53 protein-coding genes, 1 tRNA gene, 1 pseudogene and 1 other annotated feature (2 of these 56 cut by a window edge) are annotated in these 56,200 nt (G+C 63.6%); of the genes and pseudogenes, 10 read left to right on the top strand and 45 right to left on the bottom strand.

Annotated features, from left to right (window positions below; all coding sequences use genetic code 11):
- Positions 1–959: the 5' portion of a bifunctional alpha/beta hydrolase/OsmC family protein gene (locus tag ROSMUC_RS02795; RefSeq protein ID WP_037269276.1), read on the bottom strand. The gene continues 262 nt to the left of window position 1, outside the view; 959 of the gene's 1,221 nt are visible here — the first part of the coding sequence; the start codon lies at positions 957–959; its stop codon lies beyond the left edge, outside the window.
- A gap of 190 nt (positions 960–1,149) precedes the next feature.
- Between ROSMUC_RS02795 and ROSMUC_RS02790 the strand changes: the two genes are divergently transcribed.
- On the top strand, positions 1,150–1,887 hold the full coding sequence (locus tag ROSMUC_RS02790; RefSeq protein ID WP_037269879.1) for a GGDEF domain-containing protein: 738 nt from the start codon (positions 1,150–1,152) through the stop codon (positions 1,885–1,887).
- Between the two features lie 79 nt (positions 1,888–1,966).
- A complete protein-coding gene (locus tag ROSMUC_RS02785) occupies positions 1,967–2,182 on the top strand; it encodes a hypothetical protein (protein WP_102105835.1) in 216 nt (71 codons plus the stop codon).
- A gap of 117 nt (positions 2,183–2,299) precedes the next feature.
- Here the strand turns inward: ROSMUC_RS02785 and dddP are convergent, their stop codons facing one another.
- Complete coding sequence (dddP, locus tag ROSMUC_RS02780; RefSeq protein ID WP_037269877.1) at positions 2,300–3,643, bottom strand: dimethylsulfonioproprionate lyase DddP; 1,344 nt, start codon at positions 3,641–3,643, stop codon at positions 2,300–2,302.
- 249 nt (positions 3,644–3,892) lie between these two features.
- Positions 3,893–4,927, bottom strand: a complete 1,035-nt coding sequence (gene hemE, locus ROSMUC_RS02775; RefSeq protein ID WP_037269875.1) for a uroporphyrinogen decarboxylase — start codon at positions 4,925–4,927, stop codon at positions 3,893–3,895.
- Between the two features lie 94 nt (positions 4,928–5,021).
- Here hemE and hemC point away from each other — a divergent pair, with 94 nt between their 5' ends.
- Positions 5,022–5,969: a hydroxymethylbilane synthase gene (gene hemC / locus ROSMUC_RS02770; protein ID WP_037269270.1), complete on the top strand. Its 948-nt coding sequence runs from the start codon at positions 5,022–5,024 to the stop codon at positions 5,967–5,969.
- A 1-nt stretch (position 5,970) separates the two neighbouring features.
- On the opposite strand, the gene ROSMUC_RS02765 is transcribed toward hemC, so the two are convergent.
- Positions 5,971–7,410 (bottom strand): FAD-binding oxidoreductase, encoded by a 1,440-nt coding sequence (locus tag ROSMUC_RS02765; protein ID WP_245875096.1) that lies wholly within the window; start codon positions 7,408–7,410, stop codon positions 5,971–5,973.
- A 91-nt stretch (positions 7,411–7,501) separates the two neighbouring features.
- Here ROSMUC_RS02765 and ROSMUC_RS02760 point away from each other — a divergent pair.
- Positions 7,502–7,578, top strand: a tRNA-Met gene (locus ROSMUC_RS02760).
- Positions 7,579–7,686: 108 nt separating this feature from the next.
- Positions 7,687–8,292, top strand: coding sequence for a DUF1989 domain-containing protein (locus ROSMUC_RS02755; RefSeq protein ID WP_037269267.1), 606 nt, complete (start codon positions 7,687–7,689; stop codon positions 8,290–8,292).
- A 43-nt stretch (positions 8,293–8,335) separates the two neighbouring features.
- Here ROSMUC_RS02755 and ROSMUC_RS02750 read toward each other — a convergent pair whose 3' ends face one another.
- The 4 genes from ROSMUC_RS02750 to ROSMUC_RS02735 form a co-directional block, all read right to left on the bottom strand.
- Positions 8,336–9,190: a universal stress protein gene (locus ROSMUC_RS02750; RefSeq protein ID WP_037269264.1), complete on the bottom strand. Its 855-nt coding sequence runs from the start codon at positions 9,188–9,190 to the stop codon at positions 8,336–8,338.
- Positions 9,191–9,204: 14 nt separating this feature from the next.
- Complete coding sequence (locus tag ROSMUC_RS02745) at positions 9,205–10,695, bottom strand: SulP family inorganic anion transporter (RefSeq protein ID WP_037269262.1); 1,491 nt, start codon at positions 10,693–10,695, stop codon at positions 9,205–9,207.
- Positions 10,696–10,758: 63 nt separating this feature from the next.
- Positions 10,759–10,816: a sequence feature (sul1 is cis-regulatory element that is thought to sense ions involved in sulfur or methionine metabolism; They are found in Alphaproteobacteria), on the bottom strand.
- Between the two features lie 85 nt (positions 10,817–10,901).
- On the bottom strand, positions 10,902–13,418 hold the full coding sequence (locus ROSMUC_RS02740; RefSeq protein ID WP_037269259.1) for a cation:proton antiporter: 2,517 nt from the start codon (positions 13,416–13,418) through the stop codon (positions 10,902–10,904).
- A gap of 92 nt (positions 13,419–13,510) precedes the next feature.
- Positions 13,511–14,476, bottom strand: coding sequence for a calcium/sodium antiporter (locus ROSMUC_RS02735; RefSeq protein WP_037269256.1), 966 nt, complete (start codon positions 14,474–14,476; stop codon positions 13,511–13,513).
- Between the two features lie 201 nt (positions 14,477–14,677).
- Here ROSMUC_RS02735 and ROSMUC_RS02730 point away from each other — a divergent pair, with 201 nt between their 5' ends.
- The gene (locus tag ROSMUC_RS02730; RefSeq protein ID WP_037269253.1) at positions 14,678–15,298 is read left to right on the top strand and encodes an exopolysaccharide biosynthesis protein; all 621 of its coding nucleotides are present in this window, start codon (positions 14,678–14,680) and stop codon (positions 15,296–15,298) included.
- A gap of 17 nt (positions 15,299–15,315) precedes the next feature.
- Here ROSMUC_RS02730 and hypE read toward each other — a convergent pair whose 3' ends face one another.
- The 24 genes and pseudogenes from hypE to hemA form a co-directional block, all read right to left on the bottom strand.
- Positions 15,316–16,338: a hydrogenase expression/formation protein HypE gene (gene hypE, locus ROSMUC_RS02725; protein WP_037269250.1), complete on the bottom strand. Its 1,023-nt coding sequence runs from the start codon at positions 16,336–16,338 to the stop codon at positions 15,316–15,318.
- Between the two features lie 58 nt (positions 16,339–16,396).
- Complete coding sequence (gene hypD, locus ROSMUC_RS02720) at positions 16,397–17,533, bottom strand: hydrogenase formation protein HypD (protein ID WP_037269247.1); 1,137 nt, start codon at positions 17,531–17,533, stop codon at positions 16,397–16,399.
- On the bottom strand, positions 17,530–17,820 hold the full coding sequence (gene hypC, locus ROSMUC_RS02715) for a HypC/HybG/HupF family hydrogenase formation chaperone (protein WP_037269244.1): 291 nt from the start codon (positions 17,818–17,820) through the stop codon (positions 17,530–17,532). The genes hypD and hypC overlap by 4 nt, the downstream gene beginning before the upstream one ends.
- A gap of 3 nt (positions 17,821–17,823) precedes the next feature.
- A pseudogene (locus tag ROSMUC_RS02710) lies at positions 17,824–19,309 on the bottom strand (sigma-54-dependent transcriptional regulator).
- A gap of 3 nt (positions 19,310–19,312) precedes the next feature.
- Positions 19,313–20,134, bottom strand: coding sequence for a hydrogenase nickel incorporation protein HypB (hypB, locus tag ROSMUC_RS02705; RefSeq protein WP_037269241.1), 822 nt, complete (start codon positions 20,132–20,134; stop codon positions 19,313–19,315).
- Positions 20,134–20,475 (bottom strand): hydrogenase maturation nickel metallochaperone HypA, encoded by a 342-nt coding sequence (gene hypA / locus ROSMUC_RS02700; protein WP_037269238.1) that lies wholly within the window; start codon positions 20,473–20,475, stop codon positions 20,134–20,136. The genes hypB and hypA overlap by 1 nt, the downstream gene beginning before the upstream one ends.
- Positions 20,468–21,319 (bottom strand): hypothetical protein, encoded by an 852-nt coding sequence (locus ROSMUC_RS02695; RefSeq protein WP_037269235.1) that lies wholly within the window; start codon positions 21,317–21,319, stop codon positions 20,468–20,470. The genes hypA and ROSMUC_RS02695 overlap by 8 nt, the downstream gene beginning before the upstream one ends.
- 4 nt (positions 21,320–21,323) lie before the next feature.
- A complete protein-coding gene (gene hybE / locus ROSMUC_RS02690; RefSeq protein ID WP_037269233.1) occupies positions 21,324–22,100 on the bottom strand; it encodes a [NiFe]-hydrogenase assembly chaperone HybE in 777 nt (258 codons plus the stop codon).
- The gene (locus ROSMUC_RS02685; protein WP_037269231.1) at positions 22,097–22,930 is read right to left on the bottom strand and encodes a hydrogenase expression/formation protein; all 834 of its coding nucleotides are present in this window, start codon (positions 22,928–22,930) and stop codon (positions 22,097–22,099) included. Before ROSMUC_RS02685 ends, hybE begins: the two co-directional genes overlap by 4 nt.
- Positions 22,931–22,942: 12 nt before the next feature.
- Positions 22,943–23,323, bottom strand: coding sequence for a thioredoxin domain-containing protein (locus tag ROSMUC_RS02680; RefSeq protein WP_037269230.1), 381 nt, complete (start codon positions 23,321–23,323; stop codon positions 22,943–22,945).
- A gap of 13 nt (positions 23,324–23,336) precedes the next feature.
- On the bottom strand, positions 23,337–23,657 hold the full coding sequence (locus tag ROSMUC_RS02675; protein WP_037269227.1) for a HypC/HybG/HupF family hydrogenase formation chaperone: 321 nt from the start codon (positions 23,655–23,657) through the stop codon (positions 23,337–23,339).
- 3 nt (positions 23,658–23,660) lie between these two features.
- Positions 23,661–24,269, bottom strand: a complete 609-nt coding sequence (locus tag ROSMUC_RS02670) for a HyaD/HybD family hydrogenase maturation endopeptidase (protein ID WP_037269225.1) — start codon at positions 24,267–24,269, stop codon at positions 23,661–23,663.
- Between the two features lie 248 nt (positions 24,270–24,517).
- Positions 24,518–25,255 (bottom strand): Ni/Fe-hydrogenase, b-type cytochrome subunit, encoded by a 738-nt coding sequence (cybH, locus tag ROSMUC_RS02665; protein ID WP_052115232.1) that lies wholly within the window; start codon positions 25,253–25,255, stop codon positions 24,518–24,520.
- A gap of 12 nt (positions 25,256–25,267) precedes the next feature.
- A complete protein-coding gene (locus ROSMUC_RS02660) occupies positions 25,268–25,459 on the bottom strand; it encodes a hypothetical protein (protein WP_037269223.1) in 192 nt (63 codons plus the stop codon).
- Between the two features lie 19 nt (positions 25,460–25,478).
- A complete protein-coding gene (locus ROSMUC_RS02655) occupies positions 25,479–27,269 on the bottom strand; it encodes a nickel-dependent hydrogenase large subunit (protein WP_037269221.1) in 1,791 nt (596 codons plus the stop codon).
- A gap of 3 nt (positions 27,270–27,272) precedes the next feature.
- Positions 27,273–28,367 carry a hydrogenase small subunit gene (locus tag ROSMUC_RS02650; protein WP_037269870.1) on the bottom strand — a complete coding sequence of 365 codons (1,095 nt, stop codon included), beginning with the start codon at positions 28,365–28,367 and terminating at the stop codon, positions 27,273–27,275.
- 210 nt (positions 28,368–28,577) lie between these two features.
- On the bottom strand, positions 28,578–30,788 hold the full coding sequence (gene hypF, locus ROSMUC_RS02645; RefSeq protein ID WP_037269218.1) for a carbamoyltransferase HypF: 2,211 nt from the start codon (positions 30,786–30,788) through the stop codon (positions 28,578–28,580).
- A gap of 96 nt (positions 30,789–30,884) precedes the next feature.
- Complete coding sequence (locus tag ROSMUC_RS02640) at positions 30,885–32,315, bottom strand: nickel-dependent hydrogenase large subunit (RefSeq protein WP_037269217.1); 1,431 nt, start codon at positions 32,313–32,315, stop codon at positions 30,885–30,887.
- Complete coding sequence (locus tag ROSMUC_RS02635; protein ID WP_037269214.1) at positions 32,312–33,304, bottom strand: NADH-quinone oxidoreductase subunit B family protein; 993 nt, start codon at positions 33,302–33,304, stop codon at positions 32,312–32,314. The genes ROSMUC_RS02640 and ROSMUC_RS02635 overlap by 4 nt, the downstream gene beginning before the upstream one ends.
- On the bottom strand, positions 33,301–34,614 hold the full coding sequence (locus ROSMUC_RS02630) for a PAS domain-containing sensor histidine kinase (protein ID WP_052115231.1): 1,314 nt from the start codon (positions 34,612–34,614) through the stop codon (positions 33,301–33,303). Before ROSMUC_RS02630 ends, ROSMUC_RS02635 begins: the two co-directional genes overlap by 4 nt.
- Positions 34,615–34,768: 154 nt before the next feature.
- Positions 34,769–36,043, bottom strand: coding sequence for a phosphopyruvate hydratase (gene eno, locus ROSMUC_RS02625; protein ID WP_037269212.1), 1,275 nt, complete (start codon positions 36,041–36,043; stop codon positions 34,769–34,771).
- Between the two features lie 99 nt (positions 36,044–36,142).
- Positions 36,143–37,270, bottom strand: a complete 1,128-nt coding sequence (gene ispG, locus ROSMUC_RS02620; protein WP_037269209.1) for a flavodoxin-dependent (E)-4-hydroxy-3-methylbut-2-enyl-diphosphate synthase — start codon at positions 37,268–37,270, stop codon at positions 36,143–36,145.
- Positions 37,271–37,350: 80 nt separating this feature from the next.
- The gene (locus tag ROSMUC_RS02615) at positions 37,351–38,583 is read right to left on the bottom strand and encodes a helix-turn-helix domain-containing protein (RefSeq protein ID WP_037269208.1); all 1,233 of its coding nucleotides are present in this window, start codon (positions 38,581–38,583) and stop codon (positions 37,351–37,353) included.
- Positions 38,584–38,697: 114 nt separating this feature from the next.
- Positions 38,698–39,927: a 5-aminolevulinate synthase gene (hemA, locus tag ROSMUC_RS02610; protein ID WP_037269866.1), complete on the bottom strand. Its 1,230-nt coding sequence runs from the start codon at positions 39,925–39,927 to the stop codon at positions 38,698–38,700.
- Positions 39,928–40,158: 231 nt separating this feature from the next.
- Here hemA and ROSMUC_RS02605 point away from each other — a divergent pair, with 231 nt between their 5' ends.
- Positions 40,159–41,547, top strand: a complete 1,389-nt coding sequence (locus ROSMUC_RS02605) for a M20/M25/M40 family metallo-hydrolase (RefSeq protein ID WP_037269206.1) — start codon at positions 40,159–40,161, stop codon at positions 41,545–41,547.
- A 244-nt stretch (positions 41,548–41,791) separates the two neighbouring features.
- On the opposite strand, the gene ROSMUC_RS02600 is transcribed toward ROSMUC_RS02605, so the two are convergent.
- The 3 genes from ROSMUC_RS02600 to ROSMUC_RS02590 form a co-directional block, all read right to left on the bottom strand.
- Entirely contained in the window at positions 41,792–42,991 is a 1,200-nt protein-coding gene (locus ROSMUC_RS02600; protein WP_037269205.1) for a DegT/DnrJ/EryC1/StrS family aminotransferase, read from the bottom strand.
- A gap of 90 nt (positions 42,992–43,081) precedes the next feature.
- A complete protein-coding gene (locus tag ROSMUC_RS02595; protein WP_037269204.1) occupies positions 43,082–43,747 on the bottom strand; it encodes an HAD-IIIA family hydrolase in 666 nt (221 codons plus the stop codon).
- Between the two features lie 73 nt (positions 43,748–43,820).
- Positions 43,821–44,261: a hypothetical protein gene (locus ROSMUC_RS02590; RefSeq protein ID WP_037269202.1), complete on the bottom strand. Its 441-nt coding sequence runs from the start codon at positions 44,259–44,261 to the stop codon at positions 43,821–43,823.
- Between the two features lie 85 nt (positions 44,262–44,346).
- On the opposite strand from ROSMUC_RS02590, the gene moaA reads away from it, so the two are divergent.
- Positions 44,347–45,354 (top strand): GTP 3',8-cyclase MoaA, encoded by a 1,008-nt coding sequence (moaA, locus tag ROSMUC_RS02585; protein WP_037269201.1) that lies wholly within the window; start codon positions 44,347–44,349, stop codon positions 45,352–45,354.
- Positions 45,355–45,435: 81 nt separating this feature from the next.
- On the opposite strand, the gene ROSMUC_RS02580 is transcribed toward moaA, so the two are convergent.
- Positions 45,436–46,140 (bottom strand): DUF1223 domain-containing protein, encoded by a 705-nt coding sequence (locus ROSMUC_RS02580; RefSeq protein ID WP_037269199.1) that lies wholly within the window; start codon positions 46,138–46,140, stop codon positions 45,436–45,438.
- Positions 46,141–46,387: 247 nt separating this feature from the next.
- Here ROSMUC_RS02580 and acnA point away from each other — a divergent pair, with 247 nt between their 5' ends.
- Together acnA and ROSMUC_RS20955 are read left to right on the top strand one after the other, a co-directional pair.
- Positions 46,388–49,138: an aconitate hydratase AcnA gene (gene acnA / locus ROSMUC_RS02575; protein WP_037269197.1), complete on the top strand. Its 2,751-nt coding sequence runs from the start codon at positions 46,388–46,390 to the stop codon at positions 49,136–49,138.
- Positions 49,139–49,340: 202 nt separating this feature from the next.
- Entirely contained in the window at positions 49,341–49,484 is a 144-nt protein-coding gene (locus ROSMUC_RS20955; RefSeq protein ID WP_170062545.1) for a hypothetical protein, read from the top strand.
- 78 nt (positions 49,485–49,562) lie between these two features.
- On the opposite strand, the gene ROSMUC_RS02570 is transcribed toward ROSMUC_RS20955, so the two are convergent.
- The 9 genes in view from ROSMUC_RS02570 to yajC are tightly spaced (at most 56 nt apart) and all read right to left on the bottom strand, a layout consistent with a single transcriptional unit that may run on beyond the window.
- The gene (locus ROSMUC_RS02570) at positions 49,563–50,096 is read right to left on the bottom strand and encodes a DsbE family thiol:disulfide interchange protein (RefSeq protein WP_075571700.1); all 534 of its coding nucleotides are present in this window, start codon (positions 50,094–50,096) and stop codon (positions 49,563–49,565) included.
- The gene (ccmD, locus tag ROSMUC_RS02565; RefSeq protein ID WP_052115230.1) at positions 50,089–50,247 is read right to left on the bottom strand and encodes a heme exporter protein CcmD; all 159 of its coding nucleotides are present in this window, start codon (positions 50,245–50,247) and stop codon (positions 50,089–50,091) included. Before ccmD ends, ROSMUC_RS02570 begins: the two co-directional genes overlap by 8 nt.
- Complete coding sequence (locus ROSMUC_RS02560) at positions 50,244–50,984, bottom strand: heme ABC transporter permease (RefSeq protein ID WP_037269194.1); 741 nt, start codon at positions 50,982–50,984, stop codon at positions 50,244–50,246. Before ROSMUC_RS02560 ends, ccmD begins: the two co-directional genes overlap by 4 nt.
- A gap of 16 nt (positions 50,985–51,000) precedes the next feature.
- Complete coding sequence (gene ccmB / locus ROSMUC_RS02555; protein WP_037269192.1) at positions 51,001–51,657, bottom strand: heme exporter protein CcmB; 657 nt, start codon at positions 51,655–51,657, stop codon at positions 51,001–51,003.
- Entirely contained in the window at positions 51,654–52,271 is a 618-nt protein-coding gene (ccmA, locus tag ROSMUC_RS02550) for a heme ABC exporter ATP-binding protein CcmA (RefSeq protein WP_037269190.1), read from the bottom strand. Before ccmA ends, ccmB begins: the two co-directional genes overlap by 4 nt.
- A gap of 56 nt (positions 52,272–52,327) precedes the next feature.
- Positions 52,328–52,681, bottom strand: a complete 354-nt coding sequence (locus ROSMUC_RS02545; protein ID WP_037269187.1) for an Mth938-like domain-containing protein — start codon at positions 52,679–52,681, stop codon at positions 52,328–52,330.
- A gap of 3 nt (positions 52,682–52,684) precedes the next feature.
- The gene (locus ROSMUC_RS02540; protein WP_037269185.1) at positions 52,685–53,446 is read right to left on the bottom strand and encodes a sulfite exporter TauE/SafE family protein; all 762 of its coding nucleotides are present in this window, start codon (positions 53,444–53,446) and stop codon (positions 52,685–52,687) included.
- Positions 53,439–56,075, bottom strand: a complete 2,637-nt coding sequence (secD, locus tag ROSMUC_RS02535; RefSeq protein ID WP_037269183.1) for a protein translocase subunit SecD — start codon at positions 56,073–56,075, stop codon at positions 53,439–53,441. Before secD ends, ROSMUC_RS02540 begins: the two co-directional genes overlap by 8 nt.
- A 41-nt stretch (positions 56,076–56,116) precedes the next feature.
- On the bottom strand, positions 56,117–56,200 hold the final stretch of the coding sequence (gene yajC / locus ROSMUC_RS02530; RefSeq protein WP_037269181.1) for a preprotein translocase subunit YajC. 198 nt of this gene lie beyond the right edge of the window; the window shows 84 of its 282 coding nt (coding positions 199–282); its start codon lies off the right edge, out of view; its stop codon occupies positions 56,117–56,119.

Here is a 56,200-nt window from a genome sequence, read left to right as displayed (position 1 = left end):
ATCGAGGTGCAGGCCCCCAGCCCCGCCGCCAGAAACCCATAGGGCGACATGCCGCGATCCGTGCCGCCATAGGCCACCGGCTCATCCGCCAGCACATGATGCGCAGGGCCTGCGTTCACATCCTGAAGGAACCCCTCCGCATCCGCCTCGCTCACCCGCACCACGCCTTCGGGCGCACCGGGCGGCGGTGCGGGCACGCGCATGTCCAGATAGCGCGGCGCCCAGGCGGCAATCACCTGCGCCGCATATTCGGCATCCTCCGGGCCGGTGATCAGATGATCCGCCCCATCGAGCGTGACAAAACTCTTGGGATGTTTCGCCGCGCGGAAAATCTCGGACGCATTCTCGATCCCCACCACGGCATCGCGTGGCGCGTGCAACACCAAGAGCGCCCGGTGCAACCCCGCGATCTTGGGGCCCAGCACCTCGGCGCGCACATCCTCGACAAAGCCGCGCCCGATGCGAATATCCCGTCCCCCCAGTCGGACTTCGGCCACGCCCTCCGCCTCGATTCGCCCCAAGGCATCCCCGAAATTCTCCGTCACATGGCCGGGATCGAAGGGCGCACCGATCGTCACGACCGCCCGCACCGATTTGATCTGCCCCGCGGCCGCCAGGACCGCCGCTCCGCCCAGGCTATGCCCGATCAGCAACCCCGGCGCCATGCCCCGCGCCTCCAGCGCCGCCGCCGCCCGCTCCAGATCCGCGACATTCGACGAAAACGACGTGTTCTCGAACTCGCCCCCCGAATGCCCCAAGCCCGTGAAATCAAAACGCAGCACCGCGATCCCCGCCCCCGCCAGACGCGCCGCGATCCGCCGCGCGGCGGGAATATCCTTGGAACAGGTGAAACAATGCGCAAAAAGCGCCGTCGCCAGATGCGGCCCCTCCGGCAGGTCCAGCCGCGCCACAAGGTCATGTCCGCCATGGCCGGGAAATGTCAGGCGTTCGGTGGGCATGTCACATCCTCCGCATTCTACCACCCCAGACTATGCAGCCGCAGCGTGGATCACCACCCCACCCCGCCCGATGTCACGCGAAGGTGAGGCTCTGTGGCATTTTCCTAAAACCCGGCCCATTCCGCCGCCCGCGCCCAACCCTTCCTTAACCGAGCCGCGCGATGCTCGGATCTGCAAAGAGGGGCGGAACATGCGCACAGAGATCGAAACAACGGGCGATGTGCGGCGTTTCGCGGCGCTGGTCTGCCTCTGCGTTCTGGCGGCCGACGCCCTGCTGCGCGGCCTTGCGCTTTTGCCCGGCGTTGTTCCCACGCTGATGATCGCGGCCCCGCTCGCCTATGCCATGGGTCAGCGCCTCCGGACACATCAGCGGCATGCCCAGGCCCTCGAACAAGCGCTGCATCACGATTCGCTCACCGGCCTGCGCAATCGCGCCAGCCTGCACGCCAGCGTGCCCGGCGACAGCCTCCGCCCCTGCGTCTTGATCTTGGCCGACATCGACCATTTCAAACGCTTCAATGACCGCCATGGCCATGCCGCCGGCGATCTGGCGCTACGTCACTTCGCGACCCTCCTGCAGGCCAATTGCCGCAAGAGCGATCTCGCGGCCCGCATGGGGGGCGAGGAATTCGTGATCCTGATGCCGGCAACCACCATGGCGAATGGCCACCTCGCCGCTCAGCGCCTCGCCCGCCGCATCCGTCAAAGCCCGGTTTTTCTCGACACCGGCCCGCAAACCCTCACGGCGAGCTTCGGCGTGGCCGCGCTCTTGCCTGGCGATACGCTCGACGCAGGGCTGCAACGCGCCGACCGCGCGCTCTACCGCGCCAAAGCTGCCGGGCGCGACCGCGCCTGCCTGCACGACCCGGCGCTCGACACAGCCCCGACCAGACCGCAAAGCACCGCGCAAATTCATCACAGTACGTGATTTGAAATCCTACATAAATTCGTTTCTGGAATTTATACCCAGCCCCTATCTCTGGTCCACCCAACAAAAGGATCGGACCATGCCCCAAGACCTCTGCCACAACGCCAGCGCTCCGGCCCGCGCCCCGCAGGCACCCGCGCTTGTGCCCATCGCCGCCATCCTGCTCGCGGCCTTGACCGCCGCGGCTCTGGCCCCTGCCCCACCAGCCGAAAACACCACTCAGCCCCCGGCCCTCGAAGACTGGCACGGCAATGTCCTGCGCTCGCATTGGTCAGGCGCGGGTCAGCCCCGTTAGAGCAGCTTGCGTCTGATCGGGCTCACATCGCCCCGGGCTTGACCCGGGGCCTCCACGCCTCGGCGAGGTCCCGGGCCAAGCCCGGGACGGGTGTGTTTCGATCGAGCGCAACGCGCCCTAAGCGGCCCCCATCAACGCCGCATCGAACGGATAGCGCGTCAGGTTCTCATAGCCACCTTCCGTGATGAGAACCTGATCCTCCAGCTTGATCGAGAAATCGCTGCCCACCTCGCTCACCAGCGCCTCAACACAGAGCACCATCCCCGGCTCCAGCGCATAATCGAACGCGCCCGCCACCGCCTTGTCGGCATAGGCAACAAGCGGCCACTCATCACAGAGGCCCACGCCATGCATCATGCAGCCGTATTTCTGCGCCTGATACTTCTCCTCCAACTGATGACAGCCCGCGATCAACTCCGGTATCGTCACACCGGGGCGCAGCATCGCCATATTGGCCTCGATATGATCGCGCGCATGGCGCATCGCCGCCACCATATCGGGGCGCGGGGCCGCGTCGCCAATCCACCAGGTCCGGCTGATGTCGACGCAAATGCCGTAACTGCCGATCAGATCGGTATCAAAGGCCACGATCTCGTTATTCTGCACAATGCGTGGCCCACATTCCTGAAACCACGGATTCGTGCGCGGCCCGCTCGCCAAGAGGCGCGTCTCGATCCACTCGCCACCACGCCGGATATTCTCGGCATGCAGCACCGCCCAGATATCATCCTCGCTGACCCCGCCTCCCGGCACCGCCTGCCGCGCAAACCGCTCCATCTCCGCCACCGCCGCTTCGCAGGCGTGGCTCGCACAGCGCATGGCCTTGATCTCGTCCGGTCCCTTGATGGCGCGGGTCTTTTCCGTGACCTCTTCCCCTTCCATGATCGTCAGCCCCTGCGCCTCCAGCGCGCGCAGCCCGTGCAGCATCACCTTGTCCACCGCCAGCCGCCGGTTGCCGGGGCAATGCTCGGCCAAGAGTGCGGCCACATCGCGGGCAAAGACATCGGCGGCCACATCCACCTTGTCGCCCCGGTCGAAATAGAACAGGTCCGCCCCCGACCGCGCCTCGCGCACCAGCGGGTTGAACCGCGACAGGAACGGCGAATTCTTGTAGTCCCAGATTACCATATAGCCATCGGCACAGAGCAGCACGGCACGAAACGGGTTATGCGTGTTCCACAGCTGCATATTGGTGCTGTCGGTCGCATAGCGGATATTGAGCGGATCAAACAGCAACAGCCCGGCATAATCCCGCGCCCCAATTGCCGCCGTCAGCCTCTCCCAGCGAAATTGCCGCATCGTGGGCAAATCTGGCAGTTCCAGCCCCGCCACCGCCCATTCGCCATAGGCCAGTTGCGTAGGTCCAATTTCCACCCGGTCGGGGTCATTGGGCGTGCCATCGCCCAGCATGCTGCCCCGGCTTGGATCAATCTTGCGCGTGTCTCGGTAATGTCTGTTCATCGGCAGGTCCTCCGACATCCAGACTGTGACCGGTCCCCCGGCTTGGCGCGCTCAGTGGCGACATCGCCTATGGTCGCATTTGGCGCGGGTGCTGGGTGGCGGATGGGTCATGGGCATGGTCTGCTCCTGTGCTGCAACCTGCCCCGATCTTGCCCAAGACATCTTAAAAAATCGTTGACGCGCCGGAAATGACCGGCCCGCCGCCCGCGACCTTACAAAATCCCCTGACAAACCTTACGTTTTGTAAGGTCAGCCGCCCCGAACCGTGTCGATCATCAGTTGCACATTGTCCGGGTCCGCATCGGGCGTGATGCCATGGCCAAGGTTGAAAATATGCGGGCCGCCCCGGAAGGCCTCGACAATCTTCCGGGTCTCGCGCACAAGGTCCTCTCCACCCGTAACCATATGGGAAGACTTGAGATTTCCCTGAACGCAGCCATCCTTCTGGACGTTTTCCGCCGCCCATTCCGCGCTCACAGAATCATCGACCGCCACGCAATCAGCACCGGTTTTCGCATGGAATCCCATATAGTTATCGCCCGCTTCTCGGGGAAACGCGATCACCGGAATGCCCGGATGCCGCGCTTTCAGCTCTGAAATGATCCGCTTGGCCGGTGCGACCGCATAGTTCTCGAAATCGTCACCTTTCAGCGATCCGGCCCAGCTGTCAAAGAGCTTGATCACCTCTGCGCCCGCCACGATCTGGGCCGAGAGATACTCGATCGTGCCCTCCGTCAGGATATTTATGATCCCCTCGAAAACCTCTTTGTTTTCAGCCTTGAGCGCATGCGCTGGGCCCTGATCTGGCGTGCCGCGCCCCGCGATCATATAGGTCGCCACCGTCCATGGCGCGCCCGCGAATCCGATCAACGTCGTTTCCTTGGGCAGTGCCCCGGCAAGGTTGCGCACCGTCTGATAGACCGGATTTAACGTCTTGTGAATCTCGTCCACGGGTTTCAGTTTTTCCAGCCCCGCCCGGTCCGTAATCGTCGAGAGCCGCGGTCCTTCGCCCGTCACAAACCACAAATCCGCCCCAAGCGCCTGCGGCAAGAGCAGAATATCGGCAAAGAGAATCGCCGCGTCAAACCCGTATCTGCGGATAGGCTGCAATGTAACTTCGGTCGCCAAGTCGCTGTTATAACACAAAGAAAGAAAATCACCCGCCTCTTCTCGCGTGGCCCGGTATTCCGGCAGATAGCGCCCCGCCTGCCGCATCATCCAGATAGGCGGTGTGGGCAGGGTTTCCCCGGAGATGGCTCTCAGAATGGTCTTTTGCGCGGGCATCTTGTCCTCCGTTTTGTCTGTGGTCGCCTTGACACTTCCAGATGTCAAGCGTCAGGCGCTTGCCACGTCGCTTTGTCACGTCTAAACCTGCGCCATGACACGTGATTTGCCCACCCCGTCCCACCCGCTCAAGATCGGCACACGCGGATCGCCTCTGGCGCTTGCTCAGGCCCATGAGACACGCGCGCGCCTCGGCGCGGCCTTTGATCTTCCCGAAGAAGCCTTTGAAATCGTTGTCATAAAGACGACCGGCGATCAGATCATCGACCGCCCTCTCAAGGAGATCGGCGGCAAGGGGCTCTTTACCCGCGAGATTGAACAGGCGCTTTTGACCGGCGACATCGACATCGCCGTCCACTCGATGAAGGACATGCCTGTCCTGCAACCCGAGGGCCTCTTGCTCGACACCTACCTGCCGCGCGAGGACGTCCGCGACGCATTTGTCTCGCCGTCCGCGCCCTCTCTGGCGGATTTGCCCACGGGTGCCCTCGTCGGCACCTCTTCCTTGCGGCGCAAGGCCCAGGTGCTGGTCGCCTATCCGCATCTCGAGGTTGTCGAGTTTCGCGGTAACGTCCAGACAAGGTTGAAGAAATTGGCCGATGGCGTAGCTGCGTGCACCTTTCTCGCGATGGCCGGTCTCAACCGCCTTGGCCGATCCGAGGTGGCCACCTGCGCGATTGAGCCAGACGTCATGCTGCCCGCCGTGGCTCAAGGGGCGATTGGTATCGAACGCCGCGCAGATGACACCCGCGCCGCCGAAATGCTGGCTGCCATTCACCACAAGGAAACCGGCCAACGCCTTGTTTCTGAACGCGCCTTCCTTGCTACCCTTGATGGCTCTTGCGAGACCCCGATTGCCGGTCTGGCAGAACTCAACGGCAATACCTTGCGTCTGCGTGGCGAAATCCTGCGCCCTGATGGCAGCGAGAGCCTGACGGACGACCAATCCGCCCCGATCGAGGACGGGGCCGAGTTGGGTCGCGCCATGGCCGCCAAACTGCTCGCGGCGGCCGGCCCGGGATTTTTCGACTGGCGCAGCTAACCTACTGATCCGGAATTAGTTTTCCGGGGTTCATGATTCCGTTCGGGTCCACCGCCGCTTTGATCGCACGCATCATCGCGAGGGCGGCGGGGTCTTTATGCGCTGCCATCGCGGGCAGTTTCGACAGGCCGATGCCATGTTCCGCCGAAAAACTGCCGCCAAGGGCGATCACTTCGCGCTCCACCGCCTCTTGCACCGCTCGGCACAGCGCCGGATCATCACGCGAGGGCCAGCCGACATAGTGCAGATTGCCATCGCCCAGATGTGCAACACCAGTGTTTTCTATATCTGAATCAATTGCTTGGCTGACACTTTGAATGCGCGCGATCAGCTCCTCCATCCGGTCTGTCGCCACCGCGATGTCATTCTCGACCACCGGCTTGCACACGCGCAGAATTTGGGCCGAGGCTTCGCGCCGAGCCCAGATTTCCGCGCGCTGCGCCTCACTCTGTGCCACAACAGCGTCGAGAATCAGCCCTTCCTCGTAAAACCCCGCCAGAACCGCCTCAAGATGGGCCGAGATCGGCACAGTACCTGAAGCATCCGGCATCACATCCCGCGGCGCCCGCCCACCCAACTCTACCAAGACATTGACATCATAAGACTTTTCAAACGGCGGCCGCATCTGCGGAAACCGCTGCAACAACACCGTCAGAAACGAACGCGGCATATATTCAAACGCCTCCACCGCACCGCCCGTCTCGTCTTGCAAACGATGCAGCAACCGGAGCGCCGCCCCGACCGTGGGCACGGCCACCATCGCCGTGGCATAGGCACGCGGGCGCGGAAAGAGTTTGAGCACCGCCGCCGTGATGATCCCGAGCGTGCCTTCCGCCCCGATCATCATGTGGCGCAGGTCATAGCCCGAATTGTTCTTGTGAAGCGCACTCATCAGGTTCATCACCTCGCCTGTCGGCGTCACCACCTCCAGCCCCAGGCAGAGATCGCGCGTATTGCCATAGCGCAGCACATTCGAGCCGCCCGCATTGGTCGAGAGCACACCGCCCACCATCGCCGACCCGCGCGCCCCGAAACTGAGCGGAAAGATCAGGTCATGCTCTGCCGCCGCCGCATGCAGCGTGGCCAGGATCACCCCTGCCTCAACCACCGCCACCCGCGCATCGGCCCGAATCTCGCGAATGGCCGACATCCGGTCGAGCGAGAGCATCAGCGCCCCCTCCGCCACCGTTCCCTTGACGAGGTTGGTATTGCCCGACACCGGCACGATGGGCAGCCGCCGAGCATTGGCCCGCCGCACCAGCGCCGCCACCTCGCCCGTATTCGCAGGTCGCGCCACCGCAAGAGGCTGCCATTGGGTCAACCCCGGCCAGTCCTGCGACCACTGCGCGGCCTCTGCCCCGGTCGCCACATGCGCGGCACCGACGATTGCGGCGATTTCGTTGAGAATTGCGGGGTTATGACCTGTCATGGTCGGGATCATGAAACAAACCCCGCCCCACCACAAGTGCGCGAACCCCGCCATTTTCGCCCTTGACGCTTGGCGCGGGCTGTCTTACCTAGCCGCACGGTTTGGCGGAGTAGCTCAGTTGGTTAGAGCAGCGGAATCATAATCCGCGTGTCGGGGGTTCGAGTCCCTCCTCCGCTACCAATCCCTCCCAAAGACTCTCCCAACTATCGCGAAAGTGACCCATGATTTGTCCTTGGCATGGGGCCGCAAGCTGTTAGCTTATCTTTAGCTGTCAGGAAAGGCGCAGGCATGTCTCCCACCCTCCAAACCATACCCGCCCGGCGCGGCAAGGCCACGCGATTGAGCGCCGGAGAGGCTATTCGCATCGTAAACACCCATGGCGCGCAGGTGGTGGATACCTGGGCTTTCAGCGCCGATGACATGGGCGAATTCATGTCGATGGAACATATCCGCCCCACCTTGGGCCGCATCTTTCCCACGGCAGGCGACGCGCTTGTCACCAACCGCCGCCGCCCCATCCTGATGTTCGAAGAAGACAGCTCCATGGGCCGCCACGACACGCTGATCGCCGCCTGCGACGATTATCGCTACGGGCTCTTGGGCTGCACGGACTATCACGACAACTGCACCGACAACCTGCACGCCGCCCTGCGCCAGTTGGGCCTGAGCAGCCCCGAGACCCCCAGCCCGCTGAATCTCTGGATGAATATCCCTGTCGATCCCGAAGGGCACACCTCTTGGGGCACACCGCTCAGCAAACCGGGGGATTTCGTCGTGCTGCGCGCGGTGATGGATTGCGTGGTGGCAATGTCGGCCTGCCCGCAAGACATCCTGCCGATCAACGGGGCCGCCTGCGTGCCGACCGAGGCGCATTTCGAGATACTGGGGCGCTAACGACCGTTTGACCCTCGACCAGGGGTCAGCCTGTCAGCCCCAGTCAGCGAAGCAGAACCACCGGCACTTTGCAAGACCGCACCATCTCGGTCGTGGTCGAGCCGATGATCAGGCTGCGGATGCGGCTGTGGCCATAGGCGCCCATCACCACCATGTCGAACCCCGCCTCGTCCACCAGCTTGCCAAGCGCGGTTTCGGGCTGTCCTGCGATCACGCCAGTCTCGGCCACGATCCCCGCTGCCGCCAAGAGCGCACGGGCATCCTCCAGCCCCTTCTTGACCTCCGGCGTGGCCGCGCCCACCGTGACCACATGCACCCTCAGCCCCGCAAAGAGCGGGCTGCGCGCGATGTGATCCACCGCCTTCATCGCCGAGGTGCCCCCGTCATAGGCCAGCAACACCTTCTCAATGGGCCGAAAGGCGCGGGCCGCCACAACCACCGGCTTGTGACAGGCGCGCACGATCCGCTCGAGGTTCGATCCCAGATGCCCTTTGGCAAAATCCGCCGCCTCGCCGCGTTTGCCGATCAGGATCACGCGCGCCTCCTGTTCGACCTCGGCGACCGTCTCGACAATATCCCCATGACGCAACCGCGTGGTTACGTCGGTCACGCCCGTCCCCTCCAGCAGGGCGCGCGCATCGTCCAGAATGGCCCGCCCCCGGTGTGCCACCAACTTGGCGCGCTGCGCGTCTATCGCTGCCAGTTCCTCCAGTAGCGCCGTGCGCGCACCCAGCCGGATCGACCCCGACAGGTCAGAGGTCTCTGCCCCCTCGCGCCGCCCCAAGACATGCAAGAGCTCAACCGGCGCGCCAGTACGCTCTGCGATCCACGCCGCATGTTCACAGACCGAGGCCGAATAGATCGAGCCATCGACCAAGGCGATGATCTTGTCCGTCATGTCGCTCTCCTCCCTCAATGCGCCATCAACTTGTCGATGGCCCCCGGCTTGTCATGTTCCGCCAGCTTGTCCACGATGGTCTCAGAGGCCGCATTCATGCCGCGGATTTCCACCTCGGCCCCGTCACGGCGGAATTTCAATACCGCCATGTCGAGCGCCTGCACCGATGAAATATCCCAGATATGCGCCGCACTCACGTCGATCACGACCTTCTCAAGCGCCTCACGAAAATCAAAGGCATTCATGAAATCCTCGACGGAGCCATAGAAAAGCTGCCCCTCTACCCGGTAAATGCGTTCGCGCCCATCCTTTGAAATCTCTGACGTAACCCGGAAAAGCTGCGCGATCTTGCCGGCAAAAAAGATGCCCGACAAGAGCACCCCCACCAGCACGCCAATGGCAAGGTTGTGGGTATAGACCACTGTCACCACCGTCGCGATCATCACGATCGAGGACGAGCGCGGATGCTCGCGCAGGTTCCTGATCGAGGACCAGGAAAACGTGCCGATCGAGACCATGATCATGATCGCCACCAGCGCCGCCATCGGAATGTGGCTGACCACATCGCCCAAGCCCACAACGAGGATCAGCAGGAACAGACCCGCCACAAAGGACGACAGCCGCCCGCGCCCGCCCGACTTGACGTTGATGATCGACTGCCCGATCATCGCACAGCCCGCCATGCCGCCGATAAACCCGGTGGCGCTATTGGCAATCCCCTGCCCGATCATCTCTTGGCTACGGTTGGATTTCGTGTCGGTCAGATCATCGACGATATTCTGGGTCATCAGGCTCTCGAGCAGCCCCACGACCGCCACCGCCACAGAATAGGGCAGGATGATCATCAGCGTTTGAAACGTCAGCGGAATGTCGGGGATCAGGAATACCGGCAATGTGTCGGGCAGCGCGCCCATGTCGCCCACCGTGCGCACATCAAGGCCAAGCGCCAGCGTGAGCGCTGTCAGTACAAGGATCGTGACCAGCGGCGATGGCACAGCCTTGGTCAGAAGCGGGAAGAGGTAAATGATCCCCAGTCCCGCCGCGACCAGCGGATAAGTGATCCAAGGCACGCTCCGCGGATCGAGTTCCGGCAACTGCGCCATGAAGATCAGAATAGCGAGCGCGTTGACGAACCCGGTCATCACCGATTTCGACACATAGCGCATCACGAACCCCAGCCGCAGCACCCCCATCCCGATCTGGATAAGCCCCGCAAGTACCGTCGCCGCGAGCAGGTACTCCAGCCCGTAATCCCTGACCAGCGTCACCATCAGCACCGCCGTTGCCGCCGTAGCCGCCGAGATCATGCCGGGCCGCCCACCGGTGATCGCCGTGATCACAGCAATCGAGAAACTGGCATAAAGCCCAATCTTCGGGTCCACACCCGCGATGATCGAAAAGGCAATCGCCTCGGGGATGAGCGCAAGCGCCACCACCAGACCCGAGAGCAGATCGCCCCGGATATTGCCAAACCATTGCGCCCGATAGGCATCTATTGAAATCATGTGAAATCCGTCCCTGATCCGGCCAGCCGATGCGCGGCCCGATTGTGCATCTTGATAGGGTTCAATGATCCGGCGGATAGGCGGCCGGAAGAGCCACCCGGGCCTTGCACCCGGGTCCATGCGATTAACCGCGGCGTTTAACGAAGCCTTTCCCCGATGCCAAGCCCTTTTCGCTGCAATGCGGCAATGGTGGGTCGCGGGGTTCCTCACTCTTGTGCGATCAACTCCGGGATGGTGAAGGCATCGGTCTTGACCCCGCGCGCCTTGGCGCTTTGACGCACCGCCTCTTGCAACCCCGCGCTGCGCTTGAGCAGCCGCCGAAACCGCGCCTCGTCCAGCACCAGCAGGGTTGACGAGGAAATCGCCGTTGCGGCGGTGCGGCGGGGTTTCTGCATTAGAATGGCCATCTGACCAAACATCTCGCCCCGTCCCAAACGCCATGTCTGCCCCGCAACCGCCAGTTCCACGGCGCCAGAGGCGATAAAGAACACGCGCCGCGCGGGCGTATCCTTGCGCAGGATCACATCGCCCTCGTTGACATAGCGCGTGCGCAGCGCGCGCGTCAGTTGCCGCAAACTGCGCTCGTCGAGATCGGCAAAGAGCGGGAATTGCCGCACCAGCTCGGCCTTTTGCACGGCCACGTCCAGCTTGGGGCGCTGTTCCTCGCGCAGGCGGCGCGCGGCAATATCCTGCATCAAGGCCACGTGCAATTCCGCCCCGATCAGCCCATCCTCGCGCAGCATGCCATATTCGCGCTCTTCCAGCCGCAGCGCGGTGCGGCGAATGAACCGGCGCTCCAACTCCTCGGCATAGCCGGGATATTGCAGGCGCAGCCCCTCAAGTGCGGTTTCCACCGCCTCTTGCCGCCGCGCCAGCAGCTCGTGCAAGAGGTCGGCCACCCGCTTGCCATGGATACGCCGGATACGCCCGTCGATGAACCCGCTCAGATCGCGCAGGATCAGGCGCTGCGACAACAGCACCTCGAACCGGTCTGCCGTCATCAAGGCGAGGGGCCGCGAAATCCGCAACCGATTGTTCAGCAGCACCGCAAAGCGAAAGGCCCGCCCAAACCGCAGACTGCGCCGCGCCGCGCGTTGATAGCCGGTGCGCCCCCCCGAGCGGGTCGCCTCGATCAACCGATCCGCCTCGGTCAGGATCTGTTCCGACAACCGCGCCGAAATCGCCTGTTCGCGAAACCGCGCCAGAATGGTATCGCGCTCTGCCCCCGAAAGGGCAATAAGCCCCAGCGTGATACGGTCGCGGTCCTGTATTTCGGCCCCTTCTTCGGCGGTCTCGACCGCCCGGTCCAGCCGCTCGGCAAAGCGCTTGGCCTCCGAACGCACCGTTTCGCGCGTCAGTTCATAATTCTCGGCGGTGCGCGCCACATCCGCACGCACGGTCTGAAGCGCCACGGCGATCACCTGATTGCTCAACGCCTGATCCAGTGGCGAGAGGCGATCCAGTCCCAATCGCCCGATCACCCATCGGAGCGTCGTGCCCTGCACCAACAGCGTAAAGAGGGTGAAGCCAGTGGCCAGAATACCCACCAACCGCTTGACCTCGACCGGCACCCGAAAACTCTCGGTCACGGCAAGGGCAAGCGCCAGCGTGACCGCCCCGCGCAATCCCCCCCAGAGGATTGCCACACGATAAGGCCGCTCCACCACAGGAGAGAGACGCACAAAGCTCAGCACCGGCATGAGACCAAAGAGGATCACCGCCCGCGCCGCGATGGCCGCCGCGATGACCACAAGGATCAGCACGAAATCCCCTGCCCGCACCTCTTCCAGCAGGCGCGGGATCAGGAGCGCGGCAAGGATAAAGATGAGCGCCCCCGCCCAATGCGCCAGCAAATCCCAAACCTCGCGCAGGTTGGTCCAGATCAGCGGCGGCAATCGCGCAGGCCCCGTAAGGTTGAGTGTGAGCCCCGCCGCGACGACCGCGATCACACCCGACGCCCCGATGCTCTGCTCCGCACCGATATAGGCGAGATAGGGCAACGCGACCGAGACCGAGATCACTGCCAGCTCATAGCGCGCCATCAGCGCCATCAGCCACACGGCGATCCGCGCGATCAGCCAGCCCGCCACCGCCCCACCTGCGATCAGCACCGGAAACTGCGCGAGGGCGTCCTGAAAGCTGGGATCTGGCACCCCCAACATCACAAAGGCCATGAAGAGACCAAAGAGCGCGATGGCGGCCGCGTCATTCAAGAGGCTCTCGCCCTCGATGATCCGCGACAACCGGCGCGGCGCGGAAATCGAGCGGAAAATCCCCACCACCGCCGACGGATCGGTCGTGCTGACAATCGCGCCGATCAGCAGGCAGGCCACCAGAGGCAGCGCACTGGCCCAAGCCAAGGCATAGCCCACCGCCAGCGTCGCCACCACGACCGCCACCACCGCCAACACCAGAATGGGCACCCAGTCATCCATCATCCGGCGCGGGTTGACCCCAAGCGTGACCTGAAAGAGCAGCGTGGGCAGAAAAACGTAAAGAAACACATTGGAGCGGATCGGCAACCCCAGAATGGCCTCGGCCACCGGATTGAGCGCATCGGTCAACTCGGTGCGCAGGAAAAAGATCGCCCCCACCCCGATCAGCATCCCCAGACAGGCGAGGATCACGCTATAGGGCAGCCGCAGCCGCGCCGCCAAAGGGTCAGCAGCCGCAATGACCAAGAAGAGCGACGCAATGATCGTCGTGACAAGAACAATATCCATATCCCTGAAATAGCTGGAATTTCAGGGATTGGGAATCGAAGCTTACCCCTCTCGGAGCAGGTTTTCGCCAAGAAGCACCGCGCGCACCCGGCTCAGGCGACCATGCCACCGGCAAAGAGAAACACCATATAGGCCGCATAAATCGCCAGCATCGCAGCACCCCAGATCCGGCCAATCCCGCGCGTGGCAAAGAGTAACGCCAAGAGCAAGAGCGCCGCGCCCAGCATCACCGGCGTATCTATGTCACGGAACCGCGCGCTGACCTCGATAGGTTGGATCACCACCGTCACCCCCAGAATGGCCAGGATGTTAAAGATGTTGGAACCGATCACATTGCCCAAGACCACATCGGATTGCCGCCTGATCGCGGCAACGATAGCGGTCGCCAGTTCCGGCAAGGAGGTGCCGACCGCGACCAGCGACAGCCCGATCACCGCGTCGGGCACGCCAAAGACACGCGCAATGTTCACCGCCCCCTCGACCAACAGATCCGCGCCGAGCACCAGCGCCGCTATGCCCCCCAAGGCCAAGAGCGGCGGCAACCAGGGCCGCGCAGCAGGCAGACCTTCAAATGCCTCCGCCTCATGCTGGAATGTCTGCGCCAAACGGTCACGCCGCTCCAACCAGTAGCTCGCCACCAGATAACCAACCATGACCAGCAACATGGCGATCCCTTCCATCCGGCTGATCACTGCGCCTTGCACCAGCGCAAAGGCAGTGAGACTGACAAGCGTCGCCACCAAGGCCTCGCGCACCGCCGTGCGGGCCCACCCCATGATCGGAGCAATCACCGCCGCCAAACCGAGAATGAGCAGGATATTGGCGATGTTCGAGCCCACGACATTGCCAAGCGCGATTTCCGGCGCCCCGTCGAGGGCGGCATTGACCGATACCAGCAACTCGGGCGTCGAAGTGCCAAAGCCCACGATCACCAACCCGATCAAGAGCTTGGATACTCCGATCCGCTCGGCCATGGCCACAGCGCCCCGCACCAGCGCCTCCCCACCCACGAACAACAACACGAGGCCTGCGGCCACGAGCATCAAATCCTGCGCCATCTGGAATCTTGCCTTGTCCTGAGCGCCCCGGCCCCTGCTCGGGCGCACCTTTGCCACAGCTAGGTGCGCCGCCCCCCAAAGATAAGGGGGCGCAACACATTTCGATGTCTATTCGTCATCATTCCCGACTAGACACAAAGCAGCGATTGAATTCGGGCGCAGAGCATCCGATATGTCGCCCGGGATTGTGAGAGGCGCAGCATGACAGGCAAAAAGGCCAAGCGGAAACGACCGTCGCTGTCGCTTCCGATCCTGCGAACCTCGCGCGCCCAGCATCGCGCCGGAACACTGACCCTGGGCACCCTGCTCACCGCCTTGGGCGAGACCTCTTTCGGCTGGGCGATCGTGGTGTTTTCACTGGTCACGCTCTTGCCGCTGCCCCCCGGCACCACACTCTTGACCGCCCTGCCCTTGCTGGTCACGACCGGCCAGATGTTCGTGGGCTATCCGCATGTCCGCCTGCCGTCCATGCTGGCAAGGCTCCGCATAGATCAGGATCGGCTGCGACGCGGCGTGCTGCGGCTGCGTCCCGTCACGCGGCGGCTCGAACGTATTCTTAGGCCGCGCTACATCACGCTCTTTGCGCGCCGCAACGAGCGTCCGCTTGGCCTTGTACTCTTCGTGATCGCCTTCGCGCTTTTTCTGCCGGTGCCGCTCAGCGGCTGGTTCCCGGCGGTCTCACTCTTCACCGTGGGCGTCGGCATCGTGGAGCGCGACGGGCTCGTCACCTTCGTCGGCCTCATTTTGGGCGTGCTGTCGGTCGTGCTGACGGTCACGATAATTCTATCGCTCGCGGCCGGGGCGGACGCGCTCTTGCACTAGGATGCCGCCCCCGCGCCTCAGCAAATGCGCGGCAATTGCTCGCCCACCAGCATATCAACGATCCGCGCCCCGCCAAAAAGCGTGCGCATCGTGACCTGTCCCGCACGGCCCGGCATCACGCGCCCAATCGCCACCGCCCCGGTGCCTTCGGGGCGGGCGCGCATCGCCGCCAGGGCCGCCTCGGCCTCGGCCTCGGGCACGACCACCACCACGCGCCCCTCATTGGCCAGATAGAGCGGATCAAGCCCAAGGATCTCGCACATCCCGCGCACTTCTGTGCGCAGCGGCAAAACCGCCTCGTCGATCTCGATCGCCAGGCCCGCCGCCGCCGCCATCTCATTGAGCACCGAGGCCACCCCACCCCGCGTCGCATCGCGGGCCGCGCGTGTGCCCGGCGCCGCCGCCAGGACAGCCTCCATCAGATGCCCCAATCCCTGACAGTCCGACACGAGATCGGCCGACAGAGCCATATCTCCCCGCGCCGCCAGAATTGCCGCGCCGTGATCGCCCAGCACGCCATTCACCAGCACCACATCGCCCGCGCAGATATGAGCCGCCTGCAAATCGCGCCCCGGCGGGATCACGCCCACACCGGCGGTGGTCACAAAGAGCTTGTCGGCCATGCCGCGCCCCACCACCTTGGTGTCGCCCGTCACGATGCGCACCCCCGCCGCCTCGGCCTCGGCCTGCATCGAGGCCACGATCCGCCGCAAGAGCGCCACTTCGGTCCCCTCTTCGATGATGAACGCCGCCGACAGCCAGAGGGGCCGCGCGCCCCCCACCGCCAGATCGTTGACCGTGCCGCAGACGGCAATCGTGCCAATGTCTCCGCCCGGAAACTCGACCGGATCGACCACGAAACTGTCGGTGGTAAAGGCCAGCCGCGCGCCCGGCTCCTGCAATCCCGCCGCCATCAGCCGCGCCTGATCTTCCATCATCTCGGGCGCAAAGACCGAAGCGAACACCTCTTCGATCAGATCGCGCATCGCCGTGCCGCCACCGCCATGGGCCAGCGTGACCCGCGTATCCCTCAAGCTCATGTTTTCATCTTTCAAAAAATATTCCGGACGAGCGCCACAGGCGCGGGGGCTGCGCCCCCTAGACCGCCTCGGCCCGCGCGCCACCGTATTGGTAATAGGCGGCACAGGCCCCTTCCGAACTGACCATCAGCGCGCCCAAAGGCATCTCGGGCGTGCAACCGCGCCCGAATTGCGGGCAGGCCACGGGCTTGATCCGCCCCGTCATCACCGCCCCACAGGCGCATCCCTCGGGCTCGGGCACGTTGCGGTTCTCGGCGCCATAGCCCACGCCGAATTTCACCTCCGCGTCATAGGCGGCATAGGCGGGGCGGATACGCAGCCCGCTTGCGTCAATCTCGCCCAGACCCCGCCACTCGAACGAGGGGCGCGGCTCGTAGACATCGGCCATCGCCGCCAGAGACACCGGATTGCCATGTTCAGGCACCACGCGGGCATATTGGTTTTCCACCTCCGCCCGCCCGTCGCGGATCTGTTCCAGCACCATCAGCACCGATTGCAGAAGGTCGAGCGGCTCGAACCCCGCGACAACGATGGGCTTGCCATAGTCGCGGGCAATGAAATCATAGGGATGGATGCCGATCACCATCGACACATGCCCCGGCCCGACAAAACCATCAAGCCGCATGTAGGGATCATCAAGCAGCGCCTTGATGGGCGGCGGCACGGTGATGTGATTGCAAAAGACGCTGAAATTCTTCAATCCCTCGGCCGCCGCCGCCTGAATCGACAGCGCCGTCGAGGGCGTCGTGGTCTCGAACCCCAGGCCAAAGAACACGACCTCGCGTTCCGGATTGCGCCGCGCGATTTCCAGTGCATCGAGCGGCGAATAGACCATGCGAATATCCGCGCCATCGGCCTTGGCCTGCAACAGGCTCTTGCGGCTCCCCGGCACGCGCATCGCATCGCCAAAGGTGGTAAAGATCACGCGCGGGTCTTCGGCAAGTTCGACACATTCATCGACCCGCGCCATCGGCAACACGCAGACCGGACAGCCGGGGCCATGGATGAAATCCAGCCCCTCGGGCACCAGCTTGTCCAGACCGTAACGAAAGATCGCATGGGTATGCCCGCCGCAAATCTCCATGATCCGCTTGGGGTTTTCCGCCGTGGCCCCGATGGCGTCGGTCACATTGGCAATCTTGTCCAAGAGCGCGCGCGCAGCCCTGGGATCGCGAAACTCGTCGGCATATTTCATATCTGACCCTCCAGTGCCGCATCGCCCGCCGCCATCGCTTCCAGCGTTTCCTGCGCCTCGCCCAAGCCCCGCAGCGCCTCCAGCGTCTTGGCGGCCTCGTCCTCGTCGATCACCGCCATGGCAAAGCCCACATGAATGAGCGCCCATTGCCCCACGAGATTCTCAAGCGGCCCCTGTGCGATACAGGCCACATTGACCGCCCGCCGCACGCCCGACACCTCGGCCATGGCCATCATCCGGGCGGCATCCGTCACCGCAACGATCTGACCGGGTATACCCAGACACATGGCTCACTCCTCCTCTGATTGGGGGTCGGATTGGGCCACCTTGCCCGGTTCCTCGATTCCGTAACGCTCGATCTTGGCGCGCAGGCCCACCCGGCTCAGGTCCAGCTCCTGCGCCGCGCGGCTCTTGTTCCATTTCAGCCGCGTCAGGGTCTCGCGCAGGATACGCGCCTCGACCTCTTCCACCCGGTCCTTGAGCGTGCCACGCCCCGCCAGCACCGCATCCAGCGCCAGATCAGGCCGCGCTCCCGGTGCCGCCTGCAGGATATGCCGCGAAATCAGCTCCGGCCCCAGCAGGCTGTCTTGCGAAAAGATCAACATCCGCGTGATCTCGTTTTCCAATTCGCGCAGATTGCCGGGCCAGTCATAGCCCGCCAGAAACCGGATCGCATCCTCCGACAGACCATGCACCGGCTTGCCATGCGCCGCCGCCGCCTCGAACAAGAGGCTTTGCGCAAGAATGCCCAGGTCCCCAGGCCGCTCGCGCAGTGGCGGCACCTCAAGCGTGGTGCGCGCCAGCGCATGATAGAGATCGGCGCGAAACCGCCCCTCTGCCACCTCGGCGCGCAAATCACGATCCGCCCCTCCCAATAGACGCAGAATCGACCCGTTGCGTCTCATGGCTGCCGAGCGGGCGAAATGCCCCCTCGCGCGCCACGCGCAAGAGCGCCAGTTGCATCCGCGGGCTCAGCCCCGCCAGACCATTGAGGAACAGCGTCCCCCGATCCGCCTTTTGCAAGAGCCCCACCTTGCCGGTCTGAAGCCCGGCAATCGCCCCGCGCCGCGCGCCGAAGAGCTCAAGCTCCAGAATATCATCCTCGACCCCGGTGCAGTCGATTTCCTGAAACGGCCGATCCGCCCGCAAAGAGCCGTAATGCATCGCCCGCGCCAGCGCCGCCTTGCCGGTGCCCGCCTCGCCGGTGATCAAGACCGGCACATCGAAACTCGCATATTGCCGCGCCTGCGCGATCACGGCGTTGAGCGGCGAATTGGGCGCGCGCAGCACCTTTTCAAAGCCCAGCCCCTCGCGCAGCGCCCGGCGCTGCTGCTCCAGCTTGCTTTCGACATTGCGCGCCAGATAGCGCATCTCAAGCGACATCCGCTCATGCTCGCGGCTCAGGCGAAAGAGGTCGGCGGCATTCTTGGCGGTCATCAGCAGATGATCGGGATGCCAGGGCTTGGTGACGAACTGATAGATGCCCGCCTCGTTGATCGCCGCGATCATGTCATTGGTTTCAGTAAAGCCAGTGATGATGATCCGCACCGCCTCGGGCCAGCGGTCGCGCACCTCGGTCAGGAACGCCACGCCAGAGCGCCCCGGCATGCGCTGATCGCAGAAAATCACCTGCACATCATGCTCGGCCATCAACCGTGTGGCTTCCTCGGCGTCACCGGCCGTCAGGCACTCGAATTCGTCCTCCAGCGCCATCCGCATGGCATTGAGCGAATGCGCCTCGTCATCGACCAGCAAGAGTGTGGGCAGCACCGCCATCTTCTACTCCGCCGCCGCGCGGTTGGCTTTCTGCGCGAGCCTGCTTTGCAACCACCCCAGCCAGCGGTCCATCCCCTCGCCGGTGCGCGCCGAGACGCGGATCACCTCCAGCCCCGGATTGACGCGGGTCAGATTGGCCTCGTAGAGGTCCAGATCGACATCGCAATGGGGGGCCAGATCGACCTTGTTCAGCAGCGCCAGTCGCGCGGCGGTGAACATATCGGGATATTTCAACGGCTTGTCCTCGCCTTCGGTCACGCTCAGGATCGCAACCTTGCAATCCTCGCCCAGATCAAAGGCCGCAGGACAGACCAGATTGCCGACATTCTCGATAAAGAGCAACGAGGCGGGCGCGATGTCGAGATGCTCCATCGCGTGGCCCACCATGTGCCCATCCAGATGACAGCCCTTGCCGGTGTTGACCTGCACCGCCTGCGCGCCGGTGGCGCGGATGCGGTCGGCATCGTTGGCGGTCTGCTGATCGCCCTCGATCACCGCCAGGGGCTGCGCGTCCAAGGCTTCGATAGTGCGGCAGAGAAGCGTGGTCTTGCCCGATCCCGGCGAGGAAACAAGGTTGACCGCAAAGGCGCCCAATTCGGCTAGCCGCGCCCGGTTCGCCGCGGCATAGCGGTCATTCTTGGCCAGAATATCGGTCTCGATCTCGATCAACCGCGCCTGAGACATCCCCGCCACCTCGACCCCGGCAGGACCCTGGCCGAAATGCAGATCGCCATGGCCATGCCCGTGATCGTGGTGGTGGTGATGGTGCTCATGCCCATGATGCCCCTCGACCGATCCTGTCCCGCATCCGCAAACCGTGCACATCAGATCACCTCCATATCCTTGATCCGCATTTCATCGCCCCCCACCGGCATCAGCCGCCCGCCACCACAGAGCGGACAGGGCGACAGCCGCTCGGCAATCTCGACCTCGGCCACGCAATCGTAGCACATGGCCCGACCGGCTAGGTCGATCATCTCCAATTGCGCCCCTTCCGCGACGCTGCCGCGCATCACGACATCAAAGGCAAACTCCAACGCCGGTTTCTCGATACAGGCAAAGCGCCCGATCTCGACCCGCAGCACCTTGACGCGGGCAAAGTCATGCGCCCGCGCTTGATCCTCGATCACCCGGCGCATCCCCTCGACCAGCGACATCTCATGCATGATGGCCCCCCTCCAGCGTGACCGGTGCGCAAGGATCGAGCAGATCGACCAAGAGCCTCGCCTCAGCATGCTTCGCGCGTGGCAGGCTGGCAAGCGCCTGCGCCATGATCCCGCCATCAGCCATCAGGTGATCCGTCGGCGTGACCCGGCAGAGGTCCCGCACCCGGCCCGCCTCGACCTCGGCCCGCACCGCATAAAGGCCCCGCGCGGCGGGCACGATCGCGACGCCCTCCGGGGTCAGGTGCGGCACGGGCAAATTACCTTGCTCCGCGGCCTTTAAATCCAGCACCCGCGCCACCACCCGCCAGAGCGGCCCACGCCCATAGTGCCTCTCGACATGGAGCATCACCGGATGCGCCAGATGCCGTGCGGCGATGGAATTCTCCTGCGCGGTCAGGGTCAGGCTTCGCTCCGGCGTCACCTCCGGCAAAACGCCGCAAACGCCCTCGCCCGGTGCAAACCGCGCCGCCACCGCGCGCAAGAGCGGTGCAATCCCGGCCTCGCCCCGCATGTAGCGCGAAAACCCCTCCGCATCGTCCGGAAATTCCCCGCCCAGCGCCGCCTGTCCAGCCTGCACCGGCAGACCCAGCCGCACCGGCCAGACCACGCTCAACTTCAGCGCATGTTCGCGTGCAATCTCGGCTGCCAGCGCGCCGGTCTCGATCCTCTCCAGCCCCAGCGCCATCCGCAGCGCCACCGTCTGCGCCACCCGGCACAGGTTGAAAAGACGCGGCAACAGGTCGGCCACCTCCTCTACCGCGCGCCCCTCGACCAGACGCGCCAGCGGCAAGGACGGTGCAGGCACCGCACGCAAGCCGCTCACATCCCGGTCAAGGTCCAGCATCGCCTCAGCCCTCGCTGGCCAGACCGGCGGAAATCACCTGCCGCCGCGTCGGGGCCTCGGGCAATGCCGGCGGCACCTCGAGCGCCGCAATCTCGGCCTCGCGTGCCGCGCGAATATCGGCAGCGCGGTCGGTCTCGGCGCGGTGTTCGTCCTGAAAGAGCGCCACCATCACCGCCCGCGCCACATCGACCGCCTGCGCCTGGCTGCGAAATTCGCCCATCGGCGAAAAGAGCGAGCAGGCCTTGTAGCCCCCCACCATCTCGCGGACATTATGGATGAATTCATACTCGCCCGAGGCAAAGCCGATCACCTCCTTGGCCCCCGGCACAAGTGCCGACCAATCCTCGCCCTCGGCGGGCAATTGCACAAGGTTCATGAACCACGGGCTGATGAGCACCCCAAGCGGCCGCGCCTCGTGCATCTGAAATCCCACCGCCTGCACATGCAAGAGCTTGTTCACAATCGGCACGTCGCGCATCTTGCCATGCCAAACTTCGGTGAAATCCGTGACCAGCGCATGTGTCTTGGCCCCGATCATCGCCGCCTCGGCCAAGGCGCCGTGGCCAGGGTCCTCGCCCACCAGGAATTGCTCCTTGGGCGCATCACAATTGGGGCATTTCCAATCCTCGGGCAGCGCCACAAAGGGCGTGCCTGCCTCGATCTGGCGCGTGTCGTCACCCTCCGCCGGGTCATAGGGCGTCCAGCAGATCTTGCATTCCATGATCGCCTGCGGGCTGATCTTGTCATTGGCCCCCAGATACGACCCCTCGAACCCGCTCATCGAATGGCCTCCAGCACTTCGAGAATCCGCGCGCCGCTGTCTCCCAGGTCCTCGGGTGCGGCCAGCGCCACCTCGGGCATGACCGTCACCTCGAACGTGTCGAGAATGAGCACATCCATCGAATTGTAGAACCGCACCCGCCAGACATGCGGCAACGCCGTCGCGGTGATGCGGCAATTGCCATAGCCCCGCGAGAGAATATCGACCGATCCCTGGCCAAACTGCGCCTCCAGCCACTCCAGATCCGCCTCGGTATGCGGCAAAAGCGTGAGGTTGATCACATGCACCTCGGTCCCCGGCGTGAACCGCGCCGATTTATCCTGCAGTTCGACCAAGAGCGGCGGCGCGTTCACCACCTGCGCGCTGCGCGGCACCTCACGCCCGGCCCGGCGCGGCACAAAGGCGCGGCTCAGCGCCTGTGCAGGCACCGCCCCGACCTCGATGGCATCGACGCCCGCGCCCTTCAGGCCCCAAACCCCGGCAAAGACACTCTCCTGAACCGCAATCGCCGGAATGTCGTGGATCTTGATCGCCACCTCTCCGGCCCCCATCGTCTCGGCAATCAGCGCGCGATTGGCGGCATCCAAACCCGACAGATCAAACCGCCGATGGCCCCCGACGCGGCCGCACACCTCGGCGGCACGGGCAATCTCGCCCAAGAGATCCAGCGCGGGCATCAGGCGCTCGTCCACCTCGACCTCGGGCAGATGCGGGGAATAGGCGCGCATGTCCTGCGGCATCGGCAGATATTCCAGCGCCGCGCCCTCCTCGCCCAAGGGCTGCGATCCGGGGCCAAATCCGGTGGGGGGCAGGTGAAAATTGCTGACCATGTGATGCCCTCCTCAGGCGGCGTTGCTGCGGGTCAGGATCTGCGTGATCCGGGCCATGTATTCATCCCAATCGCGCACCTTGGGCAGTGCGCCGATCACTTCGCCCGCACGATAGAAAATCAGGCTCGGCGTTTTCAGCACGCGGGTCGCCTCGCGCACTTCCGCCTCGATGGCCTCATCCACCACGGCGCAATCGAACCGCCCCTGAAAGGCCATGCGCAATTCGGGCAGGATCACCGCCACATCGGCGCTCTCCAGATTGCGCGCGGGATCACCGGGGATAAACAGCACATGCACCCCCTCGCGCGCGACAAAGGCGGTCATGTCGTCGTGGCTCTCCAGACAGGGCCAGCCCAATTCGGCACTCAGCCGGTCAATCAACGGATGCGTCATGGCGTTCCCTCTCTCATGCGGTGGTCTTGCCCGCGACGCGGGCGGCTTCCAAATGCGACGGCAGGGCAGGCGCGCGCGCCTCGAGATCGGCAAAGGCATCGCCCATGCCGCCCCCCGCCATGATGGATTTGAGCGCGCGCACGGCGGCCGCGATCTTGACCGCCTCGCCCGCCTCCAACACCTCGCGCGCCGCGCCCAGATGGGTCAGAACCCATGTGCCGGGGGCCAAAGGCCCTGTCAGCGTCAGATCAATCAGCGCCTCGCTCTCGCCATCCGTGGCGCGCGCGGCGATTCCGTCGACTGACAGAACCTGCATGGGAATCCCCACACACATCGCTCAGCCCTCACCGGGAAAGAAACGCGCATCGCCCACGCGACAGGCAACATCGGCGCTCGGGCGGCCCGCTTCATAGGCGTCCTGCCGGATCGACGGATCGGCCAGATAGGTGGCATCGCTCACACCGGGGCGCATCTCGACACCCCAGTCGCGCAGCCGCGCCAGCGCCACCTCGATCGCGGGATCAATCTGCGCCGCCACGACATCGCGCAGCCCCCCGCCGTAATCCTCCAACTCCTCGGGCTGACAGCCGATCAGCAACAGGTGCTCGGGGCAATAGCCCATCAATTGCGCCGTCGCGATCACATCCTGAAAGCCGGTCTGATGCAGGCTCATCTTTTTCGCACCCATAAAGGCGGGCACGGCCTCGTCCTCGACGATCTTCATCGTGCCGGGGGGCAGGCCGTAGTCCACCGCATCGAACACGATCAGCCGATCCGCGGCCTCGAGAAACGGCAAGAGGTAGAGCCCCTGCGTGCCGCCATCCAGCACCGTCACGCCCGGCCCAAAGGACCAGCGCGCCGCCAACCGCTCGACACAGCGCACGCCAAAGCCCTCATCAGCCCAGAGCACATTACCGATGCCCAGTATCAGCACGCTCGGTTGCATGACCCCTCCTCCATGCCAAAGCCTTCCTTGCGCTCAGAATGGCCGCGACCGCATGCCAAAGAACACCAAAATCCGCTCCTCATGGGCTTATAAAAAGTGAATTAAAAACAGAGGATTAGCACCCAGGATCGCGCCAATATGCAAAGTTACTTTCCATTATAACACCAAATCGAACACAAATCATCCAAATGAAAAAAGCGGGCCGAAAGCCCGCTTTTCTGAGTCTCTCTCCAGTGGTGATCCGCTTTTCAGTCCGGCAGATCATCCTTGAAGGTGCGCGTGCCCGAAATCATCGTCGAAACGATGGATTGACGGCTCATGATATCCTCGCGGATCGCCACATAGATATGCACGATCATGAAAATCACGATCCACCACATCCCCAGATGATGATAGGTATGCACCAGATGCGGGTTGTTACCGAAGAGCGTGAATACCCAACCAAAGAGCGCATAAAGCCCGCTTTGCTTGCCCAGCCCCTCGGAGTAGAGCGCCAGCCCCGTGACGATCATGAAACTCACCCCCAGCGTGATGAAACAGAACATCGCCAGTTGTGCGAGCGGGTTGTGGCCCACGTATTTCTTGGGGGCACGTTCCAGAAACAGATACCAGCGCACCTCGAAAAACACCTCGCGCCACCAGGACCCGCGCCAGATCGGCACATAGAACAATTGCCGCGCATGGTGATTGCCGAAGATCGCCCAATACATCCGCCCGAGAAAGCCGATCGCCAATATCCACCCCGCCGCGAAATGCGCGAACCGGATATAGCCAAAGACAAACTGATGCGTGGCTTCGGCAATCTGCATCGACGGCGGCGGCGAGCCGATGAAATAGCCCGTCACGCACAGGATCAAAATCGCCAGCGCATTGATCCAGTGCCAGAGCCGCACCGGCACTTCGTAGACGTAAACGCTCGTCTGTCGGCTGACTGTGGCGAGATCGCTCTCGTCCACGTCATGCAGCCCGCTCTCGCTCGTGCTCATGGCAGGCCCCCCTCATTCCCGGCGACGCGCGACGCGCCAGACCGCCAGCCCACCCAGCACCGCCGCCAATAGGATCAGCCCCGGCGCATGCACAGGTGCCGCCAGCCAATGCGCCAGCCCCTCTTGCGGCAGGCTCAGATCATGGCCCCCATGCGCAAGGGCGGCCCCCGCGCCAGCCAGATAGATCGTGATCGCGTATTTCATAGCCCTGCCCTCCCTTGGCTCAACGGACCTTGACGGTGGTCAACTCGGCACCCTCTTCCGACATCACATGCGTCGAACAGGCGAGGCACGGATCGAAACTGTGCAGCGTGCGCAGAATTTCGACCGGCTCGTCAGGGCGCTCCATCGGCGTATTCATCAACGACGCCTCAAAGGCCCCGATATTGCCCGCCGTGTCGCGCGGACTGCCGTTCCAGGTGGTCGGCACCACGCATTGATAGTTCTCGATGCGGCCATCCTTGATCTTGATCCAATGGCCAAGCGCGCCGCGCGGGGCCTCGGTCATGCCCACGCCCTTGGCCTCCTTGGGCCATGTGCTCGGGTCCCATTTCGCGATATTGGCGGTGCTTTCATCGCCGTTCTTGATGTTCTGCACCAGCTTGTCGAAGAAATGCTTTTGAAGCCGCCCGCAATATTCCGATTCAAGCGCCCGCGCGGCCGTCCGCCCGAGGGTCGAGAAAATCGCCTCGAACGGCGCATCGAGCGCCCGCAAGAGTCCATCCACCTGATTGCGAATGTCCTCGTGGCCCTGCGCATAGCCCACGACATAGCGCGCCAGCGGCCCCACCTCCATCGCGTGCCCACGCCAGCGCGGCGCCTTGATCCAGCTGTATTTCGCCGCCTCGTCGATCTGCTCGATATTGGTGCGCGTGCCCTTGGCATTGGGCCCCAGCTCGTAATTGGCCTGGGTTTCCCCATCCCAGGGATGCAGCCCCTTGCCCGCCTCGCCATAGCGATACCAGCTGTGATCGACGAATTCCTGAATCTGTTCCGGATCACGCACATCGACCTCGTGCACCTCGTTGAGGTTGCCATTGATGATGGCCCCCCGCGGCAGATGCAGGTTGGCGGGGGTGAAGTCATTGGGATTCTCGGGAAAATCCCCATAGGCCATGACCGATTTGCCCGACAGCCCGCCACCATGCAGCCAGCCCTTGTAGAACCCGCCAATGGCGATCACATCGGGCAGATAGACGTTGCGATTGAACTCGTTGCACATGTCGATGATGGAACTGACCATGTTCAGCCGCTCCATGTTGATCGCGCCCACCGCGCCCGTGGAATGGACGTTGATCGGGCACGGCACACCCCCCACCAACCAGTTGGGATGCGGGTTCTTGCCGCCAAAGATGGTGTGAACCTTGACGATCTCCTTTTGCAGGTCGAGCGCCTCAAGGTAATGCGTCGTCGCCATCAGATCCGCCTCGGGCGGCAAGAGGTAGGCGGGATTGTCCCAATAGCCGTTCTTGAACAGGCCCAGCTGCCCGCTCTCCACAAACTTTTTCAACCGGTTCTGAACATCGCGGAAATAGCCGGGCGAAGACAGCGGATGCGACGGGCTCACGGCCTGTTGCAACTCGCTCGTCGCCTTGGGATCGGCCCGCAGCGCGTTGATCGGATTGACCCAGTCGAGGGCGTGCAGGTGATAGAAATGCACCACGTGGTCGTGAATTTCCAGGTTCAACTGCATGATATTGCGGATGGAATTGGCATTGTCCGGGATCGTGATGCCCAGCGCATCCTCAACCGCGCGCACCGATGTCAGCGCATGCGTGCCGGTGCACACCCCACAAATCCGCTCGGTAAAGGCCCAGGCGTCGCGCGGATCGCGGCCCTTGAGGATCACCTCCAGCCCGCGCCACATGGTGCCGGTCGAGACCGCGTTGCGGATCACGCCCTGCTCATCCACATTCACTTCGCAGCGCATATGCCCTTCGATCCGCGTGACCGGATCCACCACGATGCGGCGGCCGGTATTGTCGAGGTCAAAGCCGTTTGGGGTTACAGTCATGGCTTATGCCTCCTCTTTGCTGGTTTGTGTCTGGGTCTTCTTCTGCGCGGCCTTCAGCGCCGACACGGCGGCATGAACCGCCACAGCGCCCCCCACCACACCGGCGGCGGCCATGCCCACCTTGTCGGCATTGGCCTCAACCCCGAACTGCGTCAGATCCGTCACCCGGTTATAGAAACTGCCCTGATCCCAGAACCCATCCTCGGAACAGCCGATACAGCCATGACCCGATTGAATGGGAAAGCTCACGCCCTCATTCCAGCGCACGGTGGAACAGGCGTTATAGGTGGTCGGCCCCTTGCACCCCATCTTGTAGAGGCAATAGCCCTTGCGCGCGTTCTCATCATCCCAGGCCTCGACGAACTGGCCTGCATCGAAATGCGGCCGACGATAGCACTTGTCATGAATACGCTGACCGTAGAACATCGCCGGCCGCCCCTGCCGGTCCAGCTCCGGCAGGCGGTCAAAGGTGAGCATATAAGTGATGACCCCGGTCATCACCTCGGCAATCGGTGGACATCCCGGCACCTTGATGATCGGCTTGTCGGTGATGACCTTGTGCACGGGCGTGGCCTGCGTCGGGTTGGGCTTGGCGGCCTGCACACAGCCATAGGACGCACACGCGCCCCAGGAGATGATCGCCTTGGCATCCTTCGCCGCATGGCGCAGCTTTTCGACAAAGGGCTTGCCGCCGGTGATGCAGAACATCCCATCCTCGTTGAGCGGCGGATTGCCCTCGACAGCCAGAATGTAATTGCCCCGGTATTTCGCGATGGTCTCTTCAAAGGCCGCCTCGGCCGCATGCCCCGCCGCCGCCATGAGCGTGTCGTCATAATCAAGGCTGATCATCGACAGCACGACATCCTTGGCCAAAGGATGCGCCGAGCGGATGAAACTTTCCGAACAGCAGGTGCATTCCAGCCCATGCACCCAAATGACCGGCGTGCGCGGCTTGGTCTCCATCGCATGTGCGATACGCGGCACCATCGCCGGGCTCAGCCCCAAGGCTGCGGCGGTCAAAGAGCAGTATTTCATGAAACTGCGCCGGGTGATCCCCTGCCTGCGCATCACATCATAAAAGGTTTCGATCTGGCTCACGGCTGGTCCTCCCTCGATGTCCCCCTTGGGATGCATGCGTATACATCCCCTCACGGGCCATCAGACCAAGCCGCATAGCGCCTGTCCAAGAAAAGGCGACTCTCTCACCGGGATAATAATTTGAAACGAAATCATGGGCTTGTCCGCCCCTGATGCAGAGGTCGCGTTGCTAAACCGGCCAGTCGCTAACCGCCCCCACGCCGCAACCGGTCAGCCGCTTACCGCCCGCGCCGCCGCAACCACCGCCTGCCCCAGCGCCAGACCGCCATCATTGGCCGGCGTGCGCCGATGGATCAGCACCGGCAAATCCCCCAGCGCCACGACGGTCATCTCCAGCAACAGCGCATTCTGGAAACACCCCCCCGACAGCGCCACGGCACGCGCCTCGCCCCGCTCCACCAGCGCCCGCGCGCGGCGCGCAAAGCCCTGCGCCAGCCCGGCATGAAACCGCGCCGCCATCACCTCGGGCGCAACCCCTACCGCACGGTCCTGCGCCCAAGCCTGCCAGAGCGGGGCAGTCTCGATCACGCCCTCAACGCCCCCCAGCGGATAGGCCACCCCATCGGGGCGCGCCCGCGCCTCCAGCGCCATCGCCGCCTCGCCCTCATAAGTTTGCGCGCCTTCAAATCCCAGAACCGCCGCAAAGGCATCAAAAAGCCGACCCGCCGATGAGGTCAGCGGCGCATTCACCCCCGCCCGCACCGCCTGCCGCAACAACGCCAGCGGCTGTGCGCCAAACATCTCATCCGCCAACGGCCCCAACCTCGCCGCATCAAGCTGCGCCAGCGCATTGCGCCATGGCTCGCGGCTTGCCATGTCGCCCCCGGGCATTGCGACCGGGCTCAGCCAGCCGCGCCGCTCAAACCCAAGATAGTCGCCCAAGAGCAGCTCACCGCCCCAGATCGTGCCATCGGGGCCAAGCCCCACCCCGTCCAGCACGATCCCCGCCACCGGACCGCTGTCCAGCGGCCAGCCATTCTCGACCATGCAGGCAGCCATATGCGCGTGATGATGCTGCACCTCGATGACCGGCAGGCCGCGCCCATGGGCGGCTTGCGTCGCCCGGTAGCCAAGATGCGGATCGCAGGCCACCACCTCCGGCGCATGATCGAAAAGGGCTGCATAATCCGCATCCGCCGCCAGAAACGCCTCCCATGTCAGCGCCTCGTCCAACTCGCCCAAGTGATGCCCCAAAAGCGCCTGACCGTTCTTCAAGAGACAGATGGCCGCCTTCATCTGCCCGCCATAGGCCAGAACCTGCGGCGCGGTCTCGAACCCTTCGGGCAAGGGCAGCGTGCCCGGTACCCGCCCCCGCGCCCGGCGCAAGACCATCGGCGGAGCGGCGCGCTCCACGCTGTCATCCAGCCGTCGCGCAATCTCGCGGTCATGCATCAGGAAGGCATCGGCAAAGGCCCTCAGCTTGTCGCGCGCCTCGGCATTCCCGATCACCTGCGGCTCGCCTGACAGATTGCCAGATGTCATCACCAGAGGTCCGCCAAATTCCGCGATCAAGAGGTGATGCAACGGCGTATAGGGCAGCATCCAGCCCAGCACCGCCTGCCCCGGCGCCACCTCTTCCGGCAGCACCTCTGCGACCTTCTGCAAGAGAACAATCGGCGCCGCCGGGTCGCGCAAGAGCGCCGCCTCGGCCTCGGACACCGCACAGGTGGCACCGATCATCGCCAGCGTGCCCATCATCGCAAAGGGTTTCGCAGGCCGCCGCTTGCGCGCGCGCAAGAGCGCCACCGCACGGGCATTGCCCGCATCACAGGCCAGATGAAACCCGCCCAGCCCCTTGACGGCAACGATCCCCCCTGACCGCAGCACCGCCACCGCCCCCACGATGGCATCCCCGGCCCCAGGTTCCAGCCAGAGACGCGGGCCACAGTCCGGACAGGCCACGGGCTGCGCATGAAAGCGGCGGTCGCCGGGGTTCTCATACTCGGCCCGGCAGGCGGCACACATCGGAAACGCCGCCATCGTCGTGCGCGCCCGGTCATAGGGCAACCCCTGCAGGATGGTGAATCTCGGCCCGCAATGGGTGCAATTGGTGAACGCATAGCCCTGCCTGCGCCCCGGCGCGAACACCTCCGCCACGCAGTCCGGGCAACTCGCGGCATCCGGCGTCACCCGTGTCTCGGCACCAACACCGCGACTCTCGGCAATCTCGAATCCCTCGGGCAGATCGAACACCGCCCCCTCATGCGTCACCGCATCGACCCGCGCCAGAACCGGCGCACGCGCGGGGATCGCCGCCACGAAGGCCGCCAGACCGTCGCCCGCCGCCTCGATCAACACCCCTTCAGGGTCGTTGAACACCCGTCCCCGCAGCCCCATGCTGCGCGCCAATTGCCAGATATAGGGGCGAAATCCCACCCCCTGGACCTGCCCCCGCACCCGGATACGCCAGCCTTCATCCATACCCCGGCCTTTCATCTGGCCTCAAATACCTCGGGGGGGTCGCGCCATCGGCGCGACGGGGGCAGCGCCCCCAACCTTCCCCGCTCAATGCACCGCTCAATGCACCGTGCAGACCATGCAGGGGTCGAAACTGCGCACGATATGCTGCACCGCAATCGGTGTGTCCTCCCCCGGCTGCACCTCGGCCCCGACCAGCGCCGCCTCGAGCGGCCCCGGCACGCCGCCCGCATCGCGCGGGCTGAAATTCCACGTGGTTGGCGCGATGATCTGCCAGGATGCAATGCGCCCTTTCTCGATCCGGCACCAATGGCCCAAGGCCCCGCGCGCCGCCTCGACCAAACCTTCCCCTACCCCGTCGCGCGGCGCGGTCCAATCGGCCATGAAACGCGCTGCGGGGTCAATCCCCGCCAGCATCGCCTCCATCACCAATTGCGTGCGCGCAATCTCCAAGAGGCGCCCCACGATCCGCGCCCGCACGCTGCCTTCACTTGCAAGCGCGCGCGCGAGCGGATGCCCATCCACTACCTGCCGCGCAAGCGCACCGGTCTCATAGCCCAAGCCCCCCAGGCGCGGGGCCTTGCACCAGCTATAGCCGGGATCGCGCATCGCCTCATCGGGCACCGTCTGCCCCTTGTCGGGATGCGCCGCCTCGCCCAGCATCCAGGCATGGCTCAGGTCCTCGGCGATCAACGCGGGATCAAACACACCCAGCGCCCCTTCGGCCCAGATGCCGCGCGCAAAAACCGGCCCCGCCGCCGTCGGATAGGCCCCATAGGACAGATAGCGCCCCGCACCGCGCCCCATCAAGGCCAGATCGAGATCGGCAGCAATCTCCAGAAAGAGCGCCACATCGCCCGTGCCCCACGCCTCAAGCGCCGCCACACTCTCCAGCGCGACGAACGCCTCCAGCGGCGCGCCGAACATCTCGTCTTCCAGATAGGCGCGGAACGCCCGCAAACTGGCCTGCATCCGCAGTTTGTCGCGTAAGGACGGCGCGCGCGTCACCCCGCCGGGCTGGATGGCCAGCGTATGCGGCCACTTGCCCCCCAGCATCCCCACGATATGCAACAGCCGCGCCCGCGCCTCCAATGCGCCATGCAGCGCCGAGCCTTGCATCGCCGTGAACCGCGCCACCGCGCGACCATGCCAGCGCCGACCCGCATAGGTGCCCCGCGCAAAATCCGGCATGAAAAAGAGGTTGAAATGCGTCATGTGATCGGCCTGATTTTCGACCATGTGCAAGAGCGCCGCCACCTTCTCACCCTCTGGGGCCGGCACAATACCGCCCGCCTGCGCCAAGGCCCGCGCCGCCGCCGCCGATTGGCTGATGGAACATATCCCGCAAATGCGCGGCGTGATGGTCAGCGCGTCCATCGCCCCCTTGCCCAAGAGCATCCGCTCGAACCCGCGAAAGAGCGGCGAATTGACATAGGCCGCCCGCACCCGGCCCTCCGCCACATCCAGCCGGATTTCGAGATCCCCCTCGACCCGGTTGAACGGCCCCACCAGAAGCTGTGTGTCGCTCATGGCTTGGGCTTCTTGAGGCTGGGGGGCACGGTGATCCGGTCGGCCACCGCATTGCGCGCAATGCGCGGCGGTGTCGCGGCCTTGGACAGACTCGCCAGCGCCATGAACCACGCCTTCGGCATATCCGAGGGCAGGCCCACCGGGATGCCCGCGAATTTCGGCGTCTCGGCATAGCCGTGTCCCGGCTCCTCGAATTCGGGGGCGGTGCAGTTGATGCAAGGGTATCCTGCGCGCGTGCAACTGCCCTCGCCATTCCAGCTGCGAATATTGCAATCCCCCACCGCCTGCGTGCCCACGCAGCCCAGATGCTCCATCATACAGCCCATCTCCGACAGATGCGTGGCACTCGCCTTGTATTCGTAGAACTCGTTCTTGGGACAGGCGTGATGCACCAGATGATCGGCATAGAACCTAGGCCGCCCGTAGCCATCCAGCATCTCTTCGCGCATCTCACCCGCCGCCAGCATCAGAAGCGTCTCCGTCACCCAATCGGGATGGGTCGGGCAGCCCGCCACATTGATCACCGGCAGGCCCGAACGCGACCGGAAATCGGCCGCCAGCGCGCCGCCGGGCAGCGCCCCGTCATATTGCACCCCCACCGCATCGGCGGGATTTTCGCCCGCAGAGGTCACGCCGCCATAGGTGGCGCAGGTGCCCACCGCCACCACATGGCCCGCGCGCGGTGCCAGATCGCGCACCCAATCGAGCATCGACCGACCGGTGCCCGCCAGCATGTGAAACCGCCCGGTGCCATTGGGCCCGCGCAGGATCGACCCCTCGACACAGAGAATATCGAGCGCCTGACGATCCTCGCGTATCTCCTCCAACATGCGCCGCACCGGCGCGCCCGTGGCCTCGCTCAGAGTCGGATGCCAGAGGAATTCCAACCCCGCCCCCGCCAGCAGCGCCAGCACATTGGGGTCTTCGGCACACAAGAGCGACATGGTGCAGCCCCCGCAGCCCCCCGATTGCAGCCAGAGAATATTCATGCCGCCCCCCCGCGAGGCAGGCTCAGGCGGAAACACGCCCCCGGCCCGGCCCACTCGACCAGTTCCAGCGTGCCGCCATGTTCCTCGACAATCTTGTGCGAGATCGACAGGCCCAGCCCCGTGCCCTTGCCCACCTCCTTGGTGGTGTAGAACGGATCGAAAATAGCCTGTGCCTCCGCCGCCGCAATCCCCGGCCCCGTGTCGCAGATATCCAGCACCGCGCGCGCGCCCTCATAGCGCAGATCAAGCCGCAGCGCCGGGTCCGCCATGCCCTCCATTGCATCCACCGCGTTTTGCACGAGGTTCATCAACACTTGCTGGATATGCCCCGGCCGCCCCCGCACCAAACAGGGCGCCTCCCCCATATAGCTGGTCCGCAGCTCGGATTTGGCACCGCGCTCGATCCAGTTGACCGCGACGCGCGCGGTCTCGAGCAGATCGAAATCGGTCATCTCTCCCGCGCCATCCGCCGACAGTCGCCGCAGATCCTCGACAATGTCGCGCACCCGCTCGGCCCCGTCGCGCGCGCCCTGCACCACATGGGCCAGATTCCTGAGGTTGCGATCCAGCTTCAACGCCTCGCGCAGCGCCACCAGTTCCTCTCGGCTCGCCCCCGCCTGCACCCGCTCGAAATAGGTCTCGAACGTGGCAAGGTATTTCTCCAGCGTATGCGTATTGGCGTAGACAAAGCTGATCGGATTGTTCAACTCATGCGCCACCCCGGCCAGCAACCGGCCCAGTGAGGCCATCTTTTCATTACGCACCAATTGCCCTTGGGTCTGTTTCAGCGCCTCATGGCTGCGCTCCAACTCGGCATAGGCACGCTTGAGCGCCCCCAGTGGCCGCCCGGTCAGCACGACACCCGTGCTCTTGCGGCGGCGGTCCAATTGCGGCGCGATGCTGAATTCCACCGGCTCCAGCCCATCGGGTGTCACGAGATCGGCGTTTTGTGTATGGGTGCGGCGCAGCGCGACCGTTTCGGCCATGGCGGCGCTCAGCCCCCCGGTATCGGCCTCCGCCACGAAATCGCGCAACGGCCGCCCCACCAGATCGGCCACCTCGATCCCCACCAGCGTGCAGAACGACGCGCTCGCATCGGCAATCGTGCCGTGTTTATCGGCCACCACCAGATAATCGCTGATCGACACCATGATCGACGACAGGAAATGCCGCAGATTTGTCAGCTCCGCATTGCGGCTCTCGAGCTGCTCCTGGTAATCGACCAGTTCGGCATAGGTCCGGTCCATGGCGCGCAGCACATCGACCCAGGTCTGGTCGCCCACATCCTTGCGCAGATCGTCGATTCCCATGCCAGACCGCCTCCGGGCCAAGACGCCTCAGTGCGCCTTGGCCAAGCCTAAAACCAATCTGCGAAAAACAAAAGCACCGCGCAGGGGGGACCGGAATTTTGAAAAAATTCCGCCCCGGAAAATTTTCAATTTTCCGTCCCCGCCGCGCGCCCGCTTACTTGAGGATCGAACGCCCCGCGTAAATCGCGGTCTCGCCCAGCATTTCCTCGATGCGGATCAACTGGTTGTATTTCGCCAGCCGGTCCGACCGCGCAAGGCTGCCGGTCTTGATCTGCCCGCAGTTGGTGGCCACCGCCAGATCGGCGATGGTGGCGTCCTCGGTCTCGCCCGAACGGTGCGACATCACATTGGTCATGCGCGCGCGATGCGCCATGTCAACCGCTTGCAGCGTTTCGGTCAGCGTCCCGATCTGGTTGACCTTGACCAGCATCGAATTCCCGCACCCGCGCTCGATCCCCATCGCCAGACGCGCGGGGTTGGTCACGAACAGGTCATCGCCCACCAGTTGCACCTTGTCGCCCAGCGCCTCGGTCAGCGCGCGCCACCCCTCCCAATCGTCCTCAGCCATGCCGTCCTCGATCGAGATGATCGGATAGTCCGCCACCAACGCTTGCAAATATGCAACATTTTCAGCGCTGCTCAGGCTCAATCCTTCGCCAGAAATTTCATATTTGCCATCTTTGTAATATTCGGTCGCCGCGCAATCGAGGCCAAGGTATATCTCTTCGCCAGGGCGATAGCCCGCCTTCTCGATGGACTTCAGAATGAAATCCAGCGCGTCGCGCGTGCTCGAAAGGTTCGGGGCAAAGCCGCCCTCATCGCCGACGCCGGTTGCCAGACCTGCCGCCGACAGCTCCTTTTTCAGCGTGTGGAACACCTCAGACCCCATGCGCACGGCATCGCGGATATTCTCCGCCGCCACCGGCAGGATCATGAATTCCTGAATGTCGATGGGGTTGTCGGCATGCTCGCCGCCATTGATGATATTCATCATCGGCACCGGCAACACCCGCGCCGAGGTGCCCCCCACATAACGATAGAGCGGCTGACCCGAATAATCCGCCGCCGCCTTGGCGCAGGCAAGGCTCACGCCGAGGATCGCATTGGCCCCCAGACGGCTCTTGTTGGGCGTGCCGTCCAGCTCGATCATCGCCATGTCGAGCGAGACCTGTTCCGTCGCATCCATGCCGGCCAACGCCTCGGCAATCTCGCCATTGACGGCGGCCACAGCCTCCAGCACGCCCTTGCCCAGATAGCGCGTCTTGTCGCCATCGCGCCGCTCGACCGCCTCATGCGCGCCCGTGGATGCCCCCGACGGCACCGCCGCGCGGCCCATGGTGCCATCCTCCAGCGTGACATCGACCTCAACCGTGGGATTGCCCCGGCTGTCCAGAATTTCGCGGGCGTGAATGTCGATGATGCTGCTCATGGGCGGGAATCCTCTGATGGAATGAACTCGCGCCTGCCTTAGCAAGTTTTCCGCGCTTTGCAAACGCGGCACAGATCACGCAACCGCAGCAAGACCGCGCTACTCCGCCGCCTGCGCCGCTGTCTCGGCTTCGATTTCCGCCGCCCGCCGCTCGACCTGTTCGACGATGTGGTCGATCATCTGGGCATTGTCCATCCTATGGCTCTGCTTTCCCGCGAGATAGACCATGCCATTGCCTGCCCCACCGCCGGTAAAGCCGACATCGGTCATCAGCGCCTCTCCGGGGCCATTCACCACGCAGCCGATGATGCTCAGGCTCATTGGCGTCTTGATATGTTCCAGCCGCTTTTCCAGCGCTTCGACCGTCTTGATCACGTCAAACCCCTGCCGCGCGCAGGACGGGCAAGAGATGATATTCACCCCGCGATGCCGCAGGCCCAGCGATTTCAGGATCTCATAGCCCACCTTGACCTCTTCCACCGGATCGGCGCTCAGGCTCACCCGGATCGTATCGCCGATCCCCATCCACAAGAGGTTGCCCAGACCGATCGCGCTCTTGATCGTGCCAGACATGAGGCCGCCCGCCTCGGTGATCCCCAGATGGATCGGCGCGTCCGTGGCCTCGGCCAATTGTTGATAGGCGGCGGCGGCCATGAACACATCCGACGCTTTCACACTGATCTTGAACTCGTGGAAATCATTGTCCTGTAGAATACGGATATGCTCCAAACCGCTCTCGACCATCGCATCGGGACACGGCTCGCCGTATTTATCCAGCAAATGCTTTTCCAATGACCCGGCATTGACGCCAATCCGCATCGAACAGCCATGATCCCGCGCCGCGGCAATCACCTCGCGCACCCGCTTTTCATCGCCGATATTACCCGGATTGATCCGCAGGCACGCGGCCCCCGCCTCCGCCGCCTCGATTCCGCGCCGATAGTGAAAATGAATGTCGGCCACGATAGGCACCGGGCTTTCGCGCACAATGTCTTTCAACGCCTTGGCACTGGCCTCATCCGGCACCGAAACGCGGACAATATCCGCCCCCGCCTCTGCCGCCGCCTGCACCTGTGCCACCGTGCCCGCCACATCCGTGGTCAGCGTGTTGGTCATGGTCTGAACCGTGATGGGCGCATCGCCCCCCACGGGCACATTGCCCACCATGATCTGACGGGACTTGCGGCGATAGATATTGCGCCACGGGCGGATATGATTGAGCGACATCGCGTCTGACCTCGTTGGTCTGAAGGTGACTGTTCCCCGCACGATAAACCGTGCCGGAGTTCACGGCAATCGCGTGTCGCTTATTGTTGCGGGACAGCCTCAGGCGCGATCTCGGCCTCGGCGACATAGCGCATCAGGTCCTGATCGGCCTCTATATCTGCCAGCGCATACCGCCCGGTCAAATCCTCCGCCGTCAGCGCCAACCCCGAGGTCACAGCCCCCCGCGTGCCCGCAGGCCCGTAATGCTGACCGTTGACCGCGAAATAGATCGCCCCCGATTCGCCCACGCGCAGCGTCGGCGGTTCTTCCGTGGCCGGCACAGGATAGCTATCGCCCGCGTTCAGAATACCCTCGAAAATCACGCTGCCATCGGCGGCACGGACCCGCACCCAAGCGGGACGCACTGCGACCACCTGCACCTCGGCCATGGCTCCTGCCACCACCTGCGGCCGGTTCGGGCCCGGTGCGTCAAATTCCTGCGCCTCGCGCAGCGCCAGCGCGATACCGCTGTCGCGATCCGCTTCCGGTGCGACCGGGCTCAGCGTGCCCACTTCCCGCGGGTCCAGCGTGGAAATCGGCGCATCCCGCGCCACCATCACCGGCACATCCAGCGCCTTGGGGCGGTAAAGCCTGCTCAACCGCTCGTCGCGCGGCGGCTGAAAGACGCCCGATGCGGCATCTTCGCCCGCGTCCGTCTCTGCCGCCGTGGCCCCGCTCAGCGGATCCAGATCGGCCAGCACCACCGGCGTATTTTCCACCGGCGCAAGCTGCACCTGCTGCACCTGTCGCAACACGCTCCACCCGCCATAGCCAATCGCCCCGATGAGCGCGACCAGCACCAGCGCCGATCCGATCGCCCCCGGCTCGATCCGCGACAGGAAACTCTCCGAGGCGGGCAGGAATGGCGTATTGGGCGACATCAGCGGATCCTGCATCGCCGCCTTGCGCGGCTTGACCGGGCCCGCCTTGCGGATCGACGACGCCTCAGCCGACATGCCATGCGCGATAGAGAATCCGGATTCCTCGCAAAACACCTTGAACGCCTGATCCGGGTCCATCCCCAGATAGCGCGCATAGGACCGGACATAGCCAGGAATGAAACCAGGGGTATCAAAGGCAGACGGATCACAATTCTCGATCGCGGCCACGTAATTGGCTTTGATCCGCAGCTCTCGTTCCACATCCAGTAGGGATTTGCCAAGCGTCGCGCGCTCGCCGCGCATCAAATCGCCAAGGCGCAATTCGAAGGCGTCAAAGCCACGGGCTTCAACCTCTTCAACTTCGGCCTTCCGCGAAAATCGCCGCCCGATCATGCGCCCCTGCCTCTCGAGTGTCTTGCCCAGCTGCCCGAATGTCCCGATTCGAACTCTGAACTTTTCTTTATCAGACGTTAACACAAGGCAAGGTATAATGCACGCGCAGAGGGATCAGCCCGCCATTTCGGCGCGATTCAGCGCACAATGGCTCCACAGCTCATCCATCGCGCGCACCAGCGCATCCATCTCCTTGGGCCCATGTACCGGCGAGGGGGTAAAGCGCAGCCGCTCGGTGCCGCGCGGCACGGTCGGGAAATTGATCGGCTGCACATAGATGCCATAGCCCTCGAGCAGCATGTCGCTCAGCTTCTTGGTATGCACAGGGTCGCCCACGATCACCGGCACGATATGGCTGCCATGGTCGATCATCGGAAGGCCCATGCCCTTGAGGCGCGTCTTGAGGATTTTCGCCTGCGTCTGATGCGCATCGCGCAGCTTTTGCCCCTCGGCCGTCTTGAGGAACGCGACCGAGGCCGTGGCCCCCGCCGCCAGCGCCGGGGCCAGCGAAGTCGAGAAAATGAAACCGGGCGCATAAGAGCGTACCGCGTCGCACATCTTGGCCGAGGCCGCGATATAGCCGCCCATCACGCCATAGGCCTTGGCCAGCGTGCCGTTGATGATATCCAGACGATGCATCAAGCGGTCCCGCTCGCAAATCCCGGCCCCGCGCGCGCCATACATGCCCACCGCATGGACCTCGTCGATATAGGTCAGCGCGCCAAATTCGTCCGCCAGATCGCAAATCGCCTCGATGGGGCCGAAATCCCCGTCCATCGAATAGACGCTTTCGAAGGCGATCAGCTTGGGCGCGGCAGGATCATCCGCCGCCAGCAACTCGCGCAGATGCTCTACATCGTTATGCCGGAAAATCCGCTTGGCGCCCCCGTTGCGGCGCACGCCCTCGATCATGCTGGCATGGTTCAGCGCATCGGAATAGATGATCAGCCCCGGAAAGAGCTTGGGCAGCGTGCTCAGCGTTGCGTCATTGGCGATATAGGCCGAGGTAAAGAGCAGCGCCGCTTCCTTGCCATGCAGATCGGCCAATTCCGCCTCAAGCCGCTTGTGATAGACCGTGGTGCCGGAAATGTTGCGCGTGCCGCCCGATCCCGCGCCCGTGGCGTCAATCGCCTCATGCATTGCGCTCAGGACAACCGGATGCTGGCCCATTCCCAGGTAATCATTGCCACACCAAACCGTGATCGGTTGCTCCGCGCCACCCGGCTTGCGCCATACTGCATGGGGGAAATTGCCGTTCTTCCGCTCGATGTCGATAAAGGTGCGATAGCGACCTTCCTGATGCAAACGGTCGATCGCCTGATCCAGCTTGGCTTCGTAATCCACTGGCGTTTCCTTCCTGATCGTCACCGAGCGACGGGGCCAGCCGCCTTTCGGGTCTTGGGCGGCAAGTCGCGCCACCTATTCAATATTTGGAATGGATATAAAATACATTCCTCTCACGCAACAGGTTACAAATTGACGCTGCCCCTCTCCTTGACTTGGGTCAAGTGACTGGACAGCCCCGATTGGCCTGATACCCTCAGTCGCAACAATACTCAAACCCAAAGGCCCGCCATGTCGCTTTCCGCCGTTCTCTCCCGCATCGACGACCAATTGCCCGCCGCCCTCGACCGGCTGACCGGGCTCTTGCGCATTCCCTCGATCTCGACCGATCCCGCCTATGCGGGCGATTGCGAGGCCGCCGCAGATTGGCTCGTCGCAGACCTGCAAACCCTTGGCGTCACGGCAGAAAAGCGCGCAACACCGGGCCGCCCCATGGTCGTGGGGCATATCGACGGACCAACGGATGCCACTGGGCCGCACCTGCTTTTCTATGGGCATTACGATGTGCAGCCTGTCGATCCTCTGGCGCTCTGGCATACCGATCCCTTCAACCCCGAGATTCAGGACACGTCGCACGGAAAAGTGATCCGCGCGCGCGGTGCCTCCGACGACAAGGGCCAGCTCATGACCTTTATCGAGGCTTGCCGCGCCTATCGCGACGTGACCGGCGCGCTTCCCTGCCGCATCACCTTCTTCTTCGAGGGTGAAGAGGAATCAGGCTCGCCCTCGCTCATCCCCTTCATGCGCGACAACGCCGCCGAACTTTCCGCCGACTTGGCCCTGATCTGCGATACCTCCATGGTGGCCCCCGGCGTGCCCTCTATCGCCTCGCAACTGCGCGGCATGCTCAAGGATGAGTTCACCATAACCGGCCCGCGCATCGACCTGCACTCGGGCCATTATGGCGGCCCTGCCCTCAACCCCCTGCGCGAAATCTCGCGCCTCATCGCCTCCTTTCACGACGAGACCGGCCGCGTCGCCGTCGAAGGCTTCTATGAGGGCGTCCATGAGGTGCCCGCCGACCTGCTGCGCCAATGGGAAAACTGCGGCTTTGACGAAGACGATTACCTGTCGTCCGTGGGCATGACCCGCGCCCATGGCGAGGCGGGCTACTCCGCCCTCGTCCAGCAATGGGCGCGCCCCACGCTGGAAATCAACGGCCTTTGGGGGGGCTATCAAGGGGCCGGCACAAAAACCGTGATCCCGTCAGAGGCCCATTGCAAACTGACCTGCCGGCTGGTGGGCGACATGGACCCCGACGCTTTGCGCAAGAAGGTCCGCAAACACGTCGAGGACCGTCTCTCGCCCGATGCGAAGATCACCTGGAATCAGGATCTCGACGGCTCGCCCGCGGCCGTGATGAACATCAACCGCCCCGAATTCGAGGCCGCCCGTCAGGCGCTCTCGGACGAATGGAACCGCGAGGCGGTCTTTACCGGCATGGGCGGCTCCATCCCGATTGCGGGATTTTTCAAAGAGATCCTCGGCCTCGACGCCATGCTCATCGGCTTTGCCCAAGAGGATGACGCCATCCACTCGCCGAATGAGAAATACAATGTGCAGAGCTTTCACAAAGGCATCCGAAGCTGGGCACGGGTTCTGGACGCGCTCGCCAAGTGACCGGGCTGGCACCTAGATCCCCTTGGCCCCAATCGCCCCGCGCGGAATCAAGGGCGAAGCCCGCCGCGCGGATCGCTGGGCCGTCCCGCGGCCTAGCGATTTGAGAGGGAGTGCTTCTCTGAGGGGGTATACGGACTTGGCAAGCATAAAGAGGCAGCCATTTCCGTAGCTTCGCTAGTCCCCGGCCCAGCGACCGCGCGGTTCAACGTTTCGGGCTAACGTCCATTCTCGACCAAACGTCCCCTTACGCGCCCTGCGCCTGATACACCGCCCCCACCTCGGCCCGGATGATCCGTGCGATCTGCGCGCAATCTTCCAGGCTAAAGGTCAGTGGCAGACGCATATCGACAATCCCGCGCAGGATGCGGTCGCTCGCGGGCATCGGCGCAGACGGCGCATAGCGCCAACTGTCATAGCGGCTGGTAAAGCCCACCGGCTCTGCCCCGCCAAACCATTTCAACTCCACCCCGCGCGACAGGCACCGCTTCAACACCTCGGCAATCCGCCCCCCGTCCCAGTCCAGCAACAAAAACTGAATGGACGAGCCGACATAGCGCTCCGCCTCGGCGCGCTCCACCACCGTCAACCCCGGCGTGCCGCGCAAGCCCTCCTCGACCACGCGGTAGCGCGCATTCCACTTTTCGCACTGCCCCTCCAGCGCCCGCAACTGCGGCCGCAGAATCGCCGCGCGCAGATGGTCCATCCGCCCCGAAACATTGGGCGTGTCATATTTGACCCGCTCGAACACCTCTGCAGGCGGCACCGTGCCATGCCGCGCATAGAGCATGTAGGAGCCCGACAGGATCACCGCCCGCGCCATCACCTCGTCATCGTCGGTGATCAGGAACCCGCCCTCGCCGGAATTCATATGCTTGTAGGTCTGGGTGGAATAACACCCGATCTTGCCCCAGCGCCCCGAAGGGATACCGCGCCACGCCGCCCCCATCGTATGCGCGCAATCCTCGATCACCGTGACACCGGCCGCGTCACAAATCGCCATCAGCGCATCCATATCCGCCAGATGCCCGCGCATATGGCTCAGCATCAGCACCTTGGCCTCGCCCACCTTGGCCGCCAGGTCCTCCAGATCAATCGTCAGCGCCTCGGTGACACCCACAAAGACCGGCACCGCCCCCACACTGGCAATCGAGCCGGGCACAGGGGCAAGCGTAAAGGCATTGGTCAGCACCTTGTCGCCCGGCCCCACTCCCAGCGCGCGCAGCGCCGTGGCCATGGCATAGCCGCCCGATGTCACGGCCAAGGCATAGCGCGCGCCAGTATAGGCCGCGAATTCGCGTTCGAGGGCGGCCACCTCGCCCGCCTCCTCGCCCACAAGGTTATACCGATGCAACCGGCCCGACCGCAGCACGTCGAGCGCCGCCGCGATTCCCTCTTCGGGGATCGGCTCCTGTTGCGTGAAATTGCCTGTGAATCTCTCTGTCATGCCCTTGTTGTGGGGCGCACCCGGCCTTGCGTCAATGGCTTTGCGGCCCGGCCCCACCTTCCTTCAGAAAACCCGAAACCGCCCTGCGGCTCAGCCGATAAGACGCCGCACCACGCCGGGCAATTCGTCGTAATGCGCGATCACGGCCTCGGGCTTCAGCGCCGCCACCGCCGCCCCGCCGGGGCCGAACCCCACCAGCACCGAGGGCACCCCCGCCGCCCGCGCGGTATCGTGATCCGTCACCGTATCCCCCACCATCAGCGCACGGGCCGGGTCGCCCCCCGCCCGTCGCACCGTTTCGCGCAGATGCTCGGGGTCCGGCTTGCGCACCGCCAGCGTATCCGCGCCCGTGAGCGCCTGAAACGCGCCGAGCACCCCCAACCGCTCCAGCAGGATACGCGCCAGACGCTCGGGCTTGTTGGTGCAGATCGCTACGCGATAGCCCTCCGCGCTCAGACACTGAACCGCCGCCATGGCACCGGGATAGAGCACCGTGTGCACGTCAATCGCCTGCGCATAGGCCTCCAGCAGCACCGGGTAATAGCGGTCGATGGTGGCCTCATCCCCGGCCCGGCCCAGCCGCTCCATCCCCAACCGCAGCATCGCGCGCCCGCCGCGCAGGGCCACGCCGGTGTCGGTCTCCAGCGTCAAGAGATCGCCCGCGCCCATATCGCGAAAACAGGCATTGGCCGCCGCCAGCAAATCGCCGCTCGTATCCGCAAGCGTTCCATCCAGATCGAATACCACCGTGCGCATGCCTGCTCCCTCGCCGCTTCACGCCAGCGGATAGAGCGACCCCGCCCGAATTACAAAGGTAAATGCACAGGCCCTACTCGGCCAGCCGGTATACCTGCAACTCCGGCAGCGCCGTCAGCGCCGCCCCCAGGGCGCGAAACCCCGCCAGCGACAATTGGCTCCCCGCGCCGCGCTCGGCCTCGAGCGGAATGAGGTCCACCGCCACCGATTGCCCGGTCGGCGCATAATCCACCCGCCCACGTCCCGGCGCATCGACCAGAGGCGTCTTGAGCCAGAGCCCCGGCTCGGCCGGCGATCCAAGCGAGGCCACGGTCGTGCCCAGCGCCCCCGCCGGTGCCGTGGCCGCCTCGACGCGCGCCGCCTGCCGCTCCTCCGGCGTCGTTTCATCCAGAGTGTCCGGCGTCATCGGCACCACCACTTCGGGCTGAGGCTCTGCGCGCGGGCCGAACAGCCGCTCCACCTGCGCACAGCCCGCAACACCCAAAACCGCCAAGATCACGATCAAATGTCTCATTTGTCCACCCTACCCGCCCGCACTTGCCCCTTCAACGGCCAACTTGTCCCTTGCCCCGCCTCGCCCCCCCGCCTAGATTTGCGCCATGACAGCACCTCTGATAGACCCGTTCCAGCGCGCCATCTCTTACCTGCGTGTCTCCGTGACAGACCGCTGCGACTTCCGCTGCGTCTATTGCATGTCCGAGAACATGACCTTCCTGCCCAAGCGCGAATTGCTCACGCTCGAGGAACTGGACCGTCTGTGCTCGACATTCGTGCGCATGGGGGTGCAGAAACTGCGCATCACCGGCGGCGAACCGCTGGTGCGCAAGGGCATCATGACCTTCTTTGACGCGATGACCCGCCATCTGGCGACGGGCGCACTCAAGGAACTGACCCTCACCACCAACGGCAGCCAGATGGAACGCTTCGCGGGCGATCTCTATGCCGCAGGCGTGCGCCGGGTGAATATCTCGCTCGATACGCTCGATGACCAGAAATTCGCCGACATCACCCGTTGGGGCCGCTTGGCCCAAGTGATCAAGGGCATCGACGCCGCCCAAAATGCCGGGCTGCGCGTCAAGATCAACACCGTGGCGCTCAAGGGCTTCAACGAGGACGAACTGTTCACCCTGACCGAATGGTGCGCGTCGCGCGACATGGACCTCACCTTTATCGAAGTCATGCCAATGGGCGATATCGGCAATGAGGACCGCTTGGGCCAATACTGGAAACTCTCCGATCTGCGCGCGCGCTTGGGCGAACGCTTCACCCTCACCGAATTGACCGAGCGCAGCGGCGGTCCCGCCCGCTATGTGCGCCTTGAGGAAACCGGCCAGAAAATCGGCTTCATCACACCGCTCACGCATAATTTCTGCGAAAGCTGCAACCGCGTGCGCCTGACCTGCACAGGTGAGCTTTACATGTGCCTCGGCCAAGAGGATATGGCCGATCTGCGCGCGCCCCTGCGCAACAATCCCGCCAGCGACGCCATGCTGGAAGAGGCCATTCGCGCGGCGATCACCCGCAAACCCAAGGGGCACGATTTCGACTATTCGCGCCAGACCGTCGATGGCCGCGTCTCGCGCCACATGAGCCACACAGGCGGATAACCCCGCCCGCCTGCGCCAAAACCCGCAGGCTTCATCGTTGCCAAAATACTCAGTATCACCGCGCTGTCCCGGCGCGCGCCCTCAGCGCAGATGCGCAACCGCCTCGATCGTTCCGAAATCCACATACTGAAACAGCACAATCGCCTTGTCCTCGCGCGCCAGCGTAAAATCCAGCGCCAGCGGCTCACGGCTGTCCCAGACCGTAAGCGGCGTCATTTCCGTCACGATATTGGCATAGGTGATGGTTTTCCCCGCATTCTCGCCATGTTCGATGGCAACCGTTTCCTCGGGAATATAGCGCACCAACTGAACCGAAAGCGGCATGCTGCGCGCAGGCTCGGCCCGCGCCGCGATCTGCACCCGCTCCTCGTCCCGCGTCACCTCGACAGCAATGCCGTTTTGACCCGGCTCCCGGTGCTTGGCGATCAGCGCCTCGACATCCTCAAACCGCGTGCCCACGACATGATCGGCCCCGTTGATGATCATCTGCGGCGTGTAGACCATCTTGCGCTCAGCCGCCTTGGCATATCCGCGCTGCCGGGCACTGTTGTCGGGGCTGCCGAAACTGTCCTCCCAGCCGATGTAGTCCCAATAATCCACATGCAACGAGAGTGCGACCACATCCTTCCGCGCGGCGAGGTCCTGAAAATAGGCATCTGCGGGCGGACAAGAGGAACAGCCCTGCGACGTAAACAGCTCTACCACCACAGGCCGCTCTTGCGCGCCCGCCTGCACCGCCCAAAGGGACAAAAGCCCCACGATTACGCTCGCCGCCAGTTGTCGCATATCGTTCGTCTTCCCGTTCGGTGTGCTTGGTCACAGTCGGATCATATCATATCCGCGCCTCTTCGTATTTAGGCCGCGTGGCACGCAAAAACCAATCAACGTTTCGAGAGTCACAGGTGATTTACTGAAATATCGATCAATTGTGTGCAATAGTATACAAATATTCTCGCACCCCTCTTGATCGAGCGTTTCAAATCGGTCAGAAGCAGGGGCAAGTGATCCAGCCTCGACCATGAAAGGACGGCCCATGCCCATCAGCGTCGGACAAGACAGCGCCAAGACCCGCAAGACCCTCACCATCGGTGACCAGACCGTCGCCTATTATTCGATCACGGCCGCCGAAGAGGCCGGGCTTGGCGATTTCTCGCGCCTGCCCGCCGCGCTCAAGGTGGTGCTGGAAAACATGCTGCGGTTTGAGGATGGCAAGACCGTTTCGCTCGATGACATCCGCGCCTTCTCCGAATGGGCGGCGAATGGCGGCAGCGCCAATCGCGAACTGGCGTATCGCCCGGCCCGCGTGCTGATGCAGGATTTCACCGGCGTTCCGGCGGTGGTGGACCTTGCCGCGATGCGCGACGGCATTGTGGCTCTCGGCGGCGACGCCCAGCAGATCAACCCGCTCAATCCCGTGGACCTCGTCATCGACCACTCGGTTATGATCGACGAATTCGGCAACCCCCGCGCCTTCCAGATGAACGTCGACCGCGAGTATGAGCGCAACATGGAGCGTTACCAGTTCCTGAAATGGGGCCAGGGGGCGTTCAACAATTTCCGCGTGGTGCCGCCGGGCACCGGCATCTGTCACCAGGTCAATCTCGAATACCTGGCCCAGACCGTCTGGACCGACACCGACCAGAATGGCGAAACCGTCGCCTATCCCGATACGCTTGTCGGCACCGACAGCCACACCACCATGGTCAACGGCATGGCCGTCCTTGGCTGGGGCGTGGGCGGGATCGAGGCCGAGGCCGCGATGCTGGGTCAACCGATTTCCATGCTCATCCCCGAGGTTGTCGGTTTTGAACTGACCGGCCGCATGGTCGAGGGCACGACTGGCACCGACCTCGTGCTCAAGGTCGTGGAACTGCTGCGCAAAAAGGGCGTGGTCGGCAAATTCGTCGAATTCTACGGCGCGGGGCTCGATCACCTGCCGCTGGCGGATCGCGCCACCATCGCCAACATGGCGCCCGAATACGGCGCCACCTGCGGCTTCTTCCCGATCGACGATGAAACCCTGCGCTACCTGCGCAACACCGGGCGCGACGAGGCGCGCGTCGCGCTGGTCGAGGCCTATGCCAAGGAAAACGGCTTCTGGCGCGGGGCGGATTACGCCCCCGTCTACACCGACACGCTGCATCTCGACATGGGCAGCATCGTGCCCGCCATCTCGGGGCCGAAACGCCCGCAGGATTACGTCACCCTCGACAAATCCGCCGCTGCCTTCCTTGACGTCGTGTCGCAATATCGCGGCAAGGATGCCAGCCCCGCCGCCGCCGACATGGCCGCCGAAGGCCCGGCCACGGCCGTCGCCGCCGACCCGCGCAAATCGGTCAAGGTCAAGGGCGAAGACTATACCATCCGTGACGGCTCGGTCGTGATCGCCTCGATCACCTCCTGCACCAACACCTCCAATCCTTACGTGATGATCGGCGCTGGCCTCGTCGCCCGCAAGGCGCGCGCGCTTGGCCTCAACCGCAAGCCTTGGGTCAAGACCTCGCTTGCCCCCGGCTCTCAGGTCGTGTCGGCCTATCTCGAGGCGGCCGGGCTGCAAGAGGATCTCGATGCCGTCGGCTTCAACCTCGTGGGCTATGGCTGCACCACCTGCATCGGCAACTCCGGCCCGCTGCAAAAGGAAATCTCCGAGGCCATCGCCGAAGGCGATCTCATGGCCACCTCCGTGCTCTCGGGCAACCGCAATTTCGAGGGGCGCATTTCCCCCGACGTGCGCGCCAACTACCTCGCCTCCCCGCCGCTCGTCGTGGCCTATGCCATCGCGGGCGACATGAACATCGACCTGACCACCGAACCCTTGGGCACCGACAAGGACGGCAACCCCGTCTATCTCAAGGACATCTGGCCCAGCCAAAAAGAGATCGCCGAACTGGTCGAGCGCACCGTCACGCGCGAGGCGTTCCAGTCGAAATATGCCGATGTCTTCAAGGGCGACGAGATGTGGCAGGCCGTCGAGACCTCCGAAGGCGAAACCTATGATTGGCCCGCGCAATCGACCTATGTGCAAAACCCGCCCTATTTCCGGGGCATGGCCAAGGAGCCGGGCACCATCTCCAACATTTCCGGCGCGCGCGTTCTGGCGCTCTTGGGCGATATGGTCACGACCGACCACATCTCGCCCGCAGGCTCCTTCAAAGAAACCACGCCCGCCGGCAAATACCTGACCGAGCGTCAGGTGCCCGTGCGCGAGTTCAACTCCTACGGCTCGCGGCGCGGCAATCACGAGGTGATGATGCGCGGCACCTTCGCCAATATCCGCATCCGCAACGAGATGCTGGATGGGGTCGAGGGCGGCTATACCAAGGGGCCGGATGGCGCGCAGACCTCGATCTTTGACGCCTCCATGGCCTATCAGGAGGCGGGCACGCCGCTGGTGATCTTTGGCGGCGAACAGTATGGCGCGGGCTCGAGCCGCGACTGGGCGGCCAAGGGCACGGCGCTTCTGGGCGTCAAGGCGGTGATCGCCGAGAGTTTCGAGCGTATCCACCGCTCCAACCTCGTGGGCATGGGTGTCATCCCGTTCGAGTTCACCGGCGGCGACACGCGCAAGACGCTGGCCCTCACCGGCGAGGAAACCGTGGCCATTTCGGGCCTTGATACGATCAAGCCGCTGGCCGAGGTGCCCTGCACCATCACCTATGCCGATGGCAGCTCGAAGACGATCACGCTCAAATGCCGGATCGATACCGCGATCGAGATCGAATATATCGAGCATGGCGGCGTGCTGCATTACGTGCTGCGCAACCTCGCCAAATCCGCGGCCTGAGTTTCCACGCGGTCTCATCGACAGGGCGGCCCCTCATCCGGGCCGCCTTTTTCATATCCTGCGCAGAGTTCCGCCTGCGACGCCCAATTTCCGGCCATTCCCCGCCGGTCCCGCGCTCCTGATGCCATTGTGAGGTGATTCCCCTTTTTCCGTGATGCCCGCACCCCAATCTTGAGGGCAGGAGATTGAGAAAGGGTAAATCATGCGCACCACCGCACTCATCCTCGCCCAGGCCGGGCTGATCAGCCTGCTTGCTGTCTATGGGGCCTATGGCGACAATCCCAAGCAAACCGCCTGCCCGCTGCCCGCAATGACCACCGCGCAGGACTGTGCGGCACCGCAATGACGGGTGCCGTCGGAGCTTACGAAATCTGCGTACACTCCTTACAAATCGTAAGGTCGCGCGGTCTTGCGCCAAACGCCCCTAGCGCGCGGCCTCGATCGCAGGCAGGATCGTGCTCTGCATCACCCGCTCGGTGATCGGTCCGGCAAAGCGCAGCACGATATTTCCTTCGCCATCAATGACATAGGTCTCGGGCACGCCATAGACGCCCCAATTCAGCGCCATCCGCCCGGATTCATCCGCCCCCAGGGCGGCATAGGGATTCCCAAGTTCCTTCAGGAAATTCAAGGCGTTATCGGCCTTGTCCTTGTAGTTCACACCGTAAATCGTGATCCCGTCCTCGGCCAGTTTCTCAAGGTTGGGATGCTCTACCCGACAGGGCGCACACCAACTTGCCCAATAGTTCACCAGCTTGACCGTTCCGTCGCGCAAGTCACTGTCAGAAAATGTTTTTCCATCGCCAAGCGGCGTCACGACCACAGCCGGCGCCGCCTTACCGGCCAGCGCCGAGGGCAACTCGTTGGGATTGTCCCGCTGCAACCCGACAAAGGCCAGACCGGCAAACGCGGCAAAGATCACCAGCGGCAGAACCATCATGGGGGAAAGCTTAGCCATTGGATTTCACCTTGCTTTCAACCTCTTGCAGCTCTTTCTTCACGCGATTGGACCGGCGCACGCTCAGCATCACCAGCACCACGATCATCAGGATCGACACCGCATAAGACGACAAGACCGCCTCTGCGTATTTCCCCAAATCCGGCATCATGCCCCCATCCTTTCGCGCGCCAAGAGCGCCCGCATCCGCCGCGCGCGAATTTCCGTTCGCGTCCGCATCAACACCAAGGCTATGAAAAGAAACACAAATCCCGCCATGCAGACCAGCAGCGGATACCAGAACACATCCGCCACATTCTCTTCCTTGTCGAGGCTGAGCGACGCCCCCTGATGCAACCCCTGGTTCCAGAAATTGACCGCATAACGGCTGAGCAGGGCAAAAACCGATCCGACAAGGCAAAGAATACTGGTCAGATCCGCAGCCGTGTCGTCATTCTCAATCGCTTCCCACAGGGCTATGTACCCGAGATAAAAGAGAAAAAGGATGAGAAAGCTGGTCAGACGCGGGTCCCAGGCCCACCAGGTTCCCCACATAGGTTGTCCCCAGATGGCCCCGGTCACCAGCGCAATCAGCGTCATCACCATCCCCACCGGCGCCGCCGCCCGCGCCGCCAGCGCGCTCACATGATGCCGCCGGACGATCCAGATCAGCGATGTGACCAACATCATCAACCAGGCATTGATTGCCATCAGCGCGCTCGGCACGTGTAAATAAATGATTTTTACCGTCGACCCTTGACGGTAATCCGCAGGCGTAAAGAAGAACCCCCAGATAAGACCGCTCACCAAGGTCACCGCCGCCAGCCCCGCGAACCACGGCAAGAGCCAGTCGGCGGTCTGGATGAATTTCTTGGGATTGGCGTATTCCCAGAATGCGTTCAGGTTCATCGTATTTCCCGTGTCATCAGCGCAGGTTCACTCTCAATACCGCAGCCGAGGCAAAAGGCAAAAGCGCGATGGTGCCGCAGGTGATCCCCGCCAGCATCAAGAGCGGGGTGGTCACGTCAAACCCCTCCGCGCCGCGCCGCGCCACCTCGGCCCCAAAAATCAATGTAGGCACATAGAGCGGCAGCACAAGCAGGCTGAGGAGCAGACCGCCACGCTTGAGCCCGACCGTCAGCGCCGCACCGAACGTGCCAATCACACTCAGCGCAGGCGTTCCAAGAAAAAGAGATATAATCAACCACTTATAGCCCGCTTCTGAGAGATTGAGTAAAAGACCCAACACCGGAGCCGCCGCCACCAATGGCAGGCCTGTGGTCAGCCAATGCGCCAATGCCTTGACGCTGACGATCCCCTCCATCGGAACGGGCGAGGTGGCCAATAGGTCAAGGCTCCCATCTTCCCAATCGAGGGCCAGTATACGGTCGAGCGACAGCAAACACGCGAGTAGCGCCCCCAACCACAGGACACCGGGCGCAATCACCGTCAAGAGCGCGCTTTGCGGCCCGACACCAAAGGGCACCAGCACCACGACAATCAGGAAAAACGACAGCCCGAGACCAAAGCCGCCGCCCGCGCGCATCGCAAGACGAATATCCCGGAGGAGCAACGCAATCACAGGAACGCCCCATCAAAATCGCTATTCGACAATGGCTTAGCCTTAAACGCCCCAACATCGAGCATCTGCGCCTCATTAAGCCCAAGGTCGATATGCGTTGCCATCAGCGCCATACCTCCCGTCGCCAGATGCGCGCGCACTGCATGGGCGAACATCGCCACGGCCTCGGTGTCTAGCGACACGGTCGGCTCATCCAGCACCCAGATCGCCCGCCCCGTCACCAAAAGCCGCGCCAATCCCAGCCGTCGCTTTTGCCCCGCCGAGAGCGCGCCCGCCGGACGGGTCGAGAGAGAGCCAAGCTTGAACGCCTCAATTGCTTGGGAATAGTCTTTTTTGCCAAAGACCTGCGCCCAGAAACTCAGGTTCTCCGCAACCGTCAGCGTCGCCTTGATCCCGTCTGCATGCCCGGCATAAACAAGACTTTCAGGCGGCACGTCGATCTGGCCTGAAATCGGCGGTTGCAAGCCCGCAATTGTCCGCAAGAGCGTGGTCTTGCCAATCCCGTTTGGCCCGCGCACCACAAGGGCCTGACCCTGGGTCAGCGTGAAACGCACCCCTTCCAGCACGGGTATCCCGCCGCGCGCAATGGTCAGATCAGAGACTTGCAGCATCATGCGCTGTGCTTAACCCAATGCGAGACCATGGAAAAGCACCATCGGCGCGCGGATCGTCACACCGGTTGCAACGCCACCGCCACCCGGCGCCCCTCAGACAAAAGCACATTATACGTTCGGCAGGCTGCGGGCGAATTCATCGTCTCCACGCCCAATCCCGCCGCTTCAAGATCATCTCGCAACCTTTTGGGAATATGCGCTATTTCCGCTCCAGTCCCGATAAAGATCACATCGACCTCCAGCGCGAGGGCCAGCAGCGATGCCGCATCGTCATAGCCACTCCATGTGCGCGCGCCCTTGGGCGTGACCAGAATGGCCCCTTCCATCACCTGCCCGGCCACCCGAAAGAACCCCGGACCATAGCCGTCAATCGGCGTCGCCCCGTCAAAGCTGATTTCCGTCATCCGCATCGCTTATCCTTCCGTCCCCCAGATCGGCAAACCGCTCACCACGGCCAGACCGATCACAGCATAGGCCGCCCAACGATAAAGCCGCTCGTGACGCGGGTCAAAGAGCGATTGGCCGAACAGCGACGTGATGAAGTAAGGCACCGCAAGTATCAGCGCCAAAAGGAAAATCTGGCCATTGATCGTCCCGCGCAAGAGCAGGTTCACCACAATCACCACATCCAGCGCCGCCAGAAAGAGGATCGTATTGGCCCGCACCGATTGCGCCACCGCTTGCCCGGCGAGGTAGAACAGGATCACCACCGGGCCCGTCAATCCTGTCAGCCCGCCGATCACCCCAGCCAACGCGCCAATCGCCACCAGCATGGGGCGTCCCACCTGCCCCGAGAACCGCCACCCGGTGATGAGCGCCGCCAAAGTCACGGTTCCAACAGCGGCGACCACCCAACGAATGCTCACCGGATCGAGCCGCGCCATGAGCCACAGACCGAGCGGCACGGTCACGAGCGCCGCAAGCGCCAGGATGCCCACCTCGCGCCGATCCGCCTGTGACCACGCCCGCGGCAACAGCGCAGAGGTGCTGGCAATGCCCGTCAGCGTGATCACCCCCACGATGATCTCCGGCGGCAGGAATATTCCCGCCACCGGCACAAAGATCAGCGCCGTGCCAAACCCGGTAAATCCTCGCACGATCCCCGCCAACGCAATCGCCAGCAAGAGCCATGGCAGCCCCGGCGTGGCCCAGACCGCGCTCAGCGTCTCAGGCATCTATATTGGCAAATTGCGTGCCCGCGTTGGCATCCGGCTTGGACCAGTCGCGCTTCACACCCAGCCACATCAGGATCGTGCTGGCCACGAAGATTGACGAATAGGTGCCCACGATCACACCCCAAATCATCGCAAAGACGAAGCCCCGGATCACGTCACCACCAAGGAAATAGAGCGCCAGCAGGGCCAGCAGCGTGGTCAGCGACGTCACCATGGTTCGGCTCAGCGTTTCGTTGATCGAGAGGTTGAGCACCTCGCGCAGCGGCTTCTGCTTGTACTTGCGCAGGTTCTCCCGCACCCGGTCGAACACCACCACCGTGTCGTTCAGTGAATAGCCGACAAGCGTCAAAAGGGCCGCGATGATCGCCAGATCGAACTGGATCTGCAATTCCGAGAAAACCCCCACCGTCAGCGCGACGTCATGCACAAGCGCAATGACCGCCCCCACCGCAAACTGCCACTCGAACCGCATCCAGATGTAGATCAACACCGCCCCGATGGCGAGGACAACGGCAAGCACCGCCGTCTGAATCAGCTCGCCCGACACTTTCGGCCCCACACTCTCGACCGAGGTGAACTGAATATCCGGCACCACCTGCTGCAACGCCCCTTCGACCGCCGCGATGGTTTCGGGTGTCACGCTCTCGGCTTCGTCCTGCGCCTGTATCCGCAGCATCGCCACATTCTCTTCGGGGCCAAAGGTCGGGTCGAATACCTCGGTGATACTTACATCGCCCAGCCCCAGATCGTTGATCGCGCCGCGATAGGTGCCAATGTCAACTGGTTCGGCGCTGAGCGTGCGGATCGTAGTGCCCCCCTTGAAATCAATGCCAAAATTTAGCCCCTGCACCGCAAAAGAGCCCAACGCCACAAGGATCATGACCCCGGAAATGCCCAACCACAGCTTCCACCGGCCAAAGAAATCCCAAGAGGTGGTTTCCGGCACGATCCGGAAACTGCGTCCGGTCAGGACCGTCTTGGGTCGCTTGCGCTCGAACCACATGACCGTGATCAGCCGCGTCACAAAGAGCGCGGTAAAGACCGAGGTCACAATCCCCAGCCCCAGCGTGATGGCAAAGCCACGCACCGGGCCAGAGCCCATGACATAGAGGATGAGCGCGGTCATGAAGGTGGTGATATTCGCGTCCACGATGGCGCTCATCGCCTTTTCATAACCCAGATCAATCGCCCGCGCCGCCCCCTTGGCCGATTTCATCTCTTCACGGATGCGCTCGAACACCAGCACATTGGCATCCACCGCCATCCCGATGGTCAACACGATCCCGGCAATGCCCGGCAGGGTCAACGTAGAGCCGATGAGACTCAACAGGCCAAAGATCAGACCGACGTTCACGATCAGGGCAAGATTTGCAAAAATGCCAAAGATGCCATAGCTCAGGACCATGTAGACCAGCACCAGCGCAAAGGCGACAAGACAGGCCAGCTTGCCCGCCTCGATACTGTCGGCACCCAGTTCTGGGCCCACCGTGCGCTCTTCGAGGAAATCAAGCCCCGCAGGCAGCGCTCCTGCGCGCAGGAGCACCGCAAGCTGCGTGCTGTCCTCGACATTGAAATTGCCGGTGATGATCCCCGATCCGCCGGGAATGTGGCTCTGGATCACTGGCGCACTGATGACCTCGCCATCGAGAACGATGGCAAAGGGATTGCCGATGTTTTCAGCCGTGTAATCGCCGAATTTGCGCGCGCCCGTGGGATTGAAGCGGAATGAGACCGCCGGTCGGCCATTCTGGTCGAAATCAGGCTGCGCATCGACCAGTTCCTCGCCGGTCACGACTGGCGCACGCTCGAGGATGTAGTAAACCCCGCTCTCATCGAGCGCGGGCAATACCTCGTTACCCGCCCCCGCCGGTGCATCGGCACTGGACGCGCGGCTTACGACCGGCTGAAAGGTCAGTTGCGCCGTGGTCCCGATCAGCGCCTTCAACTCGGCGGCACTGCCGATCCCCGGCACCTGAATCAGAATCCGGTCCGCCCCTTGCCTCTGAATTGTCGGCTCGCGCGTGCCCACCTCGTCGATCCGGCGACGGATGATTTCCAGCGATTGCCGCACGGTGCGGTCGTCGGTGGCACGCTGTTCGGCCTCGCTGAGGCGAATGATGACATCCGCGCCGTCGGTGGTCACGTCGATGTCGTTACCGCCGACGCCGGTCAATAGATCCGTGACGGGGCGTGCCAGCCCCCGCACCAATGCCGCCGCCTCACCCGCCATCTCGGGCCGCTCGACCAGCCGCACCCGCAACTCGGGCGCTTCGGTCTGTTGCAGCCGGATCGGCCCCACGCGATCCCGCTCTTCGCGCAAGAGATCGCGCACCTCGGGCCACATGCCCTCAACCCGCGCCTGATACACATCCTCGACCTTGACCTCGGCCAAGAGATGCGCACCGCCACGCAGGTCGAGCCCCAGATTGACAAGGTTGGACGGCATCCAATCAGGCCAGAGCGACAGATCCTCGGCCACCGCGGCCGGATCTCGTCCCGCCTCAACAGCGGCCACGGCATCGTTATGCCGCTCTACCCTGTCATAAAACCCGTTCGGCAGGGCCAGCATCAGACCAAGGGCCACCAACCCCCAGATACAGAGGCGTTTCCACAGGTCGATTTGCAGCATTTTCCCGCCCTTTCAGAGCTTTTTCGCAGGGGGCCGGGGGCTTAGCCCTCGGCGGGCTCGGTCTTGGACAGAACCTGTGCGATGGTGGCGCGCACCACACGTACCTTGATACCTTCCGCGAGTTC

It is taken from the genome of Roseovarius mucosus DSM 17069 (genome assembly GCF_000768555.3).
In the GTDB taxonomy this organism is placed as follows: domain Bacteria; phylum Pseudomonadota; class Alphaproteobacteria; order Rhodobacterales; family Rhodobacteraceae; genus Roseovarius; species Roseovarius mucosus.
Note: the sequence above shows the minus strand (reverse complement) of the source record. Positions and strands in the feature narration are given on the sequence as shown.

Bases quoted from the DNA above. Each gene is read 5' to 3' on its own strand.
- ROSMUC_RS02790 (WP_037269879.1), top strand. From the start codon at position 1,150: ATGCGCACAGAGATCGAAACAACGGGCGATGTGCGGCGTTTCGCGGCG.
- ROSMUC_RS02785 (WP_102105835.1), top strand. From the start codon at position 1,967: ATGCCCCAAGACCTCTGCCACAACGCCAGCGCTCCGGCCCGCGCCCCG.
- dddP (WP_037269877.1), bottom strand. From the start codon at position 3,643: ATGAACAGACATTACCGAGACACGCGCAAGATTGATCCAAGCCGGGGC.
- hemE (WP_037269875.1), bottom strand. From the start codon at position 4,927: ATGCCCGCGCAAAAGACCATTCTGAGAGCCATCTCCGGGGAAACCCTG.
- hemC (WP_037269270.1), top strand. From the start codon at position 5,022: ATGACACGTGATTTGCCCACCCCGTCCCACCCGCTCAAGATCGGCACA.
- ROSMUC_RS02765 (WP_245875096.1), bottom strand. From the start codon at position 7,410: ATGATCCCGACCATGACAGGTCATAACCCCGCAATTCTCAACGAAATC.
- ROSMUC_RS02755 (WP_037269267.1), top strand. From the start codon at position 7,687: ATGTCTCCCACCCTCCAAACCATACCCGCCCGGCGCGGCAAGGCCACG.
- ROSMUC_RS02750 (WP_037269264.1), bottom strand. From the start codon at position 9,190: ATGACGGACAAGATCATCGCCTTGGTCGATGGCTCGATCTATTCGGCC.
- ROSMUC_RS02745 (WP_037269262.1), bottom strand. From the start codon at position 10,695: ATGATTTCAATAGATGCCTATCGGGCGCAATGGTTTGGCAATATCCGG.
- ROSMUC_RS02740 (WP_037269259.1), bottom strand. From the start codon at position 13,418: ATGGATATTGTTCTTGTCACGACGATCATTGCGTCGCTCTTCTTGGTC.
- ROSMUC_RS02735 (WP_037269256.1), bottom strand. From the start codon at position 14,476: ATGGCGCAGGATTTGATGCTCGTGGCCGCAGGCCTCGTGTTGTTGTTC.
- ROSMUC_RS02730 (WP_037269253.1), top strand. From the start codon at position 14,678: ATGACAGGCAAAAAGGCCAAGCGGAAACGACCGTCGCTGTCGCTTCCG.
- hypE (WP_037269250.1), bottom strand. From the start codon at position 16,338: ATGAGCTTGAGGGATACGCGGGTCACGCTGGCCCATGGCGGTGGCGGC.
- hypD (WP_037269247.1), bottom strand. From the start codon at position 17,533: ATGAAATATGCCGACGAGTTTCGCGATCCCAGGGCTGCGCGCGCGCTC.
- hypC (WP_037269244.1), bottom strand. From the start codon at position 17,820: ATGTGTCTGGGTATACCCGGTCAGATCGTTGCGGTGACGGATGCCGCC.
- hypB (WP_037269241.1), bottom strand. From the start codon at position 20,134: ATGTGCACGGTTTGCGGATGCGGGACAGGATCGGTCGAGGGGCATCAT.
- hypA (WP_037269238.1), bottom strand. From the start codon at position 20,475: ATGCATGAGATGTCGCTGGTCGAGGGGATGCGCCGGGTGATCGAGGAT.
- ROSMUC_RS02695 (WP_037269235.1), bottom strand. From the start codon at position 21,319: ATGCTGGACCTTGACCGGGATGTGAGCGGCTTGCGTGCGGTGCCTGCA.
- hybE (WP_037269233.1), bottom strand. From the start codon at position 22,100: ATGAGCGGGTTCGAGGGGTCGTATCTGGGGGCCAATGACAAGATCAGC.
- ROSMUC_RS02685 (WP_037269231.1), bottom strand. From the start codon at position 22,930: ATGGTCAGCAATTTTCACCTGCCCCCCACCGGATTTGGCCCCGGATCG.
- ROSMUC_RS02680 (WP_037269230.1), bottom strand. From the start codon at position 23,323: ATGACGCATCCGTTGATTGACCGGCTGAGTGCCGAATTGGGCTGGCCC.
- ROSMUC_RS02675 (WP_037269227.1), bottom strand. From the start codon at position 23,657: ATGTGTGTGGGGATTCCCATGCAGGTTCTGTCAGTCGACGGAATCGCC.
- ROSMUC_RS02670 (WP_037269225.1), bottom strand. From the start codon at position 24,269: ATGCAACCGAGCGTGCTGATACTGGGCATCGGTAATGTGCTCTGGGCT.
- cybH (WP_052115232.1), bottom strand. From the start codon at position 25,255: ATGAGCACGAGCGAGAGCGGGCTGCATGACGTGGACGAGAGCGATCTC.
- ROSMUC_RS02660 (WP_037269223.1), bottom strand. From the start codon at position 25,459: ATGAAATACGCGATCACGATCTATCTGGCTGGCGCGGGGGCCGCCCTT.
- ROSMUC_RS02655 (WP_037269221.1), bottom strand. From the start codon at position 27,269: ATGACTGTAACCCCAAACGGCTTTGACCTCGACAATACCGGCCGCCGC.
- hypF (WP_037269218.1), bottom strand. From the start codon at position 30,788: ATGGATGAAGGCTGGCGTATCCGGGTGCGGGGGCAGGTCCAGGGGGTG.
- ROSMUC_RS02640 (WP_037269217.1), bottom strand. From the start codon at position 32,315: ATGAGCGACACACAGCTTCTGGTGGGGCCGTTCAACCGGGTCGAGGGG.
- ROSMUC_RS02635 (WP_037269214.1), bottom strand. From the start codon at position 33,304: ATGAATATTCTCTGGCTGCAATCGGGGGGCTGCGGGGGCTGCACCATG.
- ROSMUC_RS02630 (WP_052115231.1), bottom strand. From the start codon at position 34,614: ATGGGAATCGACGATCTGCGCAAGGATGTGGGCGACCAGACCTGGGTC.
- eno (WP_037269212.1), bottom strand. From the start codon at position 36,043: ATGAGCAGCATCATCGACATTCACGCCCGCGAAATTCTGGACAGCCGG.
- ispG (WP_037269209.1), bottom strand. From the start codon at position 37,270: ATGTCGCTCAATCATATCCGCCCGTGGCGCAATATCTATCGCCGCAAG.
- ROSMUC_RS02615 (WP_037269208.1), bottom strand. From the start codon at position 38,583: ATGATCGGGCGGCGATTTTCGCGGAAGGCCGAAGTTGAAGAGGTTGAA.
- ROSMUC_RS02605 (WP_037269206.1), top strand. From the start codon at position 40,159: ATGTCGCTTTCCGCCGTTCTCTCCCGCATCGACGACCAATTGCCCGCC.
- ROSMUC_RS02600 (WP_037269205.1), bottom strand. From the start codon at position 42,991: ATGACAGAGAGATTCACAGGCAATTTCACGCAACAGGAGCCGATCCCC.
- ROSMUC_RS02595 (WP_037269204.1), bottom strand. From the start codon at position 43,747: ATGCGCACGGTGGTATTCGATCTGGATGGAACGCTTGCGGATACGAGC.
- ROSMUC_RS02590 (WP_037269202.1), bottom strand. From the start codon at position 44,261: ATGAGACATTTGATCGTGATCTTGGCGGTTTTGGGTGTTGCGGGCTGT.
- moaA (WP_037269201.1), top strand. From the start codon at position 44,347: ATGACAGCACCTCTGATAGACCCGTTCCAGCGCGCCATCTCTTACCTG.
- ROSMUC_RS02580 (WP_037269199.1), bottom strand. From the start codon at position 46,140: ATGCGACAACTGGCGGCGAGCGTAATCGTGGGGCTTTTGTCCCTTTGG.
- acnA (WP_037269197.1), top strand. From the start codon at position 46,388: ATGCCCATCAGCGTCGGACAAGACAGCGCCAAGACCCGCAAGACCCTC.
- ROSMUC_RS20955 (WP_170062545.1), top strand. From the start codon at position 49,341: ATGCGCACCACCGCACTCATCCTCGCCCAGGCCGGGCTGATCAGCCTG.
- ROSMUC_RS02570 (WP_075571700.1), bottom strand. From the start codon at position 50,096: ATGGCTAAGCTTTCCCCCATGATGGTTCTGCCGCTGGTGATCTTTGCC.
- ccmD (WP_052115230.1), bottom strand. From the start codon at position 50,247: ATGATGCCGGATTTGGGGAAATACGCAGAGGCGGTCTTGTCGTCTTAT.
- ROSMUC_RS02560 (WP_037269194.1), bottom strand. From the start codon at position 50,984: ATGAACCTGAACGCATTCTGGGAATACGCCAATCCCAAGAAATTCATC.
- ccmA (WP_037269190.1), bottom strand. From the start codon at position 52,271: ATGATGCTGCAAGTCTCTGATCTGACCATTGCGCGCGGCGGGATACCC.
- ROSMUC_RS02545 (WP_037269187.1), bottom strand. From the start codon at position 52,681: ATGCGGATGACGGAAATCAGCTTTGACGGGGCGACGCCGATTGACGGC.
- ROSMUC_RS02540 (WP_037269185.1), bottom strand. From the start codon at position 53,446: ATGCCTGAGACGCTGAGCGCGGTCTGGGCCACGCCGGGGCTGCCATGG.
- secD (WP_037269183.1), bottom strand. From the start codon at position 56,075: ATGCTGCAAATCGACCTGTGGAAACGCCTCTGTATCTGGGGGTTGGTG.